We start from the raw sequence: 48,399 nt of genomic DNA, 5'->3' as shown, positions 1-48,399 counted from the left end.
GTTAGTTTGTCTAGCATCATAAAATAAAAATTGACGTTTCACGTTGTTTGTTTCGTTCAGTTTTCAAAGAACTACTTTGTCGCTCAGAAGCGACTTTATTAATATAACATTTCGTTATATTTTCGTCAACAACTTTTTTCAATAAGTTGTTTTTCGTTTGTTTTGCTTGTTACCTTTCGTGGCAACGAATATAAATATACCAGTTTGATTATTAAAATGCAATAGTTTTTCTAATAAAATTTTTAACTTAGTAAAAAAGTATAAAAACAGCACTTTTCTTCTATATAAATATAATTTCTTCCAACATCGACATCTAATGCCTCACGCTCATACTCAAACAAAAAAGCTTTGGAGAAATCTCCAAAGCTTAGTCTTGTTTATGACGCATAGCAGGGAATAATAGTACGTCACGAATAGATGGTGCATTCGTTAATAACATAACAAGACGATCAATACCAATTCCTAGTCCACCTGTAGGAGGCATACCATACTCAAGAGCTTCAATATAATCATCATCCATCATGTGAGCTTCATCATTACCTTGTTCGCGTTCTTTTAATTGTGCTTCAAAACGTTCTTTCTGATCGATTGGATCATTTAATTCAGTGAATGCATTTGCATGTTCACGTGCAACAATAAATAATTCGAAACGATCTGTGAATCGTGGATCTTCGTCATTCTTTTTCGCAAGTGGCGAAATTTCTACCGGATGACCGTAAATAAATGTTGGTTGGATTAATTTATCTTCTACTTTTTGCTCGAAGAATTCATTAATAATATGACCAACTTCCATTGTATCCTTAATTTCTACATTATGTTCTTTTGCAAGTTCACGCGCTTCTTCTACACTCATCGGATTCCAGAAATCTGCTCCAGAATGTTCTTTAATTGCATCTACCATATGAAGACGTGTCCATTCTGGTTCTAGATTAATTTCATAATCACCATACTGGATTGTTGTTGTACCTAGTACTTGCTTCGCGATATGAGCAACCATATTTTCTGTTAGTTTCATAATATCTTTATAATCAGCATACGCTTCATATAATTCAATCATCGTAAACTCGGGATTATGACGAGTTGATACACCCTCGTTACGGAATACACGGCCGATTTCATAAACTTTTTCTAATCCACCCACAATAAGGCGTTTTAAATGAAGTTCAATTGCGATACGCATATATAATTCCATATCTAACGCATTATGGTGCGTGATGAAAGGACGCGCAGAAGCTCCACCTGCAATTGCGTGCATCATAGGTGTTTCCACTTCAAGATAACCATTGTCATCTAAGTATCTTCTCATTTCACGAATGATTTTACTGCGAGTAACAAATGTTTCACGGCTTTCCATACTTGTAATTAAGTCTAAGTAACGTTGACGGTAGCGTTGTTCAACATCTTTTAGTCCATGATATTTATCCGGTAATGGACGAAGAGATTTCGTTAATAGCGTAAAGCCCGTTGCTTTCACCGAAAGTTCTCCAACGTTCGTTTTGAAAACTTTACCTTCAATACCTACTAAGTCACCTAAATCTGCTGTTTTAAATAATTCGTACTCTTCATCTCCAACAGCATCTTTACGAACATAAATTTGAACTTGTCCATGTAAATCTTGAATATGCGCAAATCCAGCTTTTCCTTTACCGCGTTTTGTCATAATACGACCAGCAATAGAAACAGAGATTTCTTTCTCCTCTAATTCTTCTTTAGAGAACTCTCCATATAGGCTTAATAATTCATTTGTTGCATTTGTACGTTCAAAACGTTTACCGAACGGATCGATCCCTTGCTCACGTAAGTTATGTAGCTTTTCACGACGAACAAGCAATTGGTCGTTTAATTCTTCGTGGTTCATGTTATCCATGGTATTGATATCACTCCAGCTCTATTAATTTTTACAATATATACAGTATAGCATTTTCTACTCAACTAGAAAAACTGCCAGCAACTAACTGGCAGTTCTTCTTTCTTTCACGTAATTATAGGAAGTGTATAGAAGAATGTCAATCTTCCCTTCCTATTATTAACCAACGTGAATTGTTTGTTGTTTCGCTTCTACTTCTTCTACAAATGTACCTAATACATTCGCTAAGTCTTCACGCGTATTACAAGCATTGATACCATTACGTACAGTTGCATTACCACGAATGCCCTTTAAATACCAAGCTGCGTGCTTTCTCATCTCTCTTACAGCGACATTTTCATTCTTTAAATCGATCAGACGATCTAGATGCAACATACATACGTCAATTTTCTCACGTACTGTCGGTTCTGGCATTAATTCACCCGTCTCTAAATACTTTACCGTACGATAAATCATCCATGGATCTCCAAGGGCAGCGCGGCCAATCATAACACCATCTACACCAATTTCATCAAGCATACGCTTTGCATCTTGCGGCGTTGCGACATCACCATTTCCGATAACAGGGATATTTACAGCTTGCTTTACTTGTTTAATAATATCCCAATCCGCTTTTCCTTCATACATTTGTACTCGTGTGCGCCCATGAACCGCTACCGCTTGTCCACCAGCACGCTCAACAGCTTTCGCATTCTCGATTGCGAAAATATGATCCTCATCCCAACCAATACGCATTTTAACTGTAACTGGTTTTTCTACAGCATCTACAACTGCCGCTACCATTTCATATATTTTATTTGGGTCTAAAAGCCACTTTGCTCCTGCATCACACTTAACGATTTTCGGTACTGGGCATCCCATATTAATATCAATGATGTCTGCTGTCGTATATTGATCTACGTATTTCGCAGCATCTACAAGAGTTTCTTTCTCGCCACCAAAAATTTGTAAACTTAATGGCTTTTCTCTCTCATCAATATATAACATATCTAATGTTCTTTTATTGTTCAGTAGTATCGCCTTATCACTTACCATTTCAGCACAAACTAGGCCTGCACCGAACTCTTTTACTGTCAAACGGAATGCAGAGTTACACACTCCCGCCATCGGTGCTAATACAACCGGATTTTTCATCTCAATATTTGCGATTTTTAACACTCGATTTACTCCTTCCTTCATGGTCACTTTGGCATTAGCTCATCTATCGAGACCTTTAATGCTTTAGCAACTTCCACTACAAAGTCTTGGGAAGGCGATCGATTCCCTCGCTCAACTTCACCTAAAACAGATACAGATACCCCTAATTCTTTTGCAAAACCTTCTTGCGTATAACCTTTTAGTTTTCGAAAAGCACGAATGCGTCTTCCCCATTTTTCTGCTTCCATACCGTTACTCCCTCTCGCCTTTTCATTTCTTCTACTTGTGAACGTGAAATGTTTTGTTTTATATCTTGATTAATCTCTAACAACGGAACGATAACAAAAGCTCTTTCGAACATCCGCGGATGCGGAACAATAAGATTCTCTGCTTCAATATTTTCTTGATTATATAGTAAAATGTCAAGGTCGATAGTCCTAGGTCCCCACCTAATTTCCCTTTTTCTTCCTAGATCATTTTCTACTTTTTGCGTTACTTTCAATAATTCTTGCGGTGATAAATTGGTAGAAATTTTTATAACTAAATTTAAAAAGCAACTCTGGTCAGTATAGCCAACCGGTTCCGTCTCATATACAGACGAAACATCCTCAACTTTGATATAAGGATTTTTATTCAGAAACTGAATCGCTTCAGTTAAATACGTATAACGTTCTCCAATATTTGAACCTAATGCAATGTAAGCTATATTATTCATGGACGTTCTCTCGTAATTTCTACCGCTACAGCACGATAATGTCCCGGTATCGGCGGATCTGGTTTAATTACCTTTATCGTACATCTTGAAATACTCTCATATTGTTTCAATATATCTGTAGCAATATTTTCAGCAATACTCTCTACAAGCTTATATGTTCTATCTTCTACAACTTTCCTACATAATTCGAAAAGCTCTCCATAATTAACAGACTGCTCTAAGTCATCACTTTCTCCTGCTTGTTTCAAATCCAATTCCACCGTTAAGTCCACTTTAAATCTCTGGCCCAATTTATTTTCCTCTGGGAATACACCATGATAACCGTAAAACTCCATATCATGAATATAAATTTTATCCAATTACTTTACCCCCTTACCAATCATCGCATCCATCATCTTAGCCATACGCGCCATTTCCTTCACATCATGAACACGAACAAACTCACAACCCTTTTCAATACCAAGACAAACGGTAGCTCCCGTCCCCTCAAGACGTTCTTCTACCGGTAAATCTAGCACATGCCCAATAAAGGACTTTCTCGAAGTACCTAAGAGAACTGGATAACCTAGTACGTTTAACTGTTCTAAATTACGCATCGCTTCTAAATTTTGTTCAGGCGTTTTAGCAAAACCAATACCTGGGTCTAAAATGATATTCTCATCTCGCACGCCAGCATCTTTAGCAATTTTAATACTGTCATATAAGTCAGCAATCATATCAGCCATTAAATTACGATAATTCATATTATCGCGATTATGCATTAAGATAATAGGTACATCGTAATGAGCTGCAACTTCAGCGATTTTTGGTTCCGCCTTCGCTCCCCAAATATCATTAATAATATGAGCACCAGCTTCAATTGCTTGTTTTGCAACTTCCGCTTTATACGTGTCGATAGAAATAGGCAATTTCACCTCTTTTGAAACAGCCTGAATCATTGGAACAACTCGTTTTATTTCTTCTTCCACCGATACTTTAGCAAAGCCCGGACGAGTAGATTCGCCACCAATATCAATAATATGAGCACCTTCTTCTCGCATTTCTTTCGCATGGCGCACTGCAGCATCTACCTCGTTGTAACTCCCACCATCAGAAAACGAATCTGGTGTTACATTTAAAATCCCCATAATTAACGTTTTTTCATTTAAGTTCAATGTATATTCGCCGCAGCGCAAATCATAATCCCACTTCAAACTACACATCTCCTCTTCGTAATTCATTTCTGCTCCACAATTTCTCTCTCTGCATTTCATAAAGATTCATAAATCTTTTTGTAACCAAACCTACTTTACCCGGGAAATCTCGCCCCTCTATACGATTAAGCGGAACAATTTCTTGAATCGAGTTTGTTACGAAGACTTCATCGGCTGAAAGTAATTCATTTTTTGTAAAGAGACCTTCCTTTACTTCTATACCCATCTTTTCAGCAACCTTTATAATAAACGCACGAGTGATACCATTTAAAATCCCCGTTTTTAAAGAAGGTGTATATAAAATATCACCTTTTACAAAAAAGAGATTCGAAACAATCCCCTCTGCAACATAACCTGTTTCAGTAAGGAAAATACCTTCCTTATTCACAACATTGCCTATTTCGCGTTTCCCCAAAATGTTATTTAAATAATGGTGAGACTTCAAGCGAGATGCACCCTCTGGTGTATTTCTCACTTGATTTAAGACAACCCCTTCTTTTTCCACTACATCTCCCGGGGCCGCTAAAGGTTTTATAAAAACAATAATAGACGGCTCTTCATACATTTCTGTTTGCAATCCAATTTCATCTATACCCGCCGATACATTAAAACGGACATACGCATGCTCTAATTTGTTCTTAACGAGTAAATTCTTCAAAATAAGCATTACTTCATCTTTCGTCATCGACCATTTAATTTGCAACGTATCCAGCGCATCTATTAAACGGTCATAATGATCATCCAATAAGAAAGGATGACCATTATAAATACGAAACGTCTCGAAAACTCCAAGTCCATATAAATAACCGTGGTCATACGGCGAAATTCTCGCTTCACTCGCTTCTACATACTGACCATTTACGTAAATTAACATGATGTCACACTTGGACTATATTTACGAATGAAATTCTGCAACAACTCTTTTCCGTGAGAAGTCATAATAGATTCCGGATGGAACTGTACACCTTCAATCGGTAATGTTGTATGACGGAGCGCCATAATTTCCCCTTCTTCCGTCCAAGATGTTACCTCTAAGCACTCCGGTAATGTCTCTTTCTTAACAATAAGGGAATGATAGCGCGTCGCAGTAAATGGATTAGGGATATCCGAAAAAATCGTCTTCTCATCATGATGCATAAGTGATGTTTTCCCATGCATTAATCGCTCTGCACGGACAACCTCTCCACCAAACACTTGCGCAATAGATTGATGCCCTAGACAAACCCCAAAAATCGGAATCTTTCCAGCGAAGTATCGAATAACCTCCATACTAATCCCTGCCTCATTCGGACTACATGGACCTGGCGAAATCATTAAAAAGTCTGGTTTCATATTCTCAATATCCGAAATAGTCACTTCATCGTTACGTTTAACAACAAGCTCTTGTCCAAGTTCTCCAAGAAACTGCACTAAATTAAATGTAAAAGAATCATAATTATCAATCATTAATATCATTTCTCTCACCTAACCGTTTCTTCGCTACGTTCTTTTGCACGCCATAAAGCAATCGCCTTTTTTAACGACTCTTTATATTCATTTTCCGGATTTGAATCAATTACAATTCCCGCTCCCGCTTGTACATGTGCTTTTCCATCTTTAGCAAGAAGTGTCCTAATCACAATATTCAATTCTGTATCTCCAGAATAACCAATCCAACCAATTGAACCTGTATAAATCCCTCGGCGAACAGGTTCTAGTTCTTCAATAATTTCCATCGTACGTATTTTCGGGGCACCAGTAATTGTCCCCCCAGGGAATACAGCCTTCACTAAATCAAAAGCATCTTTATCTTCTTCCACCTCACCACGCACATTAGAAACAATATGCATAACGTGTGAGTATTTCTCAATTACCATAAATTCATCTACTTCTACAGTGCCATATTTACAAACACGCCCTAAATCATTTCGCTCTAAATCTACAAGCATGACATGCTCTGCTCGTTCCTTTTCATTCTCAATTAATTCTCTTGCCAACTCTTCATCCTCTTGCTCATTCGCCCCTCTAGATCTCGTTCCAGCAATTGGTCTTGTACTTACTTCAGTTCCTTGTTTCTTAATTAGCAACTCCGGCGATCCACTAACAATTTGAAAATCCCCAAGCTCCAAGTAACCCATATATGGAGATGGATTAATTTTGCGAAGACTTGTATAAATTTCTAATGGGTGTGTTTGTAACGTTCTTTCTTGTCTTGTTGACAAGTTCACTTGGAACACATCACCAGCACCAATATATTCTTGAATACATTCAACTGCCTTCATAAAACCTTCTTCAGTAAAAGCAACTGCTTCACTTTTCTTTTCAGGGCACGCAAACGTCATAGTCACTTCTGGCGCTTCTGTCGTCCAAAGAACCTTCCATTCATTTAATCGTTCTTTTGCCTCTTCATGCTTATCTGCATAATGTGTAATAATCCATAATACTTTTTCTTCTTGATCATACACAAACACATCATCAAATAATAAAAAGAATATATCAGGTATATTAATATCATCCTCCGCAAGAGAAGGAAGTTTTTCAATATAACGGATGCAATCATAACTAAAATAACCAATTGCACCACCTTGAAAAGGCGGGTATTCCGGATTATAATCCGTTTTCCATCGCTCCATATATTCCTGCATTAAATCTAATGGGTTTCCTTGCTTTATTGTTTCCTTACCACTTTCACTTATATGTAACGTTTCACCCTTCCCTCGGATTACCGCTACCGGGTTTAACCCCACAATGTTATAACGACCGCCACGCCCACTCTCTAACAAAATATGTTGCGGTTTATCCTTAGAAAGAAATTTATATTGCTTAAAGAAATCTAACTGATATGGAATAGAAAGCGCTAAAGATTTTCTTCGTTGCATATCAACACCCCGTCTTCTTTTATCCCACCCTCTTAGATTAATCATTTCAAACTACATGTGTTATGTATATGGAGAATGATTATACTCGAGGGCTAGTGAAAATAAATTAATTATACTACCTCTTATTTTACATGAAGTTTTCTAGTCATTCACTCTTTTCCTATTTCCAATCCAAAAAGAAAAAGCATCCTTTTTCAAGGATGCTTTTTCAATCACATATAATTAAGACTCAAATTGATAAAGTGGTGTACTTAAATAACGTTCACCGTTACTTGGGATAATAACAAGTACCTTTTTCCCTTTGCCTAACTTTTTCGCAATTTCTGTTGCTGCATAAATAACTGCTCCAGAAGAGATACCAACTAGAATACCTTCCTCTTTCGCCACTCTTCTTGCATATTCAAACGCTTGCTCCGTTTTCACTTGAACAATTTCATCATATACTTCTACATCCAATGTCTCTGGGATAAATCCAGCCCCAATTCCTTGGATTTTATGTGGACCTGGTTTCCCACCGGATAATACTGGTGAATCCGCAGGTTCTACTGCATAAATTTTAATATCTTTATACGCTTCCTTCAGCACTTCACCAGCACCAGTAATCGTTCCACCCGTACCAATACCTGCAATAAACGCATCTAATTGGTCGCCCATTTGTTCAACAATTTCTGGACCTGTTGTTAAACGGTGAATTTCTGGATTCGATTGGTTTTTGAACTGTTGTGGTATAAAGTAACCATTCTCTTTTGCTAATTCAGTCGCTTTACGAATTGCTCCACCCATTCCTTCAGGCCCTGGAGTCAATACTAATTCCGCACCGTAAGCACGTAATAAATTACGACGTTCAATACTCATTGTTTCTGGCATTACTAAAATTGCCTTATATCCTTTAGCAGCCGCTACCATCGCTAAACCAATTCCCGTGTTACCACTTGTCGGTTCAATGATTGTATCGCCTTCTTTTAATAATCCTTTTTTCTCAGCATCTTCAATCATAGCTAATGCGATACGATCTTTAACACTGCTCCCTGGATTCATAAATTCTAATTTTAAGTATATATCTGCGCTGTCTGATTCTACGATGCGGTTCAACTTAACGATCGGCGTTTTCCCGATTAATTCTGAAACTGATTGTGCCACTCGCATTCCTGTCACTCCTAACACCGAGTATTTTTATTGGTTTTATCTATATTTAGATTTTGTCAGAAAATTCCCTGTTTGTCAATGTATTTAGAGGGGGAATTGCCTTATTACAAATTCTCAATTAAATTTGTAATGTCTTCTTTAGAGAACTTGTATCGCTCATTACAGAAATGACAATGAACTTCTGTTTCTTCTTCTTCTTCACGAACTTGCTCTAACTCCGTTTTACCTAAACTAATTAACACACTCTCGATACGTTCGCGAGAGCATGTGCAATTAAATTGAACATCCATCGTTTCTAATACTTTTACCTTATCTTCTCCAAGGACTGCATACAGTAACTCTTCTGGAGAAAGCCCTTGTTCGATCAATGTTGATACAGGAGGAATCTTCTGTAAACGCTCTTCAATGAATGAAATTGTTTCTTCCTGTGCACCTGGCATAATTTGAAGAATAAATCCACCCGCTGCTAATATGCTATCATCTCCATTTACAAGGACACCAACACCTACAGAAGAAGGCGTCTGCTCAGAAACTGCAAAATAATACGTGAAGTCTTCTCCTAATTCTCCTGAAACAATTGGAGATTGACCAATAAACGGCTCACGCATACCAATATCTTTAATTACCGTTACAAATCCTTCAGTACCTACCGCCTGATATACACGTAATTTCCCTTGTTCTGTTCCTTCAAAGTCAACATGTGGATTCGTTACATAACCACGCACATCCCCATTTGCATGAGCATCTACTAAGATCGGACCAATCGGGCCATTACCTTCTACCTTAATCGTTAGCTTTTGGTCACCTTTTAACATTGCACCCATCATTGTACCTGCAGTTAAAGAACGACCAAGTGCTGCTGAAGCTGTTCTCCATGTATCATGACGTCTTTGCGCCTCACTTACCGTATTTGTAGTACGTACACTATACGCACGCACTTCACCATCAAACGCTAACGCTTTTACTAAATAATCTTTCATATTTATTCACCTTTCTCATGCTGTAAATTTGCATTACGCTCATATAACATATACAAACCTTTTAATGTTAAAAATGGATCTACAACATCAATTACATTCGATTCTTCTGAAATTAATTTCGCTAATCCACCTGTTGCAATAACTTTTGGTTCTTGTTTAGCTTCCTCTTTCATGCGCTTAACAATACCTTCCACTTGTCCAACATAACCATAAAGAATACCAGATTGCATCGCACTTACCGTATTCTTCCCAACAACACTGCTTGGTTTTGTAATTTCAATACGAGGAAGTTTTGCCGCTCTACTATATAAAGCCTCTGCTGAAATCATAATTCCCGGTGTAATAACGCCACCCATATAATGCTTTTCTTCGTTAATATAACAATATGTAGTAGCCGTACCAAAATCGACAATAATAAGCGGACTTCCATATAAGTGAATTCCTGCTACTGCATTTACGATTCGATCCGCACCTACTTCACGTGGATTTTCATATTTAATATTTAGCCCCGTTTTTATTCCAGGGCCTACTACAAGCGGCTTAATTTTAAAATACTTTTCACACATGCGCTCTAAAGCAAACATAATTGGTGGTACGACTGAAGACACGATAATACCTTTCACATCTTCAAACGAAAGACCCTCATGCTCAAGCAACTGTTTTACAAGCATTCCATATTCATCTTCTGTCTTATGACGATCTGTTTCCATGCGCCAATGTTGACGAAGTTCCCCCTCTTCAAACACGCCCAGTACAGCATTTGTGTTCCCTACATCCAATACAAAAATCATATTCTCACCACTTATCTTATTTAATCTATATTTGTGCAGTATGTATAAAACTTATAAAAACATCATATCACACATACTTATATAATCAGCTTTTCTGTCCTCATCATTTTACAAAAAGATTACTCCCTATTTCAATTTTTAATACCAGATTTATTTAAATTCTTTTTCTACTTCATTTCGTTACACAAATAAAAAAAGGAGTGACCACCGTCACTCCTTCATTTCTTAATTATCTTCTGATTCTTCATCATCCTTCTTCATGTTGATGTTTACTTTCACATCAGCTGAAGATGTTGGACGTTCTGGCAATCTGCCATAATCACATAAATGATTGATTTGCTCAGCATCTAACGTTTCTACTTCAAGTAACGTTTTTGCAATAAGATCTAACTTATCACGATTTTCAGTAAGAATGTCTTTTGCACGAGCATAACATTCTTTCATAATCGTTTGCATTTCCACATCGATGTCGTGTGCAATTGCATCACTGTAGTTTTGTTCTGAATGGAAGTCTCTTCCTAAGAACACTTGACCACCTTGTGAGCTACCAAATTGCATTGGTCCAAGCTTATCACTCATACCAAATTCCGTTACCATACGTCTTGCAATGCCAGTCGCACGTTGGAAGTCGTTGTGAGCACCTGTACTCACTTCACCAAATACAATCTCCTCGGCTACTCGACCACCAAGTAAACCAGTAATTTTATCAAGTAACTCTGGCTTTGTCATGAAGTAACGATCTTCTTTCGGAAGCATTACTGCATATCCACCAGCTTGACCACGAGGGACAATTGTTACTTTATGAACGACATCTGCTTCATCAAGAACAACACCAATTACAGTATGGCCTGCTTCATGGAAAGCAACGATATTACGTTCTTTTTCAGAGATAACACGACTTTTCTTAGCCGGACCTGCAATAACACGATCCGTTGCTTCATCAATGTCACTCATATCAATTTTCTTCTTATCTTGACGCGCAGCTACTAACGCAGCTTCGTTTAATAAGTTTTCAAGATCGGCACCAGAGAATCCCGGTGTACGAGTTGCAATTGCTCTTAAGTTGATATTCTCATCAAGCGGTTTATTACGAGCATGTACTTTCAGTACAGCTTCACGGCCATTTACATCTGGACGATCTACTGTAATTTGACGGTCAAAACGACCTGGACGTAATAATGCTGGGTCAAGAATATCAGGACGGTTTGTCGCAGCGATGATAATAATACCTTCGTTTGCACCGAAGCCATCCATTTCAACAAGTAATTGGTTCAACGTTTGCTCGCGCTCATCATGGCCACCACCAAGACCCGCACCACGTTGACGTCCTACTGCATCAATTTCATCAATGAAAATGATACAAGGAGCATTTTTCTTTGCATTTTCGAATAAATCACGTACACGTGATGCACCGACACCGACGAACATCTCTACGAAGTCAGAACCACTGATAGAGAAGAACGGAACGCCTGCCTCACCTGCAACAGCACGTGCTAATAAAGTTTTACCTGTACCTGGAGGTCCAACTAATAGAACACCCTTCGGAATACGGGCACCAACTTCAGCGAACTTACGAGGATCTTTCAAGAATTCAACTACCTCAACAAGCTCTTGTTTCTCTTCATCCGCCCCAGCAACATCTCTGAAACGAACCTTTTTCTTTTCGTCATTATATAACTTCGCCTTACTTTTCCCGAAGTTCATAACACGGCTACCGCCGCCCTGAGCTTGGTTTAACAAGAAGAAGAATAAAATGAAGATAATAACAAACGGAATGATAGAAGTAAAGAATGTTACCCAAGCACTTGTTTCTTCTGCTGGTTGATACTTAACTTCAGCACCTTGCGCTTTGTCATTAATTTTCTTTTGTAATTCCTCAGTATTTGGTGCGTAAGTAACAAATTGTTCTCCTTGGCTAGAGTTGTTAAATTGTCCTTTTACCTCAAACACACCATTTTTCGGTTGAAGTTGCACATTACGAACTTCACCTTTTTCTAGTTTAGTAATGAATTTATCGTAGCTAACTGATGTCGTTTTTTGTGTCGAACCATTAAAATAGCTCACGATTCCAATTACTACTAGGAATATCAGTAAATAAAAGATGGTATTACGGAAGATACGATTCATTCCTAACCTCCTCTCACGGCATAAACACTATAGTAAATCGTAACATAGAAAAACTTTCCTATACAATTGTGACGCCTGTATTTAATTAATTTGAGTAAACGCTTGGTTTTAATACTCCTACATAAGGAAGATTACGGTACTGCTCTTTATAATCTAATCCATACCCTACAACAAATTCATGCGGTACAGTAAATCCAACATAATCCGCTTTCAAATCTACCTTACGGCCTGTTGGTTTATCTAATAACGTAACAATTTTTACAGACTTCGCTTTACGATATTTAAATAGGTCTACTAAGTAGCTTAGCGTAAGACCACTATCAATAATATCTTCAACGATTAAAATATCGCGACCTTCTACAGAAGTATCAAGGTCTTTTAAAATTTTCACTTCGCCTGTTGAAACAGTTGAGTGACCGTAACTAGATACAGCCATAAAATCCATTTCAAGATATGTATCTGTTCTCTTTAATAAATCTGCCATGAATGGCATTGCACCCTTTAGTACACCAATCGCAAGAGGTACTGTATTTTTATAATCCTCTGCAATAATTGCGCCTAATTCGAGCACCTTTTCTTGTATTTGCTCTTCAGAAATTAATACTTTTTCGATATCTTGATTCATCATTTCATTATCCTCCCGGAAGACTCCTTGCTTTTGTAGTGAATAATCATATATTTATCCTTCTTTGCTGTCTCTTTCGAGATAGCAAATGCAGATCGCTTCAACAAGGGTAACCAAATAACATTCCCTCTTGCATCACAAACGACCGGCCATTCTTCTCTTTTTTCTCTTGGTACTTTCGCTTCGATAAAAATAGCTTTTATCTTTTTGGTGCCATTCATACCTTGTATTGACATGCGATCTCCATTTTCTCTAGAACGAATACGAAGTGGATATGATATATCATTATACTTAGCAACAAAAACTGTTTCATTCATGTTACTTGGTATATCTTCGCTCACCTCTGTTACAAGCTTATCCCCGTTCGATAGCGTAATTGTCCCGGGCACTGATAAATCTTGTAAAAAAGGGGAAACAATTTCTTGTTTAAATCCAAAGCTGCACTCCTCGTATGCGCGAACAATTTTTAAATCACCTGGGAAATCAAGTGAACCCGAAGGTTGTGTCCGCTTAAAAAACTCAATCACTTTGTCAATATGTATAGAGGAAAGAGAAGATGGAATCTTATATTCATAAAGATAGTTTAATATTAGTTGAATCCCTCTTCTTTGTAAAGGCATAGACATGGATTCAAAGGCAGGAATTGATAAGCTAATTTGTTTATCACTTTTTTTGGTAATTACTTTATTCATTTTCTCAAAAGCTAATTCCTGCAAATACGCCTCATCCTCTTGCATCTGCATGCTAAATTTTTGGAATTTCTCATGCACTTGTGGATTTTCTTCTTTCAAATGAGGAAGAACATATTTACGTAATCGATTCCTTGTATATACTTCCTTTTTATTACTTGGATCTATACGAGGAATTATTTTTAACTTATGACAGTAATCAACAATCTCTTCCTTCGTTACTCCAAGTAACGGCCTAATTAAATACCCATTATGAAAAGGACGCTTCACTGCAATGCCTGCATATCCTTTCGGAGTACTCCCTCGTACAAGGCGCATTAAAATTGTCTCTACTTGATCATCACCATGATGTCCAAGAGCTACATACCTCGCATCATATTTCTTCATTATTCTTTCCAAAAATGCATATCTGCATTCTCTAGCAGCAACTTGTGCATTCATCCCGTATTGCTGTTGATATTGCGACACATTAATCCTTATCGTTTCGCAAATAACTCCTAGCTCTTTACAAAGGTCTTGCACAAACTGTAGGTCCTCATGAGATTCATCACCTCGAAACATATGATCCACATGCGCCACTACAATCTCAAACTGTTTTGCTGCTCTTTTTTCTAACAAATAATATAGAAGAGCCACAGAGTCAGGACCACCAGAAACACCTACAACAATTGTTGAGCGTTCCTTTAATACATCATGCTGCTTTACAAAGTCATCTACCTTTTCAACAAATGTATCTTTCAACTTCGTAATCACCTTTCATTAAACAAGAACAGCAACGTTAGTTACCTTGTTTATAATGGTACAACTTTTACAAACATTGTGCAAAAAAAAGATATACAAAAATTACATTTTTATCTTACATCATTCGTACATATTCACAAAAATAATAATATTATCTTTTAAAGCAAAAAAACCTAGGCATCCACCTAGGTTTTTAGAAAGAAACATCATATTTCAAGTTTCACTTTATTGCGCTTGCATTCCTACAATTGGAATGGTAGCCCACTTCGGCATATTTTTCTTCACTTTCGCTACTACAATAGTCATATCATCATTTATATAACCATCGCCAGATCGAATCACCTCTTCCATAATGATATCAGCAATTTCTTGCGGATCTTCAGTTTGTAATTCTTTAATTTTCCGCTTCATCCATAATTCATGATTCTCCACATGCTGCGCGCCCTCAAAAATCCCATCACTCATCATAATAAGAATATCACCTGTTTTTAATTGCTCACCCACTACATCAACTTCAACATCCTCAATAATTCCCATTGGTAAATTACTTGCTTCAATTTTCAAAATATTATTTGCGCGTTTAACAAAACTCGGCGTCGATCCAATCTTTAAAAACTTCGCACTCGCATCCCGCAAATCTACCATAGCTAAGTCTAATGTCGTAAACATCTCTTCTGTTGTTCTTAAAGAAAGAATAGAGTTAATAGATTTAATCGCTATCTCCTCATCAATGCCTGACTGAAGTATTTTTTGTAATAATTTCACTGTTTCTTTACTCTCCATATGAGCTCTTTGCCCATTTCCCATGCCATCACTAATTGCAAGGGCATATTTCCCAACACTTAAATCCATCATTGCATAAGAATCACCCGAAACAAACCCACCGCCTTTCGCGGCTGTGGCCAAGCCGGTATCAAGGGAATACGTTTTTGCTGAACCAAATGATATTAAACTGTGGCCGTTCGGATAAGAAGATTTTTCTTCATGTTTCACAACTATGTTTTCCTTCAGGATATCAGAAAGCATTGGTGCAACTAATTTTTCACACTCTCCATGTTCATTAGATGCAACTGGAATCAACATTTCAATATCAATACTTCCTCTATCTAAACAATAAATATCAACATGCTCTATTTCTACACCAAAATCACGAAATGCTTGCAGAATCTGCTCTTCCTGTACTTGATGATTTTCTCTTTCCCTTTGTATCTCCTTGGCAAAATCCTCCATAACTTTTGATACACCTAACAATTGCTCTGCTACTATTCTACGATTTTCTTTCATTTGTTTTCGTAATTTTTGTCCCTCATAGAAGTGATCTAATTCACCTGCTACTAAATCCGTCACTTTCTTTCCTCTCACACAATGCTTGTCCCATTCACGAACTAACTTCCGATTATGCTGCAGAGTTCCTTCTTCTGTTTCGCTCATTATTTGTTTCATATAATCGTACGTTTTATCGAAATTAACTACCCAGCATTGGTCCTTTTTAAAACATGTTTGACATGTTTTTGCAGTAATTGTACTTAAAAACAAATCTGCCTCCGTCTCTTTATCTTCCTCCTCCACATATCCATATACAGAAAAGCTATTAGATAAAGCAGCAAATACATTGGCAAATTGATTGATTTTATTCGCTGTAACATCACGCATCCTTCTTAAATACTGTTGTTGATCTTGCGAATGCTCCTGTGTACCTGGCATAAATTTAGCAATACGATCCATAACAAGTTTCGGTGTTAATAAAAAGAAAGCAATCGCCACACCAGATTCAATTAAAGTTGTCACAATGTTTGTTTGCTTGTCTACATATAGCGTAATCAAGCTTGTCCCAATTAATAAACCTAAACTAACACCTAAGCGTTTCCCTTCTTTTAACAAACCACCAAGCAATCCAGAAAAAGCAAGCAGACTAAGTTGGGACAAACTAGAGACATTTGCTAAGCTTAATATTAACCCAGTGACGACCCCTACTGTAGATCCTGTAGCCGCTCCTGCGATAAACGCAAACACAAGCACTAAATACCTAGTAAAAATATGTTGAATAGAAGCGTCATATATGAACCAATCTGTTGTACCAGTTAAAACAGATGCTAGTAATATAATTAAACAAACAATTTCTTCTGTCTCTAACGCTTGTTGTTTCCCTTTTCTTTCTACTAAAAGCGGGACACTTTGTAAAAATATCATAGTTAATACGAAGCTAAGCCCTGCCTCAATCGTACTAACGAGTAAATCGTACATGGTAACAGTTTGTTGTGCAAAATATACGACAACTAAATGTGCAGTTAATGCGGAGATAAATACTTGGAATGGTACAAGTCCAACAGTTTTACGTGTAAACCGACTAAAGAAGATATTATAAATGAAGAAAGTAAAAATAGATGCAAAGGTAAAGAATAAATTATCTATCGAAACTGAAAGTGCGCCCCCCATTAGAGCCAAGAACGCGAGCGGCATTTTATCCCGCTTCATAACATAAACAGCAGCAAAAAACGGCAGTGCAAACGGTAAAATGTTTGTTAATATATATGCTCGTCCCAAAAGAAAACCAATAACAACAATAATAAATCCCCATCTAAAGAAAACTTGCTCAAACTTCATTCGCAACTTACTCGTCCACTTTACTCCTCCAAGCTGACCTTCATTCATTGCCAATGCACTTGTATTCATAGTATTCCTTCCTGCTTTAGGCATATTTTTAACACCACCTGCATAGTTTAATTACTGTCATTATAAAAGATGATTATTGGGATTTTTGTCAAAACAACAGTTTTCACTTTTATAATCGTTCGACTTTTTATTCGAAATAACTCTACATATATACACAGTATGTATTTTATTTTTAATATTTTAATCGAACATTCAGAAAATATAGGGTGATTTTGTAGAAGTGTTGTATGTCTTAATTTATTTAACAAAAAAAGATCATGCGCATTTGCATGATCTTTTTAGATGACCCGTACGGGATTCGAACCCGTGTTACCGCCGTGAAAGGGCGGTGTCTTAACCACTTGACCAACGGGCCGTTAAATTAAATATAGCGGCGGAGGGGATCGAACCCCCGACCTCACGGGTATGAACCGTACGCTCTAGCCAGCTGAGCTACACCGCCATGTCGTCTTATTTAACGGACAATTAGTATCTTACCTCAGATATAATTTAAAGTCAACACATCTTGAAAACTTTTTTAAAAATATATTTTCACATATAAAAAAGCACCCTGAGCAATCGCCCTGGGCACCTCTCTATATTCTAAGAATTAAACGTTCTTATTATCCGCGACGTGCGCCACGGCCACCACGTTTAGATTCAGTGTTACGCTTTAAAGAAGTTAAACGATCTTCACTGTCCTTTAAGAAACGTGCCATCTTTTGCTCGAATGTTTCTTTTGGAGCGCGGTCGTTACCGCCACCACGGTTATCTCTGTTGAAAGAACGATTACGTTGTGGACGTCCAGAACGTTGTTGATCACCACCGCGTTGGTATTCACCACGTGGACGATCTCCTTCTGTTTTTTCACGCTCTTTCGCTTTTTTAATAGATAGACCGATCTTACCATCTTTTTCAACGTTAATAACTTTTACTTCTACTTGGTCGCCCACTTTTAAGTGATCGTTAATATCTTTCACATAATTATCAGCAACTTCACTAATATGAACAAGACCCGTTAAGCCTTCTGGCAGCTCCACAAAAGCCCCAAAATTTGTAATACCTGTTACTTTACCCTGTAACTTGCTGCCTACCTCGATTGACATAAAAAAAATGCTCCTCCTTAGTGGTTAAAAAGTCAAATTTTACTTTATTATATATAATCCTAAAATATAGTGTCAATAAGACATACTCTACTTAGAAACAGGAAAAATTATCTCCCCTTTTCCAGAGAAGAAATAATCCCTTCTAGCAATCTTTAATACGTACTCTTCATCATTTAACTTTTGAACTTCGTCTTTTAGACTCTTTTCTTTGTTCGTTAATGAATCCAGTTCTTTTTTCATGTCCTTAACTTTTGCTTCTTTTGCTTTAATGGAACTGTTTTGTTGATAAAACGTTACACTAATACTCGCAATAATTGTAAAAGCAAAGACAAGAAAAACCGCTAAACGGCGATAAAGTCGCTTCCTGTTCTCATCCGTTTGTATTATATGCTCTTTAACAGGATTTGGACTCTGTTTTTCGATTGTTCTTTGTCTCAGTTCCCTCATTTCCGAGGTCCCCCTAACTTCTTTTTTATACGCTCCCATAATTGGAAGATATGTCCCTTCAATTTTGCTATATATTGCAGGAACCCTACATGCTTCATTATAAAAAGTTTAACACGATTAGGGAGAAGTTTCCATATGAGCGAAGCAATAAATCGAACAGGCCAGAAAAAAACTTTCCATATGAAAAGTAATATCCAAATCACCATTTTCCATAACACATGTCCAATTGAAAGCAGTATACGAAATAAGAATAATATAAATGCAATAAATAGCTGCGCTATAATAATAACAGGTTTTATCATGAGTAGCTGTATAATTTGAACAAAAAAGTGTGTTGTTTGCACAAAAATATAGATGAGAAAATTTAACAGTCTCATGTATATTGCTTTCAACATGCTTTGATATGCCGCAAAACCACATAATAATGCTAAAAATACATATATACGTAGTTCAGCTTCATTTACAAGAAGCAATACGTAAAAAACGAATAATGCTTGGACAATCCAAAATAGTATATCATGTATAAATACAATCCAACGCTTACGTTCTTGACGTTTTAAAAATCGTTGGTATGTATCTAAAGACGCTCCAATCCAAGCACCCATTCCGATCATTGAGAGCATCGTATACAACTGAATTGTTAGACTCATTTAAACAACTTACTAAAGAAGCCTTTAGTTTTCTCCCCTTGATTCTCATCAATATACAGCATCTCATGAACTTTCCCTTTAATCGATACAACACCTTTTTCTACATCTAAATTTTTCATTTGCAAATTTTGACCACGAATTGTTAAAAAGCCCATTACAGTCTCAAGTAAAAACTCTTCGCTATCAAAACTCTCTACCTGCTTTACACCGGTAATATCAATTACACGTCTGCCACGCATAATAATATCATGCTCTACAGAAACATTTTGTTGATTAGAAGACATAGGTGAGTAACCATTATTCACGTAAATCCCCCCATACATTTATACTAGCTAATAGTAATGTATGAAGGGATAATCGATTTTAGAACAAGCCTTCTTCGACCTTTACTTTTTCTTCACGAACTAAGCTATACATATTTGCTGCATCTTCTTTTTTAGTCGTTTCTTTCAATTCATTTATTTTTACAGTTACTATTTTTTGACCAAAACGAATTGTTAATTCATCAGCTACTTTCACATCCGAACTCGCTTTTGCCACTTGACCGTTAATGGATATTCTTCCTTGATCAGCTACTTCTTTCGCCAATGTTCTTCTTTTAATTAAACGTGATACTTTTAAAAACTTATCTAGACGCATATTAAATCCCCCTATTAACGCTCTGTTTGTTTTGCCTCTTCCCAGAAAACATCTAACTGCTCTAATGATAAATCTTGCATCTCTTTATTCATTTCAGCTACCTTTGCTTCCATGTATAAAAAACGACTGACGAATTTCTCATTTGTTGAACGTAACGCTTCTTCTGGATCTATTTTATAATGACGAGCTATATTAACAAACGCAAATAGTAAATCGCCAAATTCACTTAACATCTTCGCCTCATCCATGTTTGCGACTTCTTGTTGGAACTCTTGCCATTCTTCTAAGGCTTTCTCTATCATCGGCTGTACATCCACCCAATCGAAACCAACCTTACCAGCTTTTTTCTGGATTTCATAAGCGCGTAGTAACTGCGGCAAACTTTTTGGAACTCCATTTAAAACAGATTCTTTTACAAACCCTTTTTCTTGTTTTTTAATTTCTTCCCAATTGGCAATTACTTCATCGGCATTATTTACATCCGTATTCCCAAATACATGCGGATGACGACGAACCATTTTCTCAGATAAAGTTCGAATAATATCATCTATAGAGAACCAACCTTCGTCCTCTCCGATTTGGGCATGAAGCATAACTTGTAATAATACATCACCCAGTTCTTCTACTAAGTGATCATCATCCTCTTCATCAATTGCTTCTAACACTTCATACGCTTCCTCAATTAAATACTTCTTTAAAGATTGATGTGTTTGCTTTTTATCCCACGGACAACCATTTGGACCACGAAGGTCTGCAATAATTTCTCGAAGTACATCAAACTGTTGATATAAGGACGCACGTTCCTGAACTGGTGGTACATATACACTCGTTAAGTTATTCAACTCCGTTTCATGATCTAACATGTACAACGGCACCTTTTTCACTTGCTCAAATGAAGTCCCCGCAGCTGTTACGATATACACTTCATAATCATCTGGCAGCATCTCCATTAATGTTAATTTCACATCTGATGCAACGAATGCGTCATATACTTGGCAAAAGATTAAGTGTTGACGTAATTCTAATTGTCCTCTTTCAAATGATGTGGCGTCAATTAATTGGAACCCTTCAATCGGATCAATCTTAAGACTTGCAAACATAGGATCAAGGAAACTTTGCCCACCTTCAATTCGCACTTCAACATTCGCTACTTCACTTTTTTCCAATAGTAGCTGAACCGTTCTTTCCGCTACAAGCGGATGCCCTGGAACAGCATAGATGATTTCTGTATCTTCAGCTTGTTCTAACAATGTATTCGCAATTGTTTCATATACAATTTCAAATGTATCATGTGCTTCATATACATTGTCAAAGGCAGTATATTGTATACCTTCTTTCTCCAACTCTTCTATAACGGGATGTTCCTTCGTTCTAACAAACATGTGATCTGCTTCTTTTATTTTTCGATATACACCCATCGTTAACTGATCTAATTCACCAGCACCTAATCCTAAAATAGTAATGATTCCACTCACAACCTGCCACCTCTATCCACTCTTCTTCAATGAACCTTCTTTTTTCTCTTTTTTCATAACGGTTCCTATTTCCGCTTTTGTAAATACACGTAATTTTAAAATGAAAAACATATATGCCAATCCGCCGATGGCTACACCTAACAACGCCTCAAGTGTTGCAACACCTCTATGACTTGTATCCATCACTAATCCAGACATTTGCAATACACGCATAAACATTATTAGTACAAATCCCATACCGATACCACTAATAACTACACCTAACATATTCCGTTTGTCGATAAGCGATTCGGATACAGCTCGCATAAGTAATACACTATTTAGTATAGAAATTACAATTAACGCAACTAGCGTCGCAATTGCAGCTCCCTTCACACTAAAATATGGCATTAATATATAATTTAAAGCTAACTTTAAACAACCGCCAAATATAACGAATATTGCTGGTTTTAATGTTTGTCCTAACCCTTGCAAAATAGAAGCAGTTGTAATCGACAATGAACTAAATAAAATAGATAAAGATAAAATAGATAAAACATCTGACCCATCACTATTTTCAAACAACATAATATTCGTAGGTTGGATAATACAAGTTAATCCAATGGCTGCTGCAAATCCGATAACAAATGTTATTTTCATCGCTAACCTTACCTTTTCTCGAATAAAGGTAAGATCTCCTCTTTCCTTCGCTGCTGTAATAATTGGAATAAGCGACAACGAGAAGGAAGTTGTCACGACAGTACCTAATTGCATAAGCGGGATACTTCTGTCATAAACACCTTTTAACACCTTTGCACTTTCAGCTGGCTCTCCCGCTCCAATAAGTAGAGAATAGAAAGAAATAGAATCAGCCATTTGTATAAAAATAAGCACTAAGTTACTAACACAAATCGCTAACCCCTGCCAAAACAGGATTTTTATAATCTTCTTTTTCCCTTTAATCCTCTTTACACTTTTGAAGAATATAGAACGAAAGTCATGACGCATATAAAGTATAAGTACGATAATCCCAATCAATCCACCTGCGATTGAACCGAGCATAGCACCTGCACCAACTGTATATAAATCAAATTCGTGAGCAATTAGGAATAGAGATAAAAATACAATAATAGAAACACGAATCGTTTGTTCTATCACTTGCGAAACAGCTGTTGGCATCATATTATTGAATCCCTGGAAATATCCTCTTGCTACAGATAAAAACGGCATCAATATGAATGAAAAGGAAATAACGCGTAATAGCTTATCTAAGTGTATATCGCCCATAGCTATCGCAATTGCTTCGGCACCAAAGAACAATGTAAAAAATCCTATGAAACCAATACCTAATAAAAACCAAAAAGATACACAAATAATTTCCTCTGCTTCTTGTTTTTTCCCTCGCTCTAATCGTTCCGCAACCATTTTTGAAATTATAATAGGGAACCCATAAGTAGCTAAAATTAAACAAAATCCATAAAATGGATAAATTTGTTGGTAAATATAAAAACCAACGTCACCCGCTATATTTTGATATGGAATACGGTAAAAGGCGCTTAATACCTTTGTAACAAAACTTGCGATTGTTAATATAATAGCCCCACGCCAAAAGGCTTGATACTTCTTCGATTCCATGCAAGAAAACTCCTTTTTCTATTCTCACCCCTCGTATTATATCATAAAGAAAAGGACAAGCTTCCTTACCTACACAAGTAAGAATACGTTCGTGCAACGCTAGAAATATTCAATGAAAAAAGGTAGCAAAGCGCTACCTTCATTCAATATACATATATCTCCAAATAATTGATTTCTCAAGAAGAAATATCATAATTAGGAAAGATTGCTACTTCTAAAACCATACACCTTTACTGTTCCATTTGTTTCGCTAAGAAACTGGCAGCAGTATTGACCGCCTTGTGCTCTATTTCGCTTATAATCGCTTCTTTTGAAAAAATAATGACAGCCCCAATTGGGTCTCCATTTGCAACAATCGGCCCAACTGTATAAGAATGAACCTTTTCTGTTACACCATCAATAATGGAAATATCACTTTCGTCCGTCATAATAACAGACTTTCTTTCTTCCATCGTTTTTTCAATTAGATCGCCAACGCTTTTATTTAAGTATTCTTTTTTTGATACACCTGATACTGCGATAATAGAATCTCGATCACATACAAGCACATTATGTCCTAAGCTATCATATAAAGCATCTGCATATTCTTTTGCAAAATCACCTAGCTCGCTAATTGGAGAATATTTCTTTAAAATTACTTCTCCATCGCGATCTACAAATATTTCTAGTGGGTCCCCTTCTCGAATACGTAAAGTTCTACGAATTTCCTTCGGGATTACTACCCTACCTAAATCATCAATTCGACGTACGATTCCAGTTGCTTTCATTCTAATGCTGCCTCACTTTCTACTGATGATCAAAGTGGTGAATTTACCTGTTCATGTAAAAATCACCAACTGTTAGACATAGTATTTTACACATTAGTTCTTCTATGCACGTCGAATTGCATTTTTTTATCTAATATTAGGCATTTATGACTTCTTTTTTTACATCTGGCAAGCCTTTTAATAAATTTTCAGCAATTGTTAACCACTTCGATGTCTCTAAGCCATTTGTTTTCATGACGATTTTCAATTGTGATCCTTCCATTCCTAGACCGATCATTCGTCCAAAACTATTTCCAAGCATGAATAATTTTCCGCCATCAATGTTTTGACTCGCTTGTTCTGAGAACAGAATTGTTACTTCAAATTTATTTTGCTTAATTAATTCAATTTGTTCTTTCATTGCTAATACTTTAATATTTGCGATTTGTAATAAGTAACCAACTTCTTGCGGGTAATCACCAAATCTATCTATCATCTCTTCCTGCAACTCTTCAATATCCTCAATTGCAGAAACACCTCTAAACTGTTTATACATCATAATTTTTTGTTTACTATCAGAAATATAAGCATCCGGTAAATATGCATCTACTTCTAAATCAATTTCAACATTAACTGTATTTTCAACTCCGTCTGTTCCTCTACGCTGTTCAATTGCATCTTTTAACATTTGAGAATATAAATCAAATCCGACAGAATCAATAAATCCATGTTGTTCGGCTCCTAACAAGTTACCAGCACCACGAATTGATAAATCTCGCATCGCAATTTTGAAACCAGATCCAAGCTCTGTGAACTCCTTAATGGCTTGCAGGCGCTTCTCCGCAACTTCCGATAACACTTTATCCCGTTTGTATGCAAAGTAAGCATATGCAACACGATTAGAACGTCCAACACGCCCACGAAGCTGATACAACTGCGATAATCCCATACGATCTGCATCAAATACAATTAATGTATTTACATTTGGAATATCTACACCCGTCTCAATAATCGTTGTACTTACAAGAACATCATGCTGTCCTTCTAAAAACGATAGCATAACAGACTCTAATTCACTCTCGTTCATTTTCCCATGTGCATAAGTTACACGCGCATCTGGAACTAACATCGAAATTTCATCTGCTTTTCGTTCGATATCCTCTACACGATTATATAGGAAGTAAACTTGACCACCTCTTGCAAGCTCCCGTTCTATCGCTTCTCGCATTAATGCTGGATTATACTCTACTACATATGTTTGAACCGGGAAACGATTTTCCGGCGGCGTCTCAATAACAGATAAATCACGCACACCAAGCATAGACATATGGAGCGTACGCGGAATCGGAGTTGCCGTTAGTGTTAATACGTCAACATTTGCTTTTAGTTGTTTAATTTTTTCTTTATGCGTTACACCAAATCTTTGTTCTTCATCAATAATAAGAAGACCTAAATCTTTATAAGTAACATCTTTAGATAAAATACGGTGCGTTCCGATTACAATATCTACTGTGCCATCTTTTAAACCTTTAATTGTTTCATTTTGCTGCTTTCTCGTACGGAATCTACTTAATAATCCTATATTGATTGGATAATCTTGAAAACGCTCTCGAATTGTTTCATAGTGTTGTTGTGCAAGGATTGTTGTCGGCACTAAAATTGCAACTTGTTTTTCATCCATAATTGCTTTAAACGCCGCACGAATAGCTACTTCCGTCTTTCCATATCCTACATCACCACAAAGAAGCCTATCCATCGGACGTCCGCGTTCCATATCCTTTTTAATCTCTTCAATAGAACGTAATTGATCCTCTGTCTCTTGATACGGGAAAGAGGACTCGAATTCTTGTTGTTCTGCCGTATCCGGTGTATATGCATAACCCTTTGAAGCTTCGCGCTCAGCATATAGTTTAATTAGGTCATCCGCAATGTCTTGTACAGATTTTTCAACTTTCGTTTTGACCTTCTTCCAATCATTTCCACCCAGTTTATAAACTTTCGGATCCTTACCCTCAGATCCTACATATTTTTGCACTTGGTCAATTTGTTCAATTGGAACGTATAACTTATCATTACCTTGATATTTAATATTCAAATAATCTTTATGAACACCGTTAATCTCTAATGTTTCAATACCTAAGAATTTACCTATACCATGATTTACATGAACTACATAATCCCCAACTTTTAATTCCGAATAACTTTTAATACGTTCAGCATTCGATAACTTTTGCTTACGTTGTGATTTTTTAACTTTCTTATGAAAAAGCTCTTTTTCAGTAATAACAACAAGCTTTTGCATCGGCATTTCAAATCCTGCATGTAAATCACCTACAGCAATTTGTAACCTTCCAGGCAATAATATATCTGTACCCTCTACAATATCTGCCTCAATATCATAATCACTTAAAATATGTTGTAGTTTTTTCACACGTTCATCATCTGTACCTAGCACCACAGTCGTAAAATGCCCTTCGTTCCATCTATCAATTTCAGTTTTCAATAACTGCATCTGCCCATGGAAATCTTGCATTGTTTTACATGTCACATTCACAATGTTTTGCGGATGTGTATGTGCTATATGACGTAAGAATAACGTTAAATATACAAAACTTCTTTTTTTATGATGAAGAAATTCTTCAAACGAATGAGAGAAAGATAAATCTTGAATAATTGTTCCCTCACCGAGAAGGGATATATACCATTCCGCCTCTTCCGTTTCAAGATGTGATGCTGTTTCTTGAATACGTGAAATCTCATCTAAAATAACCACACCATCTTCTGGTAAATAATCTATCAGACTAGCAGGTTCGTTATAGAAAATAGATAAATATTTAAACATCTGTTCTATACTTTGCCCGTTTTTTAACATCTCAATTTCATGACTTACCGTCTCAAGCACTGTAGTCTTCAACTTATCATCAGAAAGTTTTTGCATCGTCTTAGTCAGACCTTCTTCAAGATGCTTAATTCCTGATTTCAATTCTTCCTGCGAAAATAAAAACTCTGTTGCTGGACCAAATCTAACACTTTCTTTTTTATCTTGAGAGCGCTGTTCATCCACATCAAATAATCGAATAGAATCGACTTCTGTATCGAAAAATTCAATACGAAATGGTAACTCTTCAGTTAGTGGATATATATCTAATATTCCCCCACGCAAACTAAATTCTCCAGGAGCTTCTACCATAGACTTACGCTCATAGCCGATATGATGTAAAGTATGCAAAAATGTATCTAAATCAATCTCTTGCCCTAGACTGATTTCGATTTGCCTTTGCTTCCACAACTCTTTCATTGGTAAAAACCTGCGTAGTCCTGCAACTGGTGCTACAATAATCCCATGCTCTCCTGCAGCTAAGCGATTTAACACTTCAATACGTTGCGCCTTCAATTCTGGGCTTGCAACACCAAGTTCTGATGCTATCAATTCATTTACTGGATATAGCCATACATCTTTTTCACCAAGTAACGCCACTAAATCTTCATGTACTTTTTGTGCTTGATATAAATTATGCGTCACAATAAGTTGTGATTTTTTTGTTTTTTTATATAAGGCCGCCATTAATAACGAACGAGAAGAGGTTGCCATACCTGATACAAGTTGCTCTTTTAAACCATCTTCTAATCCATTAATGACCGATTGGATCTCTTCATTTTTATAAAATTGCTCTAATAAACCTATCATTTTCAAAACCCCTCTCAACATAAAAGAGCAAGCCACTATATTTTATGCAAATATTTCGGAAAAAGAAAACAGAAAAATGCTTTGGACATGCCAAAGCGACAACATTTTATTGCAGAAATTTTTCATATTCATAATACTCAGGATAAGATGCGAGCGTTTCTTGACACAATTCACAAATCGTTTTTATATATATATTTCCATTCTCATGAAAATGAATCATTTCTACTACTTCTTGCTCTGTTAGTTGAAATAAAACGTCGCTATATACTTTTTCTGCGGTAACGGAGCCTACATTACTCCCGCAATGTCTGCAATAATAATACCCTTCCATACTAGCCTCCTAAAAATCCAATTACTGCTAGTATGGGTAAAAATAAAATAAAATATTCCCAATCGTACCCTTAACTATTGAAAGTATTCATAATTTGAAGAAAAGGTTTATTTAACCATTCTTCACATGCATCTGCTGCTTTTTCAATAGAATGATTTACATCAGGAATCTCTTCTGATGTAAAACGTCCTAATACGTAATCTACTACCTTCATTCCATTTTTCGGACGATCGATTCCCATGCGGATACGTTGAAACTCTTGTGTTCCTAAATGTGAAATTGTTGATTTCACACCATTATGTCCACCCGCACTGCCTTTCATACGAAGGCGTAATTTACCTACAGGGATGTCTAAATCATCGTACAGAACAACGAAGTCCTCTACATCAATTTTATAGTAATCCATTAACGGACGAATACTTTCCCCAGATAAATTCATATATGTAAGTGGCTTTAATAAGATTACTTTTTCTCCATTAACAAATCCTGCACCAAATACTCCTTTAAACTTTTGTTCGTTCAAAGAAATATTCCAACGCTTTGCAAGTTCATCAATCGCCATAAATCCAATATTATGCCTTGTTAATTCATATTCTCTACCTGGGTTCCCAAGTCCTACTATCAATTTCATTCTTGTACCACTACTTTCTTTTTTCGATACGAAAAGACGTAACCAATCTTGGTTACGTCTCATTCTATCCAATTAATTGAATAATACACTTACAGATTCTTCTTCGTATACACGAATGATTGCTTCTCCGATTAGTGGAGCAACTGAAAGTTCATGTACTTTGTCGATTTTCTTCTCTTCTGGTAATACGATAGAGTTCGTTACAACTAACTCTTTAATATTTGAGTTTTGGATACGCTCAATTGCTGGACCAGATAATACTGGGTGTGTACAGCAAGCATATACTTCAGAAGCACCGTTCTCAACAAGAGCGTTTGCTGCTAATGTAATTGTACCAGCTGTATCAATGATGTCATCAATTAAAATTGCTGTTTTACCTTCAATATTACCGATAATGTTCATTACCTCAGATACGTTCGGACGAGGACGACGCTTATCAATAATAGCGATTGGTGCTTTTAGGCGATCTGCCATTTTTCTAGCACGAGTTACTCCACCGTGGTCAGGTGACACGATTACGATATCTTTAAGACCTTTTGTTTCAAAGTAATCTGAAAGAATCGGTACACCCATTAGGTGGTCGATTGGGATATCAAAGAACCCTTGAATTTGTGGAGCATGTAAATCTAGAGTGATTACACGAGTTGCACCTGCTGTTTCAAGCAAGTTTGCTACAAGTTTCGATGTAATTGGTTCACGAGAACGCGCTTTACGGTCTTGACGCGCATAACCATAGTAAGGAATAACAATATTAATTGTTTTTGCAGATGCACGCTTTAATGCATCGATCATAATAAGTAATTCCATGATATGTTCGTTTACTGGGAAGCTTGTAGATTGAATAATGAATACATCGCAACCACGGATACTTTCTTCAATGTTAATTTGAACTTCTCCATCACTAAAACGATCAACAGAACATTTTCCTAGTCCTACTCCAATGTGCTTTGCAATTTGCTCAGCAAGTTCCTTATTAGAGTTTAAAGAGAATACTTTCAAATTAGAATTTAGATATTGAGTCGACATCTAGATTAACCCTCCACATTATGATTTTTTCTTATTCAGCAATTGATCAACATAGTCTTCTTTGTTAACTTGACGTGCACGTGCTACAGACAATGCTTTTGATGGAACATTCTCTGTAATTGTAGAGCCTGCTGCCACATAAGCACCGTCTTCAACTGTTACAGGAGCAACAAGGTTTGAATTACATCCAATAAATACCCCGTTACCAATCACAGTTTTGAATTTATTCTTACCGTCATAGTTCACCGTAATTGAACCACAACCAAGATTCACGTCTTCTCCAACTTGTGCATCCCCGATATAACTTAAGTGTGAAGCTTTACTTCTATTACCAAAAACAGTTTTTTTGATTTCCACGAAGTTTCCAACGCGTACTTCATCTCCAATAACTGAATCTGGGCGAATATGTGCAAATGGGCCAACCGATACTTCTGTACCAAGCTTGCTATCATGTACAGTAGATTGACGAATTGTCGTACGATCTCCAATTTCACTATCGCGAATTACTGTATGCGGCCCAATCTCACAATCAGAACCAATTACAGTGTTCCCCTCAATAATTGTTCCTGGATGAAGAACTGTATCACTACCGATAATTGCATCAGCAGAAATATACGTGTTACTTGGATCAATAATAGTAACACCATTTACCATGTTCTTTCGGTTGATACGGTTTTTCATAATAATTTCCGCTTGCGATAGAGCGACTCTGTCGTTAACACCTAACGTTTCATCGAAGTGCTCTGTTTGATAAGCTGATACAATATGACCTTCATTTTTTAAAATTTCAATAACATCTGGCAGGTAATATTCACCTTGTACGTTATCATTTGAAACTTTAGAAAGTGAAGCGAATAAAGCTTTATTATCAAAACAATACGTACCTGTATTGATTTCTTTAATAGCTAATTCTTTCTCATTTGCATCCTTATGCTCAACAATCTTTTCAACGTGACCATTCTCATTACGAACGATACGACCATATCCAGCAGGTTCTTCTATGTAAGCTGTTAATACCGTTGCCATTGCCCCTGCTTCTTTATGTTGCTGAAGTAATGCTTCCATCGTTTCAGCAGTTATTAGCGGTGTATCACCACAAATAACTAAAGTTGTTCCTTCTTCGTTTGCAAGTACACTTGCAGCTTGATCTACAGCATGCGCTGTACCAAGTTGTTCTGCTTGTAATGCAAACTCACTTACGTTTCCTAGCTGTTCTTGTACCATTTCAGCACCATGTCCTACGACTGTTACAAGTTTCTGCAATCCTAATTGAGATACTTGATCGACAACATGTTGTACCATAGGTTTTCCACATACAGGATGAAGCACCTTGTATAGCTTAGACTTCATACGTGTGCCTTTACCTGCCGCTAGAATCACTGCAAATCTGTTTGACATATAGACCCTCCATCGCAACCTATTTATCCATTAACGATATTATCCTAAATCATCATATATTTCAAGAAACACATTTTAACTATTAAATTTTACCATAATTCTTATAAGATGTTTTACTCTTTAGTATCTTTTTTAAGAAATAAGCTATACTATTTAAAATGATTTTGAAAAAATTAGAAGTTCCCATCCTTCTTTTTATTAATTTAGAATTTTCCGAACAAATTATATGTATAAACACAAAAAAACAAACCCCTGTAAATGCTTACAGGAGTTTGTTGCAAAATTATAGGGCTTCTCTAAAAGGCCCTTTTCATTCGAATTTTACGAAGCACCCGCTTCTTCAAACTCAACCTCTTCTAACTCGCCTAAACGATGATACTCTGTTAAAACCGCATCTTGAATTTTAGAGCGTGTACCAGAATTAATTGGATGTGCAATATCACGGAATTCTCCATCTGGAGTACGTTTACTTGGCATTGCTACAAATAATCCATTATTACCATCAATTACACGAATATCATGAACAACAAATTCATGGTCTAGAGTAATAGAGGCAATTGCTCTCATGCGGCCTTCTGTGTTTACGCGGCGTAATCTTACGTCAGTCACTTCCATCTTGTGTTCACCACCCTTTTCTAAATAAGCGATATATTTGTATAAATTCCACAAAATTTCTATTTTCCCTTTAATTTTTTAAAAATTTTTAAGATAAAAATTTTTAATGTAATTGAATATAGAGATTAGTAGAGGTTATCGCTTACAAAGGATTACTTAACTAGGGCAATTACTTCGATTTCAACTGAAACATCTTTCGGTAATTTTGCTACTTGTACACAAGAACGAGCTGGCTTATGAGCAGAGAAATAAGATCCATATACTTCATTAACAGCATTAAAATCATCCATATCTTTTAAGAATACTGTTGTTTTTACTACCGTATCAAATGAAGCACCTGCTTCTTCTAATACTGCTTGTAAATTTTGAAATACTTGCTCTGTTTGTACTGTTACGTCTCCTGCTACAAGCTCTCCACTTGCAGTTAACGGAATTTGTCCTGAACTGTAAAACATATTATTTACAATAATCCCTTGTGAATATGGTCCAATTGCTTGTGGTGCATTTTTTGTTTGAACAACTTTCATACTTTTCACCCTTTTATTATTTATTTTTACTCTTTAAAAATAGTGCACGAAAAGCAGTTTGTCCATCTATTTTGTAACTTATAAATAGAATAAAAAAAGATAAAGCTATTTGCTTTACCTTTTTACTCAGCTTCTACAAGCCCTTCATCAAATGGTGCCAGTGAATAATTTCCCTTTTCCACTTGAATCGCTTTTTCTTTCACATCAACTTCCGATAGACGAATCAATGATACATAGTTATTAATTAGTCTTTCTTCAATATCCGTGGATTCTACTAATACACCAATACCAACAACATTAGCCTTAAACTCTTCTAACATACTCATCATACCTTGAATTGTCCCGCCAGCTTTCATGAAGTCATCAATAATTAAAACATTTGATCCTTCCGGAAGACTACGCTTTGCTAACGTCATTGTTTGAATTCGCTTAGAAGAACCTGATACATAGTTAATACTAACAGTGGGTCCTTCTGTTACCTTATTATCTTTTCTTGCAATCACTACCGGTACATCTAAGTAGTTCGCCACTGCATATGCAAGTGGAATCCCCTTCGTTGCCACCGTCATAACTGCATCAATTGGTTGCCTAGCAAAAACAGAAGCAAACAAACGACCTGCGCCATTAATATGACGAGGATTACTTAAAAGATCTGTCATATATAAGTAACCACCAGGCAAAATACGATCTGGATTTTCGAATAAGCTACAAAGCTCACCAATAATTAGATCTGCCTCTTCTTCACTTATATATGGTATATATTTCACTCCTCCTGCTGCTCCTGGTATCGTTTGCAATGTGCCGACCCCTTGTTGTTCAAACGTTTGCTTAATAATAACTAAATCTTCACTAATAGAAGACTTAGCTGATTGATACCTTTCAGCAAAAAAAGTGAGAGAAACTAGCTGACGAGGGTTTTGTAACAAGTAATAAGTCATATCGACTAATCTTGTACTTCGTCTAATTTTCATACTCTCACCTCAAATCACGAATATTCTAAACAAATCATAACGTATTATACGTCTTTATTCAAGCGTTTCTCGCTCTCCTAATAAACGTACTGCGTATACTTGTTCACAAAATCCTTTTAATCCGTTATATATACGATGCATTCGCGAATCATGGTGCACCAGACCGAATACAGTTGGACCACTACCACTCATTAATACAGCATCTGCCCCAAATCGCTTCATCTGTGCCTTAATACGTGCAACTTCAGGATGCATCGCAAACGTTACATCTTCTAAAACGTTACCGACAGTATCACAAATCCCTTTGTAGTCTCCAGCATTTATGACATCCACCATTTTATCTACATTTGGATGTGTAACTCGATTTAACTTTAAATTTCCATACACATCAGCAGTAGATACACCAATATGGGGTTTTGCTAAAATAACCCAACAAGAAGGTGGAGTTTTTATGTGCTCAATCTGCTCTCCTCTTCCAGTGGCAATTGCTGTCCCACCATATACGCAAAACGATACGTCTGACCCAATTTCTGCGCCAAGCTCTGCTAACTGATCAATTGTAAGCCCTAAATTCCATAATTTATTAAGACCACGTAATGTTGCTGCTGCATCACTACTTCCACCCGCTAATCCAGCTGCTACTGGAATCGTTTTTTCAATAGTAATAGATACACCTTTTTTTACATTAAACTTCTCTTTTAATAATTTCGCTGCTTGATAAGCCAGATTTCTTTGGTCGTCTGGGACATACCGATTATGGGATAAAATTTCAATACGGTCTTCTGCTAATTCCATTAGTTCTAAACGATCCGCTAAATCAATTGTTGTCATAATCATTTTCACTTCATGATATCCGTCTTGTCTTTTTCCCAGTACATCTAACGACAGATTAATCTTTGCTGGTGCTTTCACTAGTAGCTTCAATCTATTCACCCACTCTATGTACTCAATCTTTTATCGTTTATTTTACCATAAATTTATAGTAAGACGATGACACTTCCCTAATTATAACGAAAAGCATTCAGAATGAAACTACTTATGTAAAATGATGGCACCTTTTATAGTACAAAAAGCCGAGGAATCACTCCTCGGCTACCGTAGCATAGAAAGTATCTTACAACTACTGGTTTTGTTTCATTAATTGCTGTTCTGCAATTTCTATAGCACGTTTCACCATGTTACCAGCATCTTTCGCACGAATTCCGCCCCATCCTTCTTTCTGAACAACATCATAAAAGCCCAACTCTTTTGCAAGCTCTTCTTTAAATTGATTTGACATGACACCTCTTCGTCTACTCAATGCAGAGTCCCTCCTTATTTTGCTACGGTATCATTAGTATGCAAAATAATATAGCTTTTCATTTGTGGGAATATATGTAACGATACATGAATTATAAAATCACTTCATTATGAGGTTCACCATAAAATGTTAACTCTACTGTCTCTGTTAAAACATCCGCATAGCTATACGATACACGTTGTAACGCATCTTCTTGTTGATCCAGTTGTACAACAAAAACAGAACGGTACGTTTCTGCAAGTACACCTGATTGTTCTACAGTTTTTCTTCTCCCACTGTTCGCCTTTAACATCAGTCTCTGTCCAAGATGGTGATCTAATTCGCTTTTAATTTCATCTAAACGTTTTGACATATACTTCGTTACACCTCGCTGTAATTTAGATTGAACACTTAAAACACGATATATCTATCCCAATTATTAACCGCAACTCACAGACAATATCATTATAAAAGCATCATGCGTTCGAATAGATAGAAGAAATACTATATTGTAAAAGTATCATTATGTAGTCTGTGCGTTCTTGTCTCTTTTTATCCAAACTGATTTAAATCCTTTCCATACAAAAAAGCAAGATACATATGTACCTTGCTTATTCTTCATAATGTTGAAAAGGTAATCCAGTTCGTAAAATCCCCCTTGTTTCAATCCCGCCAAGTCCCTTTTCACCAGTAATCGTATTACGTACAACATCCCATACATTAACCCTTTCCATAAATGACGTAAAACTAATTTTACCAACCACATATACAGGGTCTAGTGCGTGAATATTAATTCTAGATGGGGAACTAGCAAAATTAGCGCCTGCTCGAATTAATGCTTCAAAGTGTGATTGACATGCCCCAGCAAAAATAACGAGTTGATCCAACGATGGATATTTTTTTCGCACTTCTCGAACAGCCTGTACAAAATGCCTTGAATGCCTATATGCTGCTAAATCTCCCTTTACTCCTTTTGATTTTGTATACGCATCGTGCCCTGTAATAACTAAAATGTCCGGACGAAAATGATCTATTAAATCTACTACCTTTTCATGCATCTCTGTTTCTTTACAATGAATACCTTGTACAGGAACACCAATTTTATTATATAAATCTAGGCACTTGCGCAAATATAACGGGTCTCCATCTATGTGCAAGACACGCCCTGGCATTTGAAAATAATTCACTTCACTTGTATATCCACCAGTTGAAGTGTGTTCATGCCTTTGTTTCATTAATACGTAATCTTGTTGAAACAAACGATACGTCCGCTCCATCGTTTCTTTCTCACGCTTCGCTCTCTTTTTATGTTCTCGTTGATCTATACTAATTAAATCTTCAAGTGGCGCATCTGCCACCAATCTAATTTCCTCTCCAAACAATATAGCTATCTCGCCTTTTATTTCTATAATACGAAAAAGAATATCCCTATTATGAGAGTATCGTTCCACTAATTCTCCAACATGTAAAGCCATTCTCCTACCTCCAAACTCATTAGGCCATCTTACCTGTTTTTAAAATATGAATGTAAGAGGGGAAAGGTGACAAAAGGGACAGTTCAAGTTGAACTGTCCCTTTTATATTCTTATGATAACTTATGAAGAACTAATGCATTACTTAATGTTGCAAACTCCTCGATAGATAGCGTCTCGCCTCTTCGTTTCGGATCAATTCCTACTTCTGTTAAAATTCGATCCAACAGCTCTTTATCTTTCGGGAAACCATTTAAATTATTTGATAAATTATTCATTAAAGTTTTACGACGCTGTGCAAAACTTGCTCGTACTACTTCAAAGAAGAATGTCTCATCTGTTACCTCTACCACTGGTTTCGGACGCTTTAGGAGGCGGATAATTGCAGAATCAACATTTGGTTGTGGTACAAACACCGTACGCGGTACAGTCATAACTGTTTCTACCTCTGTATAATACTGAATAGCAATGGATAAAGAACCATACTCTTTCGTTCCAGGTTTAGCCGCTAAACGATCCCCAACTTCTTTTTGCATCATAACAACGAATCCACGAACCGGTAATTTCTCTTCCAGCAATTTAAATAAAATTGGCGTCGTAATATAGTATGGTAAGTTAGCTACTACCATTACATCTTGCCCTTCTTCAAATTGCTCACTAAACACCTCATGTACATCTGCCTTTAGTACATCTTTATTGATAACAGTAACGTTGCCATATGGAGCTAACGTCTCATCTAAAATCGGTAATAACCTTTGATCAATTTCAAAAGCCACTACTTTTTTAGCACGCTTCGCTAATTGTTCTGTTAATGCACCGATACCTGGTCCAATTTCAATTGCACCACTTTCTGAACCAATTTCAGCGTGATCAACGATACGATTTAATACATTCGTATCAATTAAAAAATTTTGTCCTAAACTTTTTTTGAATGAAAATCCATACTTTTCAACAATGTCTTTCGTACGATTTGGCGTTGCGATATCCTTCATTTTCTTTCCTCCTGTATGACTTGCTTATACGCTTCTGCAAATGATTCTTTTGAAACTTGAAACATTTGTAAACGTTTATGTAACTGTTTTGCGTTTGTATAACCAATCTTTAATAGCTTACCCATTCTTTCTCTGCGACTCTTTGCCATTTCTCCGCCCACTAAACCTGCATCGACTAAATCGCTCCAACTGATTTCACTTGTGTAAGCTTCCATTTCTTCATGTATATTCTCTAAAGCACGGCGAATTGATTCATTAGAAGCATGTTCAATTCCGACACCTTTTTTCCTCTTAGCAAGTGCTTCTTCCTTCGGTAAAAACGCATGTTTACATCCAGGCACCTTATCAGAAATAATTTTTCGAATACGCTCTCCAGGATAATCCGGATCTGTGAAAATAATAACGCCTCGTTTTTGCAGCGCTAATTTAACTTGTTCAATAACATGATCACCGATTGCTGAACCGTTCGTTTCAATTGTATCCGCATCAACAGCACGCTTAATCGCAACTGTATCATCTTTACCTTCTACAACGATAATCTCTTTAATTTTCATGCTTGCCTCCACACTCGTTTCGTCTCTACTTAGTAAAACAAAAAAATGACGACTTTTCCATTATTATTTTCCCCATTGTTACATTTTAAAAAGTAGAATGTCCAAAACTTTGTTCTCTCTCCTTATTGTACCACTTACTCATTCGCCCTTATCTTCTCTGTCACGCCTGCTATTTTTTCACAAAAATAAAAAAGAATGGGTTCTCCCACTCTTTTATTCAACGCCAAATAAAGCTTTTGCATTTTTCGTTGTCATTTCTGCTACTTCCTCATAAGAAATTCCTTTTAAGTTCGCAATTTCTTCTGCTACGAGTTTTACATAACTTGGTTCATTTCGTTTCCCGCGAAATGGATGCGGTGTTAAATACGGACAATCCGTCTCTATTAATAATTTCTCTAATGGAATCTCCGTAGCAACTTCTTTCGGTTTCTTAGCGTTTTTAAATGTAACTGGTCCACCTAACGAAATTAAAAAGTTCATATCAACACATCGCTCCGCTACCTCTACGCTACCGCTAAAGCAATGCATAATGCCTCCTACTTCAGCTGCATTCTCTTCTTCTAGAATATCCACAATATCTTGAGTTGCATCGCGGTTATGTATAATAATCGGCAATTTTACTTTTTTCGCTAATGCAATTTGTTTACGGAATACTTCTTTCTGTATTTCTTTTGGAGACTTATCCCAGTGATAATCTAAGCCCATCTCTCCAAGTGCAACGACCTTAGGATGAGAAGCAAGTTCTTCTAACCAAGCTAAATGCTCTTCTGTCATGTCGATTGCATCAACAGGGTGCCATCCAACCGCAGCATAAATAAAATCATAGGCTTCAGCTAATTCAATCGCCTTTTTTATCGTTACTTCATCAAAACCAACAACAACTGTATAAGTAACACCCGCTTCTTTCATTCGGACAATCACTTCTTGCAAGTCTTCTTCAAATTGCTCTGCATTCAAATGTGAATGTGTATCAAACAACATAATACATAACTCCTTTTATATTGAAATCAAATTTATTCTACGCAAATAAGCTCTTTTATAACTTAACGATAACAATACTACAATCTTAATGCAAAAATTGAGGTGTAAAAAGAAAAAAGACGCTTCACACATGTTACACGTGAAACATCTCTTTTCTTGTCTTAATTACTTAATTTTTGTACCGTTTGGTAGATTTTGGTCGATTGATGCTAATGACAATACGCCATTCTCTTCACCTGCTAAAATCATACCTTGTGATAATTCACCACGTAATTTTACAGGTTTTAAGTTTGTTACACAAATAACTTTTTTACCTTTTAAATCTTCCGGCGAATAGAACTTTGCAATGCCAGAAACCACTTGACGTTTTTCTGTGCCTAAGTCTAGTTGAATTTTTAACAACTTGTCTGCTTTTTTCACAGGTTCCGCAGATAGAACTTCAGCTACGCGTAATTCTACTTTAAAGAAATCATCAATTGTAATTTCTTCTGCCTTCGGTTCTTCTTCTTTTTTCTCTTCTACTTTAGGAGCAGAGGCTTTCATTTGTTCTTTAATGTACGCTACCTCTACTTCCATTTCTAAACGAGGGAAAATCGGGTTTCCTTTTTCTACTTTTGTTCCAGCTGGAATGCATCCAATTGTAGACAGGCTTTCCCAAGATGTATGTGCTTCTTCAGTAAGGCCAAGCTGAGCAAACATCTTGCTTGGTGCTACTGTTAAGAATGGCATAAGCATAATACCTGTTTGACGAAGTACTTCTGCTAAGTGAGCCATTACAGAGGCTAACTTTTCACGATCATTCTCATCTTTCGCTAATACCCACGGTTGTGTTTCGTCAATATATTTATTCGTACGGCTAATCAATTGCCAAATTGAGCTTAGAGCTACAGAGAATTCCATATTCTCCATTGCTTCTTCTACTTTTTTCAATGTATCCTGTGCAAACGTTACTAACGTTCCATCAAATTCCGTTACATTTGCTTTAAATGCAGGGATTTCTCCGTTAAAGTATTTATCAATCATAGCTACTGTACGATTTAATAAGTTACCTAAGTCATTTGCTAAATCGAAATTAATACGCTCCACAAATCCTTCTGGTGTGAATACGCCATCAGATCCGAACGGAACTTCACGAAGTAAGTAATAACGTAATGCATCTAATCCGTAACGATCGATTAATGTAACTGGATCTACTACGTTTCCTTTTGACTTACTCATCTTTCCATCCTTCATTAGAATCCAACCGTGAGCAAAGACTTTTTTCGGAAGAGGTAAATCTAATGCCATTAAAATGATTGGCCAATAAATCGTATGGAAACGAACGATTTCTTTTCCAACTAAATGCACATCTGCTGGCCAGAACTTCTTATACATCTCTTCATTTTCTGTTCCATAACCTAATGCTGTAATGTAGTTAGATAATGCGTCAACCCATACGTAAATAACGTGTTTCGGATTACCTGGAACACGAACTCCCCAGTCAAATGAAGTACGAGAAACTGCTAAATCTTCTAAGCCTGGTTTAATAAAGTTATTAATCATTTCATTCTTACGAGACTCTGGCTGAATGAAATGTGGATTCTCTTCATAGAACTTTAATAGTCTGTCAACATATTTACCCATTCTAAAGAAATATGATTCTTCACGAACAAGTTCTACATCATGACCACTGTCTGGACTTTTTCCCCCAACTACTTTGTCATCTTCCATAATTGGATCTACTAATTGATGCTCTGTATAGAATGTCTCATCTTGTACAGAATACCAACCTTCATATTCATCAAGATAAATATCACCTTGATCTACTAGTTGCTTGAAGATTTTTTCGACAACATCTTTATGACGATCTTCCGTTGTACGAATAAAATCATCATAGGAGATATCCATCTTCTCCCAAAGTTCTTTAATTCCTGCAACGATGTTATCCACATATGCTTGTGGTGTAACATTTAATTCTTCTGCTTTCTTTTGGATCTTCTGTCCATGCTCATCAGTTCCTGTTAAATAATGAACATTATATCCTTGCATACGCTTATATCGTGCCATAGCATCCCCTGCTACTGTTGTATAAGCATGTCCAATGTGTAATTTTCCACTTGGATAATAAATTGGGGTAGTAATATAAAAGGATTTGTTTTCCTTTGTCATTGTTTTGGACCTCCCGGATAACCTCATATGTATTTATAAATAGTATATCAAAAACTTATATATAAAGTGAAACTTTAATCTGTGAGGATCTTGTTCATTCCCACGGATTATCAACCCACACCAATCGGACTTTTACGAGCAATCCGACTTCCACTTAACTTCTTTGACCCAGCCGAATTTAAAATTTAGAATCTTACTACTCGTTAATGCAGGATAAAAACAACTTCATATTTTTATATTTATCATCTATTACTCATATTTCAAGAAAATATACAGTCATTACCTATAATTTCTGAACTTTTCTGAAAATAAAGTGAAATAATAGTAGAAATTACTCAAATTCTATTATATATAAGAAGTAAGAAATCTATAAATCTTTTTAAAAAATATAGAATTAAAGAATTGACGGAAATGTAAATGATTGGTATCATATGTCCATAGGGTATTTTGTCGAAAAATGACGAATCTAAAAATAGACTCGAAACTTATAAACTATTTCTTTAGGAGGAAAAGAATTATGAAATCTACTGGTATCGTTCGTAAAGTTGATGAATTAGGTCGTGTAGTAATTCCGATTGAATTACGCCGTACTTTAGGTATTGCAGAAAAGGATGCTCTTGAAATCTATGTTGATGACGAGAAAATCATCTTAAAAAAATATAAGCCAAACATGACTTGCCAAGTAACTGGTGAAGTATCTGATGGTAACCTATCTTTAGCTGAAGGTAAAATTATCTTAAGCAAAGAAGGCGCTGAGCAAATCTTAAACGAGCTTCAAGATTATATCGAAACAGCAAAATAAGCTTCTCAATTATGAGAAGCTTATTTTTTATCGACATGATAGATTTGATATACATCGCGTTTCGACAAATCTCGATCTTTAGCAACTGTTTTTATCGCCTCTTTTGAATTCATACCTTTTTCGTTTATATAATGTTCAATATGGTCATATACCGAAATAGTTTCCCACCATTGTTCCTCTGGAACAGGTTCTTCCGTTGAACCAGCTACTAAAATACAAAACTCACCACGAACTTCATTTTGTTTCGTCCACTCAATTGCTTCTTCAACTGTTCCACGAATAAATTCCTCGAATTTTTTTGTTAACTCTCGGCACAATACAATTTCTCTATTTCCCAATACTTCTTGCATCGAGATTAAAGTATCATCCAAACGGTGAGGTGCTTCATAAAACATCATTGTAGTTTGTATATAACGAAGCTTCTCTAACTCCATTTTTCTTTCTTTTTTATTTCTTTGTAAAAATCCATAGAAATAAAACTGTTTTGTTTCAAGGCCTGATGCAATTAATGCTGTAAGGGCTGCATTTGCCCCAGGAAGCGGGATAACATGATACTGTTCCGCTACAGCCTCTACAACAATATCGTAACCTGGATCGGAAATACACGGCATACCAGCATCACTAACAAGTGCTACTGTCTTTCCTTCGTCTAACTTATCTAATATTTTCTTCCCACTTACTTCCTTATTATGCTCATGGTAACTCATAACAGGCGTTTCAATTTCGAAGTAATTACAAAGTTTTTTCGTTTGTCTCGTATCTTCAGCAGCAATTAAATCCGCTTCTTTTAAAATTCGGATTGCACGAAATGTCATATCTTCTAAATTCCCAATAGGGGTTGGTACTAAATATAAAACGCCCTTTTCATTTTGTTGAAAACTTTTTTGTTGCCACATAAGGTTCTCCTTTTTGCATATATTCTTCTTTTTGTTTTCTATTTAATTGCTTAAAATAGTACTCTGCTTGCATAGCTGTACGCTTATCTTCATGAAACTCTACGTATTTTAAAGCAACAGGAAGTCTAGCACGCGTATACTTAGCCCCTTTTCCGCTATTATGGGTCTCAATCCGCTTCTCTATATGATTTGTATATCCAGCATAGTAACTTCCATCAGAGCACTCCACTACATAAAAACAATGCTTATTCTTCTCCATATAAAATAGAACGAATCTCCTTTGTATATTCATTATTTTCTCCATATACAAAAAGAGGTGGCAATATTTTTAAATCTGCGTTTCCGTCCTTAATTCCTTCAATTAACAATGTATTCGCTTCTTTTCCTGCCTTAGGATAAACAAATCGTACACGCTTCGGTTCAATTTTATACTTACGCATTAATGTAACAATGTCTAGTAAACGACCTGGACGATGTACAAATGCTACTTTCCCGCCTTGCTTTACTAGCTGACTACTTGCAGATACAACATCCTCTAGTGTACACATAATTTCATGACGAGCTATTGCTAAATGTTCATTCATATTTTTTTCAGAAGTTGCAGGTGTTTGGAAATAAGGCGGATTACATGTGACAACATCATATTGATGACGTCCAAGTTTCTCCGGCATATCTTTCAAATCCCCGTGTATTAAGTGAATTCTTTCTTCCAACTTATTGTATTGAACACTTCTTATTCCCATATCATATAAGCGTTCTTGAATTTCTACACCAGTAATATTCCCTTTCGTCCTTGTACTTAATAGAAGGGGCACAACGGCATTACCTGTACACAAATCAAGTAAATTACCTTTTTGAATTGGCACCCAAGCAAAGTCTGCAAGTAAAACAGCATCTAACGAGAAATTAAATACTGATGGGCTTTGTATAATCTTCAAATCTTGTGCTAATAAGTAATCTAAACGTTCATCTTCATATAAATTCATATGTTGCTCCTTTTCTTACACTTAACCTACCCTATTTCATCTTCTACTAATAAAAAACATATTCGATTCTACTCTCATGTATAAAAAATTACCTTTCCAATTATTATTGGAAAGGTAATTTCACTTTTTATTTAAAAATGACAGGCAGAATAAACAATCTCCCTCTTTACGTACACTTCCATAATGCAGATTACAAATATGAAAACCTTCTTGATATAGTCTTGCTAAATTATCGTAGCCTTCACCAATATCTGTCTTCGGCTTCACTTCTTTACGTTTTTGAGTTTTTTGTTTTTCTTTAATCTGCACTTCTTCAAAGCGGTGTCGCAAATTTTCATTTTCCATTTTTATATGTTGGTTTTCTTCCAGTAACTCTGCAAGATGTTGTTTTAATTCTCCCAACTGTTTGTATAAATGTCCAATTTGCTCTTCCATACTAGAAACCGATGCAAAAATATCTTTTTTCTCCACAAGCACCCACCTCATTAATCTGTGGTTTGACTCGAAACGACCCCTTTATTCACTAACTCATCTAACGTATATTCTACTATCCGTTCCTTGTCTACTAGTTCCACTTGAATTAATCTTTCTAAAATATTTAATCCGATAACACGGCCAGTACCATGCGGGGTTTGTATACGTTGATCTAAATCAGGAAGTTGTTCCTTTGCTGCCTCATATTCATCGTTCTCATATTTTAAGCAACACATTAAGCGACCACATAAACCAGAGATTTTTGCAGGATTTAATGATAAATTTTGATCCTTTGCCATCTTAATGGATACAGGTTCAAAATCCCCTAAAAAAGTAGAACAACAAAGCATACGACCACATGGACCAATACCACCAAGCATTTTCGCTTCATCACGAACACCAATTTGTCTTAGTTCAATTCTTGTCCTAAAAATTGCTGCTAAGTCCTTCACTAGTTCGCGAAAATCAATCCGACCATCCGCAGTAAAGTAGAAAATAATTTTATTGCGATCGAACGTATACTCTACATCTACAAGTTTCATATCAAGATTATGTTCTACTACCTTTTGCTGACAAACTTGATATGCTTCTTTTGCAGCATGTTTGTTCTCTTCAACAATGGTACGATCGTTTTCATTTGCAATGCGAATAACCTTTTTTAGCGGTAATACAACGTCGTTTTCATCAACTTGCTTTTTGGTAATAACTACTTTTCCGTATTCAATACCTCTTACCGTTTCTACAATTACAAACTCATTTTCAGAGATATCGAACTGATTCGGATCAAAGTAATACACCTTTCCGGCCTTCTTAAAGCGAACACCTACTACATCATACAAAACGGTCATCCCTCCTGCAACCGCAACACTAACTGTTCGAACACAAGCTGCGCATTTACATTAGCGTTGATTCTATTTTTTGCCTCTAATATATTAAAGAGAGCTGATACAATGCGCTTCTGAGCGTAGGAGAAAGATTCAAACATCTCTTTCTGCTCATGAAAAACAAGACGATCTTCTTCTCCAAGTTGAACATATAATAAATCCTTATAAATAAGGAGTAACATATCTAAACCTTGCTGTAATTGTTCTTTCTCTCCAAAGTGTTTTCCCCATTTTTCTTGTACAAAAAAAATAGAGGCTTTATCTTTTTCGAGCGCTTCACATAATTTTATCACTAAAGCTCGTGCTTGTGCAAACCATTCATCACTACATAAAGCTAAAGCTTCATCAAAACTATTTGTGAGTTGTGCAGCAAGTGTCGATAAAGATGTCGTAACACCTTCATCCTGTAATCTTCTAATTAAAGATTCCGTAGGTAACGGTCTAAATGTAACAACTTGACAACGAGATAAAATCGTATTTAAAATTTGATGACTTTGTTCAGTAAGTAAAATAGCTGTTGTATCACTACTTGGTTCTTCTAAAAATTTCAACAGTGTATTCGCCGCATTTGCTGTCATACGGTCTGCGTGCTCAATAACATATACTTTTTTATTTGCTTCTAATCCTGTTTTTGAAAACTCTTCTTGTAAATCATGAATTTGCTGCTTCTTAATAGATAATCCGTCTGGTTTTACAATATGTAAGTTTGGGTGGTTACCTGAATCAATTCGCTTACAATTTGTACATACATGACAAGGCTCTACCCCATTCCGCTGAGAACAGAGGAAACTCTTTGCCATTTGAATTGCTGTCGCAAACTTTCCTGTCCCTTTCCCTCCCTCTAACAAGTAAGCGTGGGATATACGCTCTTTTGCGATGCTATTCATCAACATTTTTACACCGATGGGTTGTATAGCAGAAAGCTGCTCCCACGTCTTCGTCATAATGCATACCTCACTTATTTCATTCTTTCCTTCTATTATAACAATTTATCTTCTATAACTTGAATAACTTCTTCTATAAGTTTTTCCATTGGTTGATCAGCATTTACTAATACAATACGATCCGAGAAACGTTCTACAACTTGTAAATACCCTTCACGCACACGTTTATGGAAAGTGATATCTTCCATATCTAACCGATTCACTTCACGTCCTGCATCTTTTGCAATTCGAGCTAAACCAACCTCGGGTTCAATGTCTAGGTAAATTGTTAAACTAGGCATGCAGTCTTCTGTTGCGAAACGATTGATTTCAAATACTTTATCCATACCTAACCCTCTTGCATAGCCTTGATACGCTAAAGAGCTATCTATAAAACGATCACATAATACAAGGTAATCCTCATTAAGTGCCGGCATAACTTTTTCCACTAAATGTTGTCTACGTGCAGCGGCATATAGAAGTGCCTCTGTACGTGCTTCCATCATCGTATATTCTTGCTTATGTAAAATCGTTCTAATATCCTCAGAAATTGCAATACCACCTGGTTCTCTCGTCGCCATTACCTTTTGTTCCTTTTGTTCAAAGTATGGCAATAAACCTTGAATTAACGTTGTTTTACCCGAACCTTCTGGCCCCTCAATTGTTACAAATAATCCCTTCATCCTAAAACCTACTTTCTATATCATACACTTTCATATATTTCGTGCTACCTTGAAAACGGGCGCCTGCTCTCTCTAAATGCATAATTTGCTCTTTATGTTCTGAAGTAATTCTTTCCCCATACATAATCAATGGAATACCAGGTGGATATGGAATTACCATTTCCGCCGCTATCATCCCAACTGCTTCTTCTACAGATACTACTTTTGTTTCATATCCTTCCAGTTGTTTATATGTATACGGTAAAGGAGAAATTTCTCCTTTATAAGTATAACGAATAGATTCTGTCTTGTCTTTCACCTCATAAGATTGCAATGCCGCCCGGATCATCTCTATAGCCTTCATATACTTCTTATTTACTTGCAAAGGCAAAATAAATAAGACATTATATGGATCTGCCATTTCGGTATATATACCAACCTTTTCTAATACAGATTGTAATTCGTATCCTGATAACTGACAACGTGTCTGTACGGTAACTTTTAGCTCGTCTTGTAATGGATATTGTAAAATAGCTATTTGTGGGATAGAAGACAATTCTTCTTTAAATTCCCGTAAAAACTCGACAATTTCATCATGTCCCTTTTCTTTTATACGCGCTATCGTAAAGCGTGCAATATCAAGAGAAGCCATAATTGGATACGATGGACTACTAGATTGTAGCATACTTAAATAAGTAGAAACTTTTTCTTCTTTCACTAAGCGGCTATTTATATGTAAATAGGATCCCATCGTCATCGCAGGTAATGTTTTATGTGCGGAATGAACTACAATATCTGCACCATATGCTAAAGCTGACTTTGGAAATGCCCCGCCTAAACAAAAATGAGCTCCATGCGCTTCATCTACTAACACAGGAATTTTATGTGCATGTGCATAAGCAATGCTTGCCTCTAAATCCATCCCCATACCATAATAATTAGGATGTGTTAAAATAAGTGCTTTCGCATTTGGATATTTTTCAATTGCTTCCTTAATAATCTCATCATGAATTCCCACGGGTACGTTATAAGCTTCATCAATCCATGGATCTAAAAAAATTGGATTTGCTCCTGCTAATTTTAAACCATTAATAATTGATTTATGACAATTTCTTTGTACAAGAACAATATCATGTTCCCTACAGCAAGACAAAATCATTGCTAAGTTCCCGACTGTTGAACCATTAATTAAAAAATAACTTTTTTCCACTTCATATACATCAGCTAATAATTGTTGTGCCTCATCTATACATTCAAACGGACTATGTAAATCATCTAACCCTGATAACTCAGTTACATCGATAGATAGTATATCTTTAAACTCCTCTACTGCCCCTTGAGGGAAGTTTAAACCATTTTTATGACCTGGAACATGAAAAGATAACGGCCTTCTTTCTTTAAACTCTATTAATGCTTCATATAAAGGTATGCGATTTTGATTCATCTATATCTCTTCCTTATTATTTCATTCTTTATCTATTATACAGAACAAAAAAAATAATAGGCATATGCCTATTTAAAAATATGATACTTCTAATTTCCGAAGCTGTTTTAAATAATATATATACTTCGGATCATTTGTTTCTGTATTCACCATGTCCTTTTCACATTCATAACATATTAAATTATTATAAACATATATCCCTTCTTTTCTTTCTGTCTCACAAACAATACAAACTTCGTTTTGTGATTTCATATCTTTCCCTCCCTATTTAATTTAAATGGACATATTTTATACTTCTATTCCTTAACAATTTACAGAAAAATATACATCGATTTCTTATATAATATGATTCATCCTTGGGCAACGTGTTTGTATTACCATTACTTCTTTTTGCATACTGTTTGAAAACACAAAAAAACACAAGTCAAAAGACTTGTGTTTTTAGTTGCTTGGCGACGTCCTACTCTCACAGGGACAAGGTCCCAACTACCATCGGCGCTAGAGAGCTTAACTTCCG

General features: G+C 36.2%; 50 protein-coding genes and 2 tRNA genes. 1 reads left to right on the top strand and 51 read right to left on the bottom strand.

What is annotated here, in order from left to right; translation table 11 throughout:
* Positions 1 to 367: 367 nt before the first annotated feature.
* The 42 genes from lysS to metG all read right to left on the bottom strand — a co-directional run bounded on the left by lysS (position 368) and on the right by metG (position 40,811).
* Positions 368 to 1,867 carry a lysine--tRNA ligase gene (gene lysS, locus PDK19_RS24670; protein ID WP_000369678.1) on the bottom strand — a complete coding sequence of 500 codons (1,500 nt, stop codon included), beginning with the start codon at positions 1,865 to 1,867 and terminating at the stop codon, positions 368 to 370.
* Positions 1,868 to 2,026: 159 nt separating this feature from the next.
* Positions 2,027 to 3,025, bottom strand: a complete 999-nt coding sequence (gene dusB, locus PDK19_RS24665) for a tRNA dihydrouridine synthase DusB (RefSeq protein ID WP_000912258.1) — start codon at positions 3,023 to 3,025, stop codon at positions 2,027 to 2,029.
* Between the two features lie 23 nt (positions 3,026 to 3,048).
* Positions 3,049 to 3,252, bottom strand: coding sequence for a helix-turn-helix domain-containing protein (locus tag PDK19_RS24660; protein ID WP_000387027.1), 204 nt, complete (start codon positions 3,250 to 3,252; stop codon positions 3,049 to 3,051).
* Positions 3,204 to 3,719, bottom strand: coding sequence for a 2-amino-4-hydroxy-6-hydroxymethyldihydropteridine diphosphokinase (folK, locus tag PDK19_RS24655; protein ID WP_001059445.1), 516 nt, complete (start codon positions 3,717 to 3,719; stop codon positions 3,204 to 3,206). Before folK ends, PDK19_RS24660 begins: the two co-directional genes overlap by 49 nt.
* Positions 3,716 to 4,078: a dihydroneopterin aldolase gene (folB, locus tag PDK19_RS24650; RefSeq protein WP_000358060.1), complete on the bottom strand. Its 363-nt coding sequence runs from the start codon at positions 4,076 to 4,078 to the stop codon at positions 3,716 to 3,718. Before folB ends, folK begins: the two co-directional genes overlap by 4 nt.
* The gene (folP, locus tag PDK19_RS24645; protein WP_016716243.1) at positions 4,079 to 4,939 is read right to left on the bottom strand and encodes a dihydropteroate synthase; all 861 of its coding nucleotides are present in this window, start codon (positions 4,937 to 4,939) and stop codon (positions 4,079 to 4,081) included.
* Positions 4,914 to 5,786, bottom strand: coding sequence for an aminodeoxychorismate lyase (pabC, locus tag PDK19_RS24640; RefSeq protein ID WP_270708161.1), 873 nt, complete (start codon positions 5,784 to 5,786; stop codon positions 4,914 to 4,916). The genes folP and pabC overlap by 26 nt, the downstream gene beginning before the upstream one ends.
* Complete coding sequence (gene pabA, locus PDK19_RS24635) at positions 5,780 to 6,367, bottom strand: aminodeoxychorismate/anthranilate synthase component II (RefSeq protein WP_000602301.1); 588 nt, start codon at positions 6,365 to 6,367, stop codon at positions 5,780 to 5,782. Before pabA ends, pabC begins: the two co-directional genes overlap by 7 nt.
* 5 nt (positions 6,368 to 6,372) lie before the next feature.
* Positions 6,373 to 7,770, bottom strand: a complete 1,398-nt coding sequence (gene pabB, locus PDK19_RS24630) for an aminodeoxychorismate synthase component I (RefSeq protein WP_270708160.1) — start codon at positions 7,768 to 7,770, stop codon at positions 6,373 to 6,375.
* A gap of 222 nt (positions 7,771 to 7,992) precedes the next feature.
* Complete coding sequence (gene cysK / locus PDK19_RS24625; protein ID WP_001261701.1) at positions 7,993 to 8,916, bottom strand: cysteine synthase A; 924 nt, start codon at positions 8,914 to 8,916, stop codon at positions 7,993 to 7,995.
* A gap of 104 nt (positions 8,917 to 9,020) precedes the next feature.
* On the bottom strand, positions 9,021 to 9,896 hold the full coding sequence (hslO, locus tag PDK19_RS24620; protein WP_000656366.1) for a redox-regulated molecular chaperone HslO: 876 nt from the start codon (positions 9,894 to 9,896) through the stop codon (positions 9,021 to 9,023).
* A 2-nt stretch (positions 9,897 to 9,898) separates the two neighbouring features.
* Positions 9,899 to 10,687, bottom strand: coding sequence for a type III pantothenate kinase (locus PDK19_RS24615; RefSeq protein ID WP_000578367.1), 789 nt, complete (start codon positions 10,685 to 10,687; stop codon positions 9,899 to 9,901).
* Positions 10,688 to 10,912: 225 nt separating this feature from the next.
* Positions 10,913 to 12,814 (bottom strand): ATP-dependent zinc metalloprotease FtsH, encoded by a 1,902-nt coding sequence (gene ftsH, locus PDK19_RS24610; RefSeq protein WP_270708159.1) that lies wholly within the window; start codon positions 12,812 to 12,814, stop codon positions 10,913 to 10,915.
* Positions 12,815 to 12,899: 85 nt separating this feature from the next.
* Positions 12,900 to 13,442, bottom strand: a complete 543-nt coding sequence (gene hpt / locus PDK19_RS24605) for a hypoxanthine phosphoribosyltransferase (protein ID WP_000981838.1) — start codon at positions 13,440 to 13,442, stop codon at positions 12,900 to 12,902.
* The gene (gene tilS / locus PDK19_RS24600) at positions 13,439 to 14,869 is read right to left on the bottom strand and encodes a tRNA lysidine(34) synthetase TilS (protein ID WP_000655454.1); all 1,431 of its coding nucleotides are present in this window, start codon (positions 14,867 to 14,869) and stop codon (positions 13,439 to 13,441) included. Before tilS ends, hpt begins: the two co-directional genes overlap by 4 nt.
* 225 nt (positions 14,870 to 15,094) lie before the next feature.
* A complete protein-coding gene (spoIIE, locus tag PDK19_RS24595; protein WP_001123528.1) occupies positions 15,095 to 17,566 on the bottom strand; it encodes a stage II sporulation protein E in 2,472 nt (823 codons plus the stop codon).
* A 259-nt stretch (positions 17,567 to 17,825) separates the two neighbouring features.
* Positions 17,826 to 17,897, bottom strand: a tRNA-Glu gene (locus PDK19_RS24590).
* Positions 17,898 to 17,910: 13 nt separating this feature from the next.
* Positions 17,911 to 17,984 (bottom strand) — tRNA-Met (locus PDK19_RS24585).
* A 160-nt stretch (positions 17,985 to 18,144) separates the two neighbouring features.
* Positions 18,145 to 18,627, bottom strand: coding sequence for a S1 domain-containing RNA-binding protein (locus tag PDK19_RS24580; RefSeq protein WP_000021452.1), 483 nt, complete (start codon positions 18,625 to 18,627; stop codon positions 18,145 to 18,147).
* Between the two features lie 87 nt (positions 18,628 to 18,714).
* On the bottom strand, positions 18,715 to 19,074 hold the full coding sequence (gene divIC, locus PDK19_RS24575) for a cell division protein DivIC (RefSeq protein WP_001208736.1): 360 nt from the start codon (positions 19,072 to 19,074) through the stop codon (positions 18,715 to 18,717).
* Complete coding sequence (gene yabQ, locus PDK19_RS24570) at positions 19,071 to 19,724, bottom strand: spore cortex biosynthesis protein YabQ (protein ID WP_000059762.1); 654 nt, start codon at positions 19,722 to 19,724, stop codon at positions 19,071 to 19,073. Before yabQ ends, divIC begins: the two co-directional genes overlap by 4 nt.
* Entirely contained in the window at positions 19,721 to 20,029 is a 309-nt protein-coding gene (yabP, locus tag PDK19_RS24565) for a sporulation protein YabP (protein WP_001059101.1), read from the bottom strand. The genes yabQ and yabP overlap by 4 nt, the downstream gene beginning before the upstream one ends.
* 58 nt (positions 20,030 to 20,087) lie before the next feature.
* A complete protein-coding gene (locus PDK19_RS24560; protein WP_014893381.1) occupies positions 20,088 to 20,363 on the bottom strand; it encodes an RNA-binding S4 domain-containing protein in 276 nt (91 codons plus the stop codon).
* A 14-nt stretch (positions 20,364 to 20,377) separates the two neighbouring features.
* A complete protein-coding gene (gene mazG, locus PDK19_RS24555; RefSeq protein ID WP_000014256.1) occupies positions 20,378 to 21,838 on the bottom strand; it encodes a nucleoside triphosphate pyrophosphohydrolase in 1,461 nt (486 codons plus the stop codon).
* 12 nt (positions 21,839 to 21,850) lie between these two features.
* Positions 21,851 to 23,452 (bottom strand): putative polysaccharide biosynthesis protein, encoded by a 1,602-nt coding sequence (locus tag PDK19_RS24550; protein WP_000444152.1) that lies wholly within the window; start codon positions 23,450 to 23,452, stop codon positions 21,851 to 21,853.
* Between the two features lie 230 nt (positions 23,453 to 23,682).
* Complete coding sequence (gene spoVT / locus PDK19_RS24545; protein WP_000648302.1) at positions 23,683 to 24,219, bottom strand: stage V sporulation protein T; 537 nt, start codon at positions 24,217 to 24,219, stop codon at positions 23,683 to 23,685.
* A gap of 136 nt (positions 24,220 to 24,355) precedes the next feature.
* The gene (gene mfd / locus PDK19_RS24540) at positions 24,356 to 27,886 is read right to left on the bottom strand and encodes a transcription-repair coupling factor (protein WP_000579716.1); all 3,531 of its coding nucleotides are present in this window, start codon (positions 27,884 to 27,886) and stop codon (positions 24,356 to 24,358) included.
* 106 nt (positions 27,887 to 27,992) lie between these two features.
* A complete protein-coding gene (locus PDK19_RS24535) occupies positions 27,993 to 28,217 on the bottom strand; it encodes an anti-sigma-F factor Fin (protein ID WP_000399440.1) in 225 nt (74 codons plus the stop codon).
* A 70-nt stretch (positions 28,218 to 28,287) separates the two neighbouring features.
* Positions 28,288 to 28,848 carry an aminoacyl-tRNA hydrolase gene (gene pth / locus PDK19_RS24530; protein ID WP_001979768.1) on the bottom strand — a complete coding sequence of 187 codons (561 nt, stop codon included), beginning with the start codon at positions 28,846 to 28,848 and terminating at the stop codon, positions 28,288 to 28,290.
* A gap of 72 nt (positions 28,849 to 28,920) precedes the next feature.
* A complete protein-coding gene (locus PDK19_RS24525; RefSeq protein WP_000107420.1) occupies positions 28,921 to 29,874 on the bottom strand; it encodes a ribose-phosphate diphosphokinase in 954 nt (317 codons plus the stop codon).
* An 18-nt stretch (positions 29,875 to 29,892) separates the two neighbouring features.
* Positions 29,893 to 31,272, bottom strand: a complete 1,380-nt coding sequence (gene glmU / locus PDK19_RS24520; protein WP_000071036.1) for a bifunctional UDP-N-acetylglucosamine diphosphorylase/glucosamine-1-phosphate N-acetyltransferase GlmU — start codon at positions 31,270 to 31,272, stop codon at positions 29,893 to 29,895.
* 321 nt (positions 31,273 to 31,593) lie between these two features.
* The gene (gene spoVG, locus PDK19_RS24515) at positions 31,594 to 31,887 is read right to left on the bottom strand and encodes a septation regulator SpoVG (RefSeq protein ID WP_000454041.1); all 294 of its coding nucleotides are present in this window, start codon (positions 31,885 to 31,887) and stop codon (positions 31,594 to 31,596) included.
* Between the two features lie 152 nt (positions 31,888 to 32,039).
* Positions 32,040 to 32,414, bottom strand: coding sequence for a RidA family protein (locus PDK19_RS24510; RefSeq protein WP_000869804.1), 375 nt, complete (start codon positions 32,412 to 32,414; stop codon positions 32,040 to 32,042).
* A 122-nt stretch (positions 32,415 to 32,536) separates the two neighbouring features.
* Positions 32,537 to 33,385 carry a pur operon repressor gene (gene purR, locus PDK19_RS24505; RefSeq protein ID WP_000702474.1) on the bottom strand — a complete coding sequence of 283 codons (849 nt, stop codon included), beginning with the start codon at positions 33,383 to 33,385 and terminating at the stop codon, positions 32,537 to 32,539.
* A 54-nt stretch (positions 33,386 to 33,439) separates the two neighbouring features.
* Positions 33,440 to 34,309: a 4-(cytidine 5'-diphospho)-2-C-methyl-D-erythritol kinase gene (ispE, locus tag PDK19_RS24500; RefSeq protein WP_000772094.1), complete on the bottom strand. Its 870-nt coding sequence runs from the start codon at positions 34,307 to 34,309 to the stop codon at positions 33,440 to 33,442.
* 196 nt (positions 34,310 to 34,505) lie between these two features.
* The gene (gene sspF, locus PDK19_RS24495; protein ID WP_001985066.1) at positions 34,506 to 34,685 is read right to left on the bottom strand and encodes an acid-soluble spore protein SspF; all 180 of its coding nucleotides are present in this window, start codon (positions 34,683 to 34,685) and stop codon (positions 34,506 to 34,508) included.
* Between the two features lie 91 nt (positions 34,686 to 34,776).
* Positions 34,777 to 35,037, bottom strand: coding sequence for a biofilm formation stimulator Veg (veg, locus tag PDK19_RS24490; protein WP_000044349.1), 261 nt, complete (start codon positions 35,035 to 35,037; stop codon positions 34,777 to 34,779).
* A 238-nt stretch (positions 35,038 to 35,275) separates the two neighbouring features.
* Positions 35,276 to 36,139 carry a sporulation peptidase YabG gene (gene yabG, locus PDK19_RS24485; RefSeq protein ID WP_001173738.1) on the bottom strand — a complete coding sequence of 288 codons (864 nt, stop codon included), beginning with the start codon at positions 36,137 to 36,139 and terminating at the stop codon, positions 35,276 to 35,278.
* Positions 36,140 to 36,249: 110 nt separating this feature from the next.
* The gene (gene rsmA / locus PDK19_RS24480) at positions 36,250 to 37,128 is read right to left on the bottom strand and encodes a 16S rRNA (adenine(1518)-N(6)/adenine(1519)-N(6))-dimethyltransferase RsmA (protein ID WP_000651552.1); all 879 of its coding nucleotides are present in this window, start codon (positions 37,126 to 37,128) and stop codon (positions 36,250 to 36,252) included.
* Positions 37,125 to 37,682 carry a ribonuclease M5 gene (gene rnmV, locus PDK19_RS24475; protein WP_000692830.1) on the bottom strand — a complete coding sequence of 186 codons (558 nt, stop codon included), beginning with the start codon at positions 37,680 to 37,682 and terminating at the stop codon, positions 37,125 to 37,127. Before rnmV ends, rsmA begins: the two co-directional genes overlap by 4 nt.
* Before the next feature lie 213 nt (positions 37,683 to 37,895).
* A complete protein-coding gene (locus PDK19_RS24470; protein ID WP_000895848.1) occupies positions 37,896 to 38,663 on the bottom strand; it encodes a TatD family hydrolase in 768 nt (255 codons plus the stop codon).
* Positions 38,664 to 38,828: 165 nt separating this feature from the next.
* Positions 38,829 to 40,811, bottom strand: a complete 1,983-nt coding sequence (gene metG, locus PDK19_RS24465) for a methionine--tRNA ligase (protein WP_074568360.1) — start codon at positions 40,809 to 40,811, stop codon at positions 38,829 to 38,831.
* Positions 40,812 to 41,328: 517 nt separating this feature from the next.
* Here metG and PDK19_RS24460 point away from each other — a divergent pair.
* Complete coding sequence (locus PDK19_RS24460) at positions 41,329 to 41,613, top strand: AbrB/MazE/SpoVT family DNA-binding domain-containing protein (RefSeq protein WP_000843036.1); 285 nt, start codon at positions 41,329 to 41,331, stop codon at positions 41,611 to 41,613.
* Between the two features lie 20 nt (positions 41,614 to 41,633).
* Here PDK19_RS24460 and rsmI read toward each other — a convergent pair whose 3' ends face one another.
* The 9 genes from rsmI to PDK19_RS24415 form a co-directional block, all read right to left on the bottom strand.
* Positions 41,634 to 42,509, bottom strand: a complete 876-nt coding sequence (gene rsmI / locus PDK19_RS24455) for a 16S rRNA (cytidine(1402)-2'-O)-methyltransferase (protein WP_270708158.1) — start codon at positions 42,507 to 42,509, stop codon at positions 41,634 to 41,636.
* A complete protein-coding gene (locus PDK19_RS24450) occupies positions 42,478 to 42,768 on the bottom strand; it encodes a GIY-YIG nuclease family protein (protein WP_000414339.1) in 291 nt (96 codons plus the stop codon). Before PDK19_RS24450 ends, rsmI begins: the two co-directional genes overlap by 32 nt.
* Complete coding sequence (locus PDK19_RS24445) at positions 42,755 to 43,495, bottom strand: tRNA1(Val) (adenine(37)-N6)-methyltransferase (RefSeq protein ID WP_014893383.1); 741 nt, start codon at positions 43,493 to 43,495, stop codon at positions 42,755 to 42,757. The genes PDK19_RS24450 and PDK19_RS24445 overlap by 14 nt, the downstream gene beginning before the upstream one ends.
* 120 nt (positions 43,496 to 43,615) lie before the next feature.
* Complete coding sequence (gene yabA, locus PDK19_RS24440; protein WP_000412056.1) at positions 43,616 to 43,966, bottom strand: DNA replication initiation control protein YabA; 351 nt, start codon at positions 43,964 to 43,966, stop codon at positions 43,616 to 43,618.
* Positions 43,967 to 43,980: 14 nt separating this feature from the next.
* Positions 43,981 to 44,808 carry a PSP1 domain-containing protein gene (locus tag PDK19_RS24435; protein WP_000272429.1) on the bottom strand — a complete coding sequence of 276 codons (828 nt, stop codon included), beginning with the start codon at positions 44,806 to 44,808 and terminating at the stop codon, positions 43,981 to 43,983.
* A 5-nt stretch (positions 44,809 to 44,813) separates the two neighbouring features.
* Positions 44,814 to 45,797: a DNA polymerase III subunit delta' gene (gene holB, locus PDK19_RS24430; RefSeq protein WP_000169574.1), complete on the bottom strand. Its 984-nt coding sequence runs from the start codon at positions 45,795 to 45,797 to the stop codon at positions 44,814 to 44,816.
* Positions 45,798 to 45,832: 35 nt separating this feature from the next.
* Entirely contained in the window at positions 45,833 to 46,459 is a 627-nt protein-coding gene (gene tmk, locus PDK19_RS24425) for a dTMP kinase (RefSeq protein WP_000677230.1), read from the bottom strand.
* 1 nt (position 46,460) lies between these two features.
* Positions 46,461 to 47,882 carry an aminotransferase class I/II-fold pyridoxal phosphate-dependent enzyme gene (locus PDK19_RS24420; RefSeq protein ID WP_049113091.1) on the bottom strand — a complete coding sequence of 474 codons (1,422 nt, stop codon included), beginning with the start codon at positions 47,880 to 47,882 and terminating at the stop codon, positions 46,461 to 46,463.
* Between the two features lie 72 nt (positions 47,883 to 47,954).
* The gene (locus tag PDK19_RS24415; protein ID WP_000842028.1) at positions 47,955 to 48,134 is read right to left on the bottom strand and encodes a sigma factor G inhibitor Gin; all 180 of its coding nucleotides are present in this window, start codon (positions 48,132 to 48,134) and stop codon (positions 47,955 to 47,957) included.
* Positions 48,135 to 48,399 lie beyond the last annotated feature (265 nt).

Source organism: Bacillus cereus group sp. BcHK124 (genome assembly GCF_027712065.1).
Taxonomy (GTDB): Bacteria; Bacillota; Bacilli; order Bacillales; family Bacillaceae_G; genus Bacillus_A; species Bacillus_A pacificus.
This window is presented reverse-complemented; position numbering and strand designations above follow the sequence as displayed.

What these genes read in the sequence shown, in the direction of transcription:
- lysS (WP_000369678.1), bottom strand. Translation starts at nt 1,867, where the DNA reads ATGGATAACATGAACCACGAAGAATTAAACGACCAATTGCTTGTTCGT.
- PDK19_RS24660 (WP_000387027.1), bottom strand. Translation starts at nt 3,252, where the DNA reads ATGGAAGCAGAAAAATGGGGAAGACGCATTCGTGCTTTTCGAAAACTA.
- folK (WP_001059445.1), bottom strand. Translation starts at nt 3,719, where the DNA reads ATGAATAATATAGCTTACATTGCATTAGGTTCAAATATTGGAGAACGT.
- folP (WP_016716243.1), bottom strand. Translation starts at nt 4,939, where the DNA reads ATGAATTACGAAGAGGAGATGTGTAGTTTGAAGTGGGATTATGATTTG.
- pabC (WP_270708161.1), bottom strand. Translation starts at nt 5,786, where the DNA reads ATGTTAATTTACGTAAATGGTCAGTATGTAGAAGCGAGTGAAGCGAGA.
- pabA (WP_000602301.1), bottom strand. Translation starts at nt 6,367, where the DNA reads ATGATATTAATGATTGATAATTATGATTCTTTTACATTTAATTTAGTG.
- pabB (WP_270708160.1), bottom strand. Translation starts at nt 7,770, where the DNA reads ATGCAACGAAGAAAATCTTTAGCGCTTTCTATTCCATATCAGTTAGAT.
- cysK (WP_001261701.1), bottom strand. Translation starts at nt 8,916, where the DNA reads ATGCGAGTGGCACAATCAGTTTCAGAATTAATCGGGAAAACGCCGATC.
- hslO (WP_000656366.1), bottom strand. Translation starts at nt 9,896, where the DNA reads ATGAAAGATTATTTAGTAAAAGCGTTAGCGTTTGATGGTGAAGTGCGT.
- PDK19_RS24615 (WP_000578367.1), bottom strand. Translation starts at nt 10,687, where the DNA reads ATGATTTTTGTATTGGATGTAGGGAACACAAATGCTGTACTGGGCGTG.
- ftsH (WP_270708159.1), bottom strand. Translation starts at nt 12,814, where the DNA reads ATGAATCGTATCTTCCGTAATACCATCTTTTATTTACTGATATTCCTA.
- hpt (WP_000981838.1), bottom strand. Translation starts at nt 13,442, where the DNA reads ATGATGAATCAAGATATCGAAAAAGTATTAATTTCTGAAGAGCAAATA.
- spoIIE (WP_001123528.1), bottom strand. Translation starts at nt 17,566, where the DNA reads ATGCCTAAAGCAGGAAGGAATACTATGAATACAAGTGCATTGGCAATG.
- PDK19_RS24580 (WP_000021452.1), bottom strand. Translation starts at nt 18,627, where the DNA reads ATGTCAATCGAGGTAGGCAGCAAGTTACAGGGTAAAGTAACAGGTATT.
- divIC (WP_001208736.1), bottom strand. Translation starts at nt 19,074, where the DNA reads ATGAGGGAACTGAGACAAAGAACAATCGAAAAACAGAGTCCAAATCCT.
- yabQ (WP_000059762.1), bottom strand. Translation starts at nt 19,724, where the DNA reads ATGAGTCTAACAATTCAGTTGTATACGATGCTCTCAATGATCGGAATG.
- PDK19_RS24560 (WP_014893381.1), bottom strand. Translation starts at nt 20,363, where the DNA reads ATGCGTCTAGATAAGTTTTTAAAAGTATCACGTTTAATTAAAAGAAGA.
- PDK19_RS24550 (WP_000444152.1), bottom strand. Translation starts at nt 23,452, where the DNA reads ATGGAATCGAAGAAGTATCAAGCCTTTTGGCGTGGGGCTATTATATTA.
- spoVT (WP_000648302.1), bottom strand. Translation starts at nt 24,219, where the DNA reads ATGAAAGCAACTGGAATCGTACGTCGAATTGATGATTTAGGTAGGGTA.
- mfd (WP_000579716.1), bottom strand. Translation starts at nt 27,886, where the DNA reads ATGATAGGTTTATTAGAGCAATTTTATAAAAATGAAGAGATCCAATCG.
- PDK19_RS24535 (WP_000399440.1), bottom strand. Translation starts at nt 28,217, where the DNA reads ATGGAAGGGTATTATTATTGCAGACATTGCGGGAGTAATGTAGGCTCC.
- pth (WP_001979768.1), bottom strand. Translation starts at nt 28,848, where the DNA reads ATGAAATTGATAGTAGGACTTGGGAACCCAGGTAGAGAATATGAATTA.
- PDK19_RS24525 (WP_000107420.1), bottom strand. Translation starts at nt 29,874, where the DNA reads ATGTCGACTCAATATCTAAATTCTAATTTGAAAGTATTCTCTTTAAAC.
- glmU (WP_000071036.1), bottom strand. Translation starts at nt 31,272, where the DNA reads ATGTCAAACAGATTTGCAGTGATTCTAGCGGCAGGTAAAGGCACACGT.
- spoVG (WP_000454041.1), bottom strand. Translation starts at nt 31,887, where the DNA reads ATGGAAGTGACTGACGTAAGATTACGCCGCGTAAACACAGAAGGCCGC.
- PDK19_RS24510 (WP_000869804.1), bottom strand. Translation starts at nt 32,414, where the DNA reads ATGAAAGTTGTTCAAACAAAAAATGCACCACAAGCAATTGGACCATAT.
- purR (WP_000702474.1), bottom strand. Translation starts at nt 33,385, where the DNA reads ATGAAAATTAGACGAAGTACAAGATTAGTCGATATGACTTATTACTTG.
- veg (WP_000044349.1), bottom strand. Translation starts at nt 35,037, where the DNA reads ATGTCAAAACGTTTAGATGAAATTAAAAGCGAATTAGATCACCATCTT.
- yabG (WP_001173738.1), bottom strand. Translation starts at nt 36,139, where the DNA reads ATGGCTTTACATGTTGGAGAATTAGTGGAACGATACTCTCATAATAGG.
- rsmA (WP_000651552.1), bottom strand. Translation starts at nt 37,128, where the DNA reads ATGAAGGATATCGCAACGCCAAATCGTACGAAAGACATTGTTGAAAAG.
- rnmV (WP_000692830.1), bottom strand. Translation starts at nt 37,682, where the DNA reads ATGAAAATTAAAGAGATTATCGTTGTAGAAGGTAAAGATGATACAGTT.
- PDK19_RS24470 (WP_000895848.1), bottom strand. Translation starts at nt 38,663, where the DNA reads ATGTTGTTTGATACACATTCACATTTGAATGCAGAGCAATTTGAAGAA.
- metG (WP_074568360.1), bottom strand. Translation starts at nt 40,811, where the DNA reads ATGACAAAGGAAAACAAATCCTTTTATATTACTACCCCAATTTATTAT.
- PDK19_RS24460 (WP_000843036.1), top strand. Translation starts at nt 41,329, where the DNA reads ATGAAATCTACTGGTATCGTTCGTAAAGTTGATGAATTAGGTCGTGTA.
- rsmI (WP_270708158.1), bottom strand. Translation starts at nt 42,509, where the DNA reads ATGTGGCAACAAAAAAGTTTTCAACAAAATGAAAAGGGCGTTTTATAT.
- PDK19_RS24450 (WP_000414339.1), bottom strand. Translation starts at nt 42,768, where the DNA reads ATGGAGAAGAATAAGCATTGTTTTTATGTAGTGGAGTGCTCTGATGGA.
- PDK19_RS24445 (WP_014893383.1), bottom strand. Translation starts at nt 43,495, where the DNA reads ATGAATTTATATGAAGATGAACGTTTAGATTACTTATTAGCACAAGAT.
- holB (WP_000169574.1), bottom strand. Translation starts at nt 45,797, where the DNA reads ATGACGAAGACGTGGGAGCAGCTTTCTGCTATACAACCCATCGGTGTA.
- tmk (WP_000677230.1), bottom strand. Translation starts at nt 46,459, where the DNA reads ATGAAGGGATTATTTGTAACAATTGAGGGGCCAGAAGGTTCGGGTAAA.
- PDK19_RS24420 (WP_049113091.1), bottom strand. Translation starts at nt 47,882, where the DNA reads ATGAATCAAAATCGCATACCTTTATATGAAGCATTAATAGAGTTTAAA.
- PDK19_RS24415 (WP_000842028.1), bottom strand. Translation starts at nt 48,134, where the DNA reads ATGAAATCACAAAACGAAGTTTGTATTGTTTGTGAGACAGAAAGAAAA.